This window comes from Paraburkholderia sp. BL25I1N1, from assembly GCF_003002025.1.
Taxonomy (GTDB): Bacteria; Pseudomonadota; Gammaproteobacteria; order Burkholderiales; family Burkholderiaceae; genus Paraburkholderia.
The window spans coordinates 114,456-172,126 of the sequence record NZ_PVZB01000007.1; the positions used below are offsets into that span (position 1 = coordinate 114,456).

The following is a 57,671-nucleotide window of genomic DNA, read 5'->3' on the forward strand; positions in this document are numbered from 1 at the left end:
TCGCAGCAGCGGGCAGCGGCCGCGCTCGAAGCCGGCAAGTTCAAGGACGAGATCGTGCCGTTGACGGTGCTCGCCGGCGTCGCCGACAAAGCGAGCGGGCGTCTCTTCACGAAGGAAGTGACAGTTAGCGGCGACGAAGGCATTCGCGCCGACACCACGCTCGAAGGCGTATCGAAGATTCGTACCGCGCTGCCGGGCGGTGTCATCACCGCGGGCAATGCGAGCCAGTTCTCGGATGGCGCGTCGGCTTGCGTGGTGATGAACGCCAAGGTGGCGGAGCGCGAAGGGCTGCAGCCGCTCGGTATTTTCCGCGGCTTCGCGGTGGCCGGTTGCGAGCCGGACGAGATGGGTATTGGCCCGGTGTTCGCGGTGCCTAAACTGCTCAAGCAGGCGGGTCTGAAGGTCGAGGACATCGACCTGTGGGAACTGAACGAAGCGTTCGCGGTGCAGGTGCTGTATTGCGCCGACAAGCTCGGCATTCCGCAAGACCGTCTGAACGTGAACGGCGGCGCGATTGCGGTCGGCCATCCGTATGGCGTGTCGGGCGCGCGGCTGACCGGCCATGCGCTGATCGAAGGCAAGCGGCGCGGCGCGAAGCTGGTTGTCGTGACCATGTGCATCGGCGGCGGGCAGGGCGCCGCGGGTTTGTTCGAAGTGGTGTGATGCGGCTCGAACGGTAGTGGACGGCGGGTGCCGTGTGGTTCGGCGCGAAAGCGCGTGAACCATGCGGCACCCGTTTTCTATTCGCGCGTGGCGCAGGCTGGCCCGATGGTCCGCTTCAAGGCAAAGCCATGCCGGCCGACGGCAGGCTCAACGTGCCCTGATCGATGAATCGCGTCGTGCCCGTCAGCCCGCCCGCGAGCTTGCCGCGCAGAATGTACGGAATCTGTCCCGACTCGGTGGCGCCCACGAAGGCGAAGGCCTGGCGAACCGCGGCGAAAGCGGGCACGGTCAACGGCACATTGACGATCGTTTCGCCGTAGCGTGGTACGGTGCCGACCTGATCGCTCACACCGCTCGCGAACGGTTTGCCGTTCAGTTCGAGATCGAGCGACACGCCGTTGAAGCTGACCGCGGAATCGTTGGGATTCTGCACACGCAGTTTGACGTTGAAACGCATCTCGAAGCCCTGGCTATCGATCGGTTCGATGCCGGCCACGTTCACGCGCACCGGGTCGCCGCCGAACAGGCCGGCGCAACCGTTGAGCGTCAGTGCGACGAGGGCGAGAAACGTAGCCAGACGAACGGAACGGCCAGACAGCAGCGCACGAAAGAAGGACATGACCTGCACCTCGAAAGAAGCGGCTTCGGTCATCCATTGTACCGGGCCATGCCGTGCGCCAAACGGCATTTCAGACCGCGCGCCGCAGCCGTGTTCTGACGAGACGGGCCAGTTGCCGCAGAGTTTCATGAATCGGACCTCGACCGTTCTTCCGCGCGCGCCACGGCTGCACGACGAACGCGGCAGCGTTTGCATGCGCGGGACTGATCGACACGACGCCGCGTTGCGGCGTCACGAAGCACTCGCCTTCGTGCAATGTGATCGACGTAACCGGCACGGCGTCGCCCAGCCATGCGAGCGAGCGATCGCGATAGTCGAGTTGCAGATCGCCTTCCACCGCCACGATTGAGGTCCGCGCGGGCAAATCGTGCACGGCCAACTGACCGGTGAAGAGGCGAGCAGGCGCGCCGCGTGCCGGACCAAAACGCGATTGACAGACTGACATGGCGGTTTCCTTTAAAGCGATTCCATGCCATACAGCTTATTGAGTCCGTTCACGTGACAACAGCCGCAGCCACCAGCAATCTGAACCGGTACAGCAACGCGTTTCAATGCGCTGTGTCGGTCGGAATCGAACGAATGTGTATCTGTCGCGCCGCGCGAAATGTCCGCACCATCCGCACATGACTCAATCCATCCTGACGCGGCAGGCAGCGCTTGCGGACCGGCTGCCGGACAGCCAGCCTCTCTACCGGCAATTGGCTGATCAATACCGCCGCGCGATCGGCGGCGGCGTGCTGCGTCCAGGTGACCGCATGCCGTCGATACGTGCCTTCATGCAGCGCCACGGCGTCAGTCTCGCGACGGCAACAGAGAGCTACCGCGTGCTGGAACGCGACGCGCTGATCGATGCCCGGCCGCGCGCCGGTTACTTCGTGCGTGTGCCACCCACCGCGGCGTTGCCGGTCGCGTCCGAACCCGACCTGGCGACGCTGCCCGGCGCCGCGCAGTTCGTCGGTATTCACTCGGTGATTTCCTCGATCGTGGCGACATTCCAGCGCTATCCGAACGCGCTGAATCTCGGCGGCGCGACGGCATCACCCGACTTGTATCCCACGGACGCGTTGCAGAAAGCCGCGCTGCGCGCGTTGCGCAAGCGGCCCACCTTGCTGACCGCCGCCGGACACGATCAGGGCGATCCGGCCTTGCGCGCGATCATTGCGCGCCGCGCGCTCGACGCCGGCATCCAGATCGGCGCCGACGACATCATCATGACTCACGGCGGCATCGAAGCCGTGAATCTCGCATTGCGGGCGGTGACGCAACCGGGCGACACCGTTGTGGTCGAGTCGCCGTGCTTTTTCGGGCTGCTGCAGGCGCTCGAAAGCCTCGGCTTGCGCGCGCTCGAAATTCCGGCCAGTCCGACCACCGGCCTCGCCATCGAAGCGCTGGCGTTCGCGCTGCACACGCATCCCGACATCAAGGCCGTGGTCGTGGTGCCGAACCTGCAAAACCCGCTCGGCAGCGTGATGCCCGACACGCACAAGGCGCGGCTCGTCGAGCTGTGCGCGCAAGCCGGCATTCCGTTGATCGAAGACGATCCGTACCGCGAACTGGCCGACGCCGCGCAGCCGCCCAGATCGCTGAAGGCGTGGGACACCGACGGCACCGTGATTCACTGCACATCGTTCAACAAGGTGCTGGCGCCCGGCATGCGGGTCGGCTGGGTCAACGGCGGCCGCTGGCATCCACGCATCGGCATGCTGAAGTTCGCGCAGTCGCGGCACAACGAACAACTGGCGCAAGTCGTGCTCGCCGAATTTCTGGAAACGAACGCCTATGAGCGGCATTTGCGGCGTTTGCGCGACCGCTTGCGGCTTCAGCGCGAACGGATGGCCGCGGCGATCGCCTCCTCGTTTCCCGACGGCACGCGTTTCACGCCGCCGCGCGGCGGGATGTTTTTCTGGATCGAATTGCCGCATGCCATGTCGTCGACGGTGTTCTTCGAGGCCGCACTGAACGACGGCATTCGCGTGATGCCGGGGACCGTGTTTTCGAATGGCGGACGCTTCGATCATTTCATCCGGCTCAGTTCGCCCAGCACGGATCTCGATCTGGCCGACGAAGCCGTGCGCAGGTTAGGGCGGCTGGCCGCGCGAATGGCGGCTGACCCGGATTGATGCGGTGCAGCGCCGATTACAAGTGCTTGAGGAAGCACGTTACTTTGATCATCATTGATGGATCGTCTGGCGCAGCGGCTCGCGGCAATGCGTCGCGGAAGCGTGGCAAGGCACTCTGACTGGCATCTTCGTATCATTAGCAATCCGGTCATGTGCTGATTGCTGACCGGCTGCTTCTGGCAGATCGTTTCTTGAAGGCAATGCCGATCTGCCCCGCGTTACCACTCGAAGATCACCACGGAGACGATATGCCATTCATTTGTGAAAATGTCGAGTGCCGAGCTGTACTTGCCCGCAAACAGGTCAAACCGAATCGGGACCACAATTCGTTTTACTTCTATTGCCCCGACTGCAACACGCGAAACGAGCTGATCGACGTTGGCGCTGCCGGCGGTCCGTTGGAACTGATTCAACCCGTGCGGCAAGGACTCCCGCACAAGGTGGTCGCCACCGCCCGGCCTCTCGAGGACGGAAGATATGCAGCGCAGTTGAGTATTCAGAAAGCGCTCGGCATCAAGGGTCCGTTTGCCGCCGAAGAGCACTGGGACCAGCTTGGCGTTTTCCCCGATCCACAAGACGCCGTCAGCTATGCGAAGACCACCGCTGCGGATTGGCTGGGCGCTGACTTTAGCCACTAGAAAACACCAAACGGTTCGGCGTCGCGCTCGCGCGCTGATCCTGAAGGTTTGTTCGTGAACGTCTCGTAGGCTTCTTCTAATTCGCCGCCTACGCAACCTGTACCCGATCGGAGTCAGTGGCTGGCACCGATCGGGCAGCAGTCCAGCCGGTCATTTCGACAACACGGGCGTGATCTGGCGCAAAGCGCAATGCTCGCAAGTGAGCCTCGATCCGCATCGTCAAGGGCCCGTTCCTGCCCACCCGAACCTCCCGATAAAACTCCACCAAACGCGTAAGTTTGATAGGCTTGCTGTTTGCCTTGGCCAACGGGCTAGCTCGAGCAAAACGCTGGAGCTTCCCCACGCGCCCCGCGGCAATTTCATGAACGTACCGACCAGTCAATCTGCAAACAGCCATGACCGATTCGCCCTCATCTAACGCGAGTGCCGCGTCCATGCCCGAGAGCCCGTTCGTCGACCGGCTCGGCGCGCAGCTTCTGTCGGCCGCGGACGGCGCCAGCGAAGTCGTGCTGCCGTTGCGGCACGATCATATGAACACGTGGGACGTCGCCCACGGCGGCGTCACCATGACGCTGGCCGACATCGCGCTTGCAATGGCCGCGCGCAGTCTGGCCGGCGACGGCGTCGGCGTCGTCACGGTCGAGATGAAGGTCAACTTCATGCAGCCGGGCCGCGGCGAATTGCGCGCGAGCGCTCGCGTGCTGCACCGTTCCACCACCATGGCCTACTGCGAAGGCGAGATCCGCGACAGCGAAGGCCACTTCGTCGCCAAGGCGCTCGGCACCTTCAAATACATGCGGCGCCTCGCCGTCGGGCGCGACATCACGCAACAACGCTTACGCAGCGACCCGTCGGCGAAACCGGGTCCTAGCGACGGCTGAGCGCAAAGCTTGCGAACCGCGTGCGCATCTGAACGAGACGCGCGCGCCGTTTCTCCCTTCGCAAACTCTGTTCAAATCATTCGCCGATTCATCGGCAACCCATGGAGACGATCGTCATGCCCCAGATCAACCGTCAACTCGTGCTGGCGTCGCGCCCGCAAGGCGCTGCGACGCCCGATAATTTCCGCCTCGTCGAAGCACCGCTTGCTCCGCTGGCCGACGGCGAATTGCGCGTGCGCAATCACTACCTGTCGCTCGACCCGTACATGCGCGGCCGTATGAACGACAGCAAGTCCTACGCGCCGCCGCAACCGCTGAACGAAGTGATGATCGGCGGCACGGTGGGAGAAGTGGTGGAGTCGAAGAATCCGAAGTTCGCGGTCGGCGACAAGGTCGTCGCGATGTTCGGCTGGCAGGAATACGGCACCTCGAACGGGGCCGGCGTGCAGAAAGTCGACGACACGCATGTGCCCTTGTCGGCCTATCTCGGTCCGGTCGGCATGCCGGGTGTCACTGCGTGGTACGGCCTGAACCGCATCATCGCGCCGAAGGCGGGCGAGACAGTGGTGGTCAGCGCGGCGAGCGGCGCGGTGGGCAGCGTGGTCGGTCAACTGGCGAAGCTGGCCGGCGCGCGCGCGGTCGGCATCGCCGGCGGCGCGGACAAGTGCCGCTATGTGACCGAGACGCTCGGCTTCGACGCCTGCGTCGATTACAAGGCCGGCAATCTTTATCAGGACCTCAAGGCCGTCACGCCGAACGGCGTGGATGGCTACTTCGAGAACGTCGGCGGCGCCGTGCTCGACGCGACGCTCGCGCGCATGAATGCGTTCGGCCGGATCGCGCTGTGCGGGTTTATCGCAGGCTACGACGGCGAACCGTTGCCGCTCAAGCATCCGTCGCTGATGCTTACGCAGCGTCTGCTCGTGCAAGGCTTCATTGTCAGCGAGCATATGGACGTGTGGCCGGAAGCGCTCAAGCAGCTCGGCACACTGGTCGCGCAAAAGAAGCTGGAATATCGCGAAACCATCGCGCAAGGACTCGAAGCGGCGCCCGAGGCGTTTATCGGTCTGCTCAAAGGCAAGAACTTCGGCAAGCAACTCGTCAAGCTGATCTGATCGCGCCGGCGCTCACCAGCGTGAAGCGAATCACGCAACACGCCGGTCAAAACCAGGAGAGTCAAACGATGTTCGAATTCGCAGGCAAGGTGGCGGTGATCACCGGTGCGGCGAGCGGTTTCGGCCGCGCGTTCGCGCAGAAGGGCGCGTCGCTCGGCATGAAGCTCGTGCTCGCGGACGTCAACCCCGACGCGTTGGCGCAAACCGTCGAAGCTTTGCGTGCCGACGGCGCCGAGGCGATCGGCGTGCCGACGGACGTCGCCAGCGCGGCGCAGGTCGAAGCGCTCGCGCAGGCGGCGCTCGACGCCTACGGCCGCGTGCATCTGCTGTTCAACAATGCGGGCGTGGGCTCGGGCGGCTTCCTGTGGGAAAGCTCGGCGAACGATTGGTCGTGGGTATTCGGCGTGAACGTGATGGGCGTCGCGCACGGCGTGCGGGTTTTCACGCCGATCATGCTGGCGCAGAACGAGCCCGCGCATATCGTCAACACCGCGTCCGTCGCGGGACTGCTGTCGCCGCCCGCGATGGGCATCTACAACGCGTCGAAGCACGCCGTGGTGTCGCTCACCGAAACGCTGTATCACGACCTGCGGTTGGCGCAAGCCGGCCAGGCAGAGGCGGAAGCGGAAGCGGAAGCGGGCGGCCTGGTCGGCTGTTCTCTGCTGTGTCCGGCCTTCGTGCCGACCGGCATCGCCGATGCGGAACGCGCGCGCCCCGCGGACCTGCGCAACGACAGCGGACCGACGCGCTCGCAGATCGCCGCGGGCAAGCAACTGCAGCGTGCCGTGCAATCAGGCAAGCTGAGTGCCGGCGATGTCGCCGACCTCACCTTCGAAGCGATCGCCGCGCGGCGTTTCTATATCGTCACGCATCCGGCCATCATGGCGACGGTGAAGCTGCGTCACGAGGATATCGAGCAGTTGCGCAATCCCATCGATCCCATGTCGCTCAAGCCGGAAGTGAAGAACGCCGGTTAGGCGCGACTGTGATCGCATCGGCGGCGCGCTATCGCGCCGGTCTCTTTCAAATCTTCGGCGCTCACGCGCCAACAGACGCACCATGCCGCTGAATTCGAAGATCGAGCAGGTGCTCGATATGATTGCACGGGCCAAACGCCCGAAGCTTCACGAAATGACCGCGCAAGACGCGCGGGCCTCATACGAAAAAAGCGCGCCGATTCTGGAAATCGCCAGCGCGCCGATGTTCGCGCTCGAAGATCTGCGAATCCCGACACGCGACGGCGCGACGATTCGCGTGCGTCTTTATCAAGCGGTCGAGCCGAGCTGGGCTGAACCCGCGCCGGCGTTGGTGTACTACCACGGCGGCGGCTTCACGGTGGGCAGCGTCGATACGCACGATGCGCTGTGCCGGATGTTCGCGCGCGACGGTCAGTGCACGGTGTTGTCGGTGGATTACCGGCTCGCGCCGGAGCACAAGTTTCCCACCGCCGTCGACGATGCGTTCGACGCGTTGCGCTGGCTGCATGAGCATGCGGCGGAATACGGCGTGGACAGAGCCCGGCTCGCGGTGGGCGGCGATAGCGCGGGCGGCACATTGGCCACGGTTTGCGCGGTCCTCGCGCGCGACGCCGACATCGAACTCGCCCTGCAACTGCTGATCTATCCAGGCACGACCGGCTACCAGCAAACCGATTCGCACTCGCGTCTCGCCGACGGTTTTCTATTGTCGGGCGACACGATCCAATGGTTCTTCGAGCAGTACGTGCGCGATACGAGCGACCGCGACGACTGGCGTTTCGCGCCGCTCGACGGCCAGCGTGGCGCGCCCGATTTCAGCGGCGTTGCGCCGGCGTGGATCGCTACCGCCGAATACGATCCCTTGAGCGACGAAGGCGATGCCTACGCGGAGAAATTGCGTGCCGCGGGCAATGCGGCCACGCTCAAGCGCTATCCGGGCATGATCCACGAGTTCTTCAAGATGGGTGGCTACGTACCCGAGGTCGCTGAGGCGCACGCGGATGCCGCGGCGGCATTGCGCGCGGCTTTCGGCATCGAGTGAACGCGGTTTGCCTAGCGCTTGGCGGCGCACCGTTGGTGGTCAGCGCCAAATGTCGAGCGACGAAGGGCGAACTGTAGGCGACAAGCAGCGAACCGTCGCCATGCCGCCCAACAAGCATCACTCCATCTCGCGTTCGATATTAAAAGCGAAGCTGCGCTCGAAGTCGCCGGGCCGCACGATGCGGTGTGAACCGTTGTCGTCGCTGCGCTCGGCGACGGCCACGCTGATCACCTGACCATGCACGGCCACGCGCAACGCCGTCGTGCCGCGCGTGCCGTACTCCGGCGTTTCGATAAACGCCGCCGACAATGCCCGTTCCCGTTCGAGCGGAATGCCGGTGGACGGCAACTCGTCGTCGCGTGCGAGGCGCGGATCGCGCATCAGATCGATCAGGCTTTCGAGCGGCGGCATCGCGTCGCGCGCGAGCAGCGTGGCCAGTTCGGCGCGCTTTTTCACCAGCTTCGGCCACGCGGTATCGAGCACCGCATTGGAAATGCCATGCGTGCCCGGTGCGAGCAGCGTGGGCGCGAGGCCACCCCGGTTGCAATACCAGGCGAGTTCACGGCGCGTCCAGTCGCCCACCAGCAGATTGAACCCGTTGTAGATGTCGCCGGTTTGCGCGACGTGCTGCAGGTACGCCAGCGGCGTGGCGTGCGGGTTCCCGGTCGCATCGCGCGTGGCGGCTTTCAGCCAGTCGCTGACGAGCGTGCCCCGGGTCGGCGCGTCGGCGCGCATTTCATGCGGCGCGCGGTAATTGGTCAGCGCGGCGAAGCGGCCGTCGCGCGACATGCCGAGCCACGTGCCGCCGCCCTGAAGATCGCGGCCGGCCAGCACACCCGGCGCGTCCTGCCACCAGCTGATCGGCTCGGCGGTGCGGCGAAAGAATTCGTCGCGATTCGCGGCGAGCGTGAAGAGCGGGCCGTCGACCGCGTCGGGTCGCCAGTCGAAGACGATCAGGCACATCGGGGGGCATCTCCCGGTGGGGGCGTTGCAGGTGAAGAGGCCAGTAAAAAGCGGCGCCTGATTGCGCCGCTTCGTACCGCGAGAGAGCTTTAAACTTCGGTCGGCAACCCGTAGGGCAACGGCAAAAACCGCAGCGCCGGGCCGTCCGCCGCGCCCAGATGCACCGAGCCGTTTTCCAGCGCGGCGAGCTTGATCTCGACCAGCACATCGACGCCACCGTCCGGCGCCCATGCCGCGTTTACGACCATGCCGCACGGCTGGCCAGGATCGTCCGAATGAAACAGTTCCGCGCCGGCGCGCACCGTGTCGAGCTCGCCTGGCACGTTAGCGAGCGAGGTGCGCCGCTTGATCGTGCCGCGATACTGGCTGCGCGCCACGACTTCCTGACCGGGATAGCAGCCTTTGCGGAAATTTACCGCGCCGAGCACGTCGAAATTGACCATTTGCGGCACGAATTGCTCGACCACCGGCTGCGTGATGCGCGGCTCGCCCGCGCGAATGTCGAGCCAGTCCCACACGGCGGGCGAGACGCGTTTGAGTTTTTCGTCGAGCAAGGGCAGCAGCGACTCGACCTGTGCCTTCGGGCCGATCCACAGAAAACGCAGGTGATCGAGCGCGTCCGGCACGCGAATCAGCGAGCCCGCCGCGCCGTCCACTTTCACATGCACGCCGTCCGGCAGCGCGTCGAACACGCCCGAGAGCGCCTTGCGCACGTCGCCGGCAAGACCGATCACGGCCAGTTCGCCGCTCGCATCCGCAAGCCTGGCTTTGGCGCGCAGCACGAACATGGAGAGCCGCTTCTGCACGGCAGCCTGCACGTCTTTCGACGCCAGCAGGCGGATCGTATCGCCGCTGCGCCACGTCAGGAACGATGCCAGCAGACGCCCCTTGGCCGAGCAGTAGCCGGCCAGGCGCGCGTTGGCGGCGTCGAGATGCTGGGTGTCGTTGGTCAACTGGCCATGCAGGAAGCTCGCCGCGTCGTCGCCGGTGGCGTCGATCACGCCGAACTGCGTGAGCGGCATGTACGCGCCGTGGTGGATGACGGCGTCGAATTCATCGGCAGAGGGGCGCGGCAGCGTGGGCAGAACGGCGGGCGTGGCGGCAGCGGTCGTGACGGCGTTGCCAGAGGGAGTGCCTGAAGCGGTAGCGAGCGGTGTGTTCATGGATTCCGAGAACAGTCAATTCTGACTTTAGCTAAGGCAAACAAGTATTATATGCAGTCCAACCTTGCCACGTTTCGCATGTCCCTTCTGAAGAAATGTTTCGCCGCCGGCGCAATCGTCGTTGTGCTGGCCGCAGCCGCCATTGCCGGTGGGTATCATTGGGCCAACAGCCCGCTCGATCTGAACCCCGCGCAACTCGATGTCACCGTCAAGCCGCACAGCAGCTTGCGCAGCGTCACGCTGCAGCTCAATCGCGGCGGCGTGCCGGTCGAGCCGGAACTGTTCGTCATCATGACGCGGCTGCTAGGGCTGCAAAGCGAGCTGAAATCGGGCAACTATGAATTCAAGACGGGCGTGACGCCGTACGAGGTGCTGCAGAAAATCGCTCGCGGCGACGTCAACGAATACGTGGCGACCATCATCGAAGGCTGGACTTTCAAGCGCATGCGCGCCGAGCTGGACGCCAATCCGGCGCTCAAGCACGACACGATCGGCATGAGCGACACGGATCTGATGAACGCGATCAACGCGCCGGAGGCGTCGATCGGCAATGGCGAAGGGCTGTTTTTCCCGGATACGTATCTGTTCGACAAGAACACCAGCGATCTCGACGTATACCGCCGCGCCTATCGCCTGATGCGTCTGCGTCTGGACGAAGCATGGACCGCGCGCGCGCCGAATCTGCCGTACAAGACGCCGTACGACGCGTTGACCATGGCGTCGATCATCGAAAAGGAAACCGGCAAGAAGTCCGACCGGCCGATGGTCGCCGCGGTGTTCGCGAACCGTCTGCGGGTGGGCATGCCGCTGCAAACCGACCCGACCGTGATCTACGGGATGGGCGACAGCTACGCCGGCCATATCAGGAAAAAAGACCTGCAGACCGACACTCCCTACAATACCTACACCCGGATGGGCCTGCCGCCGACGCCCATTTCGCTGCCCGGCGTGGCGTCGCTGCAAGCGGCGTTGAATCCGGCGCAAACCACCGCGCTCTATTTCGTGTCGCGCGGCGACGGCAGCAGTATCTTTTCCGACACCCTCGGCGATCACAACAAGGCCGTGGACAAATACATTCGAGGGCAATGATGGCGCGGGGCAAATTCATTACGTTTGAGGGCATCGACGGGGCGGGCAAGACCACCCATCTCGGCTGGTTTCGGGAGCGCCTCGAACAGAAGGTCGCAAGCGCCGGACGCTCGGTCGTGATGACGCGCGAACCCGGCGGCACGCCGCTCGGCGAGCAGATTCGCGAGATCGTGCTGCATCAGAAGATGGACCTCGAAACCGAGGCGCTGCTGATGTTCGCGCTGCGCCGCCAGCATCTGGCCGAGGTAATCGAGCCCGCGCTCGCGCGCGGCGACTGGGTGCTGTCGGACCGTTTCACCGACGCGACTTTCGCCTATCAGGGCGGCGGCCGCGGTCTGCCGCGCGACAAGCTGGAAACGCTGGAGCGATGGGTGCAGGGCGGTTTTCAACCGGACCTGACGGTGCTGTTCGACCTTGCGCCTGAGGTTGCCAACGAACGGCGCAGCGCCGTGCGCGATCCGGATCGCTTCGAGAGCGAGTCGGTGGCGTTTTTCAACCGCACGCGCGCCGAATATCTGCGCCGCGCCGAAGAAGCGCCGTATCGGTTCGCTATCATTGACTCCGCGCAGAGCATTGTGCAGATTCAGAGAAAGCTTGATGAGTTGATTGCAGTGCTTTGATTTAAAAAGAATATAGCCCTGCCTTATAACACCATGCAGAGTTCGTGTTACACCTCAGATACAATCTGCAACCGTTTGATTTAAAAAGAGAAATGATGATTTATCCGTGGCAAGCCGATGACTGGAACCGCCTGCAGCAGCTGCGCGGCCACTGGCCGCACGCCTTGTTGCTGCATGGACAGGCCGGCATCGGCAAGCTGCGCTTCGCGCAGCATCTCGCGCAAGGTCTGCTGTGCGAGGCGCAACAGCCGAACGGCGAGCCGTGCGGCGCGTGCGTGGCCTGCAACTGGTTCGCGCAGGGCAATCATCCGGACTACCGGATCGTCGTGCCCGAGGCGCTCGCCGCCGAAGCCGGTCTGAACAACGCCGCGGACGAAAAAGCCGACAAGGCCGACGCCGACGAAGGCAAGAAGACCCGCGCGCCCAGCAAGGAAATCAAGATCGAGCAGGTTCGCGGCCTGCTGGACTTCGTCGGCGTGGGTTCGCATCGCGGCGGCGCGCGTGTAGTCGTGCTGTATCCGGCGGAAGGGCTGAACATCGCCGCGGCCAACGCGCTCCTGAAGACGCTCGAAGAACCGCCGGCGGGCGTCGTTTTCCTGATGGTGTCGGCGCGCATCGACCGCCTGCTGCCCACCATTATCAGCCGCTGCCGCCAGTGGCCGATGACCCTGCCCGCGCCCGACGTGGCGACGAAATGGCTCGCCGCGCAAGGCGTGGCCGAAGCGCCCGCGCTGCTCGCCGAAGCCGGCGGCGCGCCGCTCACCGCGCTCGCGCTCGCCAGCGACGAGAACCGCGCGCTGCGCGACTGGACGCTCAAGCAACTCGCCGCGGGCCCCGATTGCGATGCCTTCGCGTGCGGCGAGGCGTTGCAGAAGCTGCCCGTGCCGCTGGTGCTAGGCTGGCTGCAACGCTGGATGTACGATCTGCTGGCGCAGCGCACGGCGGGCGCGCCACGTTATTTTCCCCAGGCGTCGGTGGCGCTGACGCGTTGCGCGTCGCAGGCCGATGCCAGCGCGTTCGCGCGCTTCATGCGCATCGTGACGCGCCAGCGTGCCGTCGAGAACCATCCGCTGAATGCGCGGCTGGTGTTCGAGGAACTGTTTATCGGTTATCGCGAGTTGTTCGCCTAAGACCTGTTCGCGAGGTACGCCGGTAGCGGCGGGCGCGCTTTGCAGCGCTTTACCGCACCAGGCGGACGGCGTCGTCCATTTTTCTTCCCGTATTGGCTTTCCCTCCAAGTTCAACGCACCATGAGCCTTTCCTACCGCGATGCCACGCTCGACGATCTGCCCGCGATCGTCGCCATCTATAACTCGACCGTGCCGTCGCGGCAGGTCACGGCGGATCTCGAACCCGTCAGCGTCGAAAGCCGGTTGGGCTGGTTTCACGCGCACGGTCCGCAAAAGCGGCCGCTGTGGGTAGTGGAAGACGCGCAACAACCCGGCCGCGTGATCGCGTGGCTGAGCTTTTCGGATTTCTACGGCCGTCCCGCTTATCAACGCACCGCCGAAGTCAGCATCTATCTCGACGAAAGCGCGCGTGGCCGCGGCCTCGGCAAACAATTGCTGGCGGCATCGCTGGCGGCGGCGCCGGCGCTCGGCATCGACTCCGTGCTCGGCTTTATCTTCGGCCACAATGAGGCGAGCCTGCGCCTGTTCCGCAGCTTCGGTTTCGACACGTGGGGTTCGTTACCGCGCGTGGCCGTGCTGGACGGCGTGGAGCGCGATCTGGTGATTCTCGGCAAACGCCTGGACTCCGCCGCAGCCGCCGCCTGATTCACTTCGAGCACTTTCTAAGCAGGACATCACCATGTTTGTCGACTCGCACTGCCATATCAACTTCGAAGGACTCGCCGACCGCCTGCCGCAGGTGCTCGAAAATATGCGCAGCCATTCGGTCACGCATGCGCTGTGCGTTTCCGTCGATCTGGAAACGCTGCCGTCGGTGCTGGATATCGCCAACCGGTACGAGAACGTGTACGCGTCGGTCGGCGTGCATCCGGATCACGAGGACATGCGCGAGCCGAGCGTCGCCGAACTGGTCGAACTGGCCGCGCATCCGAAGGTGGTCGCGATCGGCGAGACGGGGCTCGACTATTACCGGCTGGAAGGCCGCTCGATCGCCGACATGGAATGGCAGCGCGAGCGCTTTCGCACCCATATCCGCGCGGCGCATGCTACGGGCAAGCCGCTGATCATCCATACGCGCTCGTCGTCGGAAGACACGCTGCGCATCATGGCCGAGGAGCGCGCGGGCGAGCCGGGCGGCGTGATGCATTGCTTTACGGAACCGTGGGCCGTCGCCGAACAGGCGCTGGCACAGAATTTTTACATCTCGCTGTCGGGCATCGTCACGTTCAAAAGCGCGACCGACGTGCAGGACGTCGCGCGGCGCGTACCGCTCGAGCGTTTGCTGATCGAGACCGACTCGCCGTACCTCGCGCCGGTGCCGTATCGCGGCAAGCCAAATGAACCTGCGTACGTGAGTTATGTCGGACGGTTCATCGCGCAGCAACGCGAGATGCCGGAAACGGCGCTGGCCGCCGCGACCACGCAGAACTTCTTTCGCCTTTTCAAGATCCCCGCGCCGGCTGGTGCGTGAGATGTAAAGTCGATCATTATCAAAGGGATAGGGACGTTTCCTAAAGTTAAATATGAGAGAAATTTCGATGTCGATTGCACAGAATCAGGACGTTTCAGCGGCGCATGGGGCGCTGGCATCGGCACGGCGTGGCGCCTCGCGCGTCGCGTTCGCGGCCGCGCTGGCCTGTGCCGCGCTGACTTCGTTGGTGGTGCCGCCGGCTCAGGCTGCGCCGATCGATTCGCTGATCAAGTCGGTCAAGTTCGACGACGTCGACGGCGTCAACAAGCTGCTCGCCAAGGGCATGGACCCGAACAGCGTGGATAACCAGGGCATGCCGCTGCTGGTGCTGGCCGCGCGCGAGAAATCGGACAAGGTCGGCGCCGCGCTGGTCGCCAATCCGAAAACGAACATCGAGATTCAGGACAAAGCCGGTGAGAACGCGATGATGATGGCCGCGCTGAACGGCGACCTCGACTTCGTCAACCTGCTGATCGCAAAAGACGCCGAGGTGAACAAGAAGGGCTGGGCACCGCTGCATTACGCGGCGGCGAACGGGCACGACGATATCGTCAAGGTGCTGCTCGACCATTCGGCCTACGTCGACGCCGGCTCGCCGAACGGCACCACGCCGCTGATGATGGCCGCGCGCGGCGGCCACGTGTCGACGGTGAAGCTGCTGCTCGACAACGGCGCGGATCTGACGGTGAAGAACCAGATCGGCCTGACGGCGCTCGATTTTGCCAAGACGTACAAGGAGCCGGACGTGGTCGAAGGGCTGACCGCGCGCCTGCAGCAGATGCAACAGAAGTAATGCGCGCGGCGGTGCGGGTCGGCGGTTGACGGGCAGAGAGGGTGTGCCGGCCGCTTCAGCGCTTGGCTCCGGCCAGTCGGGTCCGCTAGCTGCTCCAGCCCCGCTGGCAGAGCACCACCCCTAAAATCGCCAAAGCGCAAAAATACCGGCGCAGCGGCCGCCGCCAGACATTGCAGTAAAAAGTGCCTGAAGATAGCGCGGCCGCACACGCTTGCGCTTCGCAAAACAGTGCAGAATGACGACTTTGGCGCGCCGCCTGGGCGTGCCGTTCGGACGCGGCGAAAGACCGCCTGATAAACGACCCTGGAAAGGAACACCATGCTGCGGGCTTTGATTTTCGCCAGCGCGCTCGCCGTACCGCTATCGGCAGCCGCGTTTACGGGAGGCGACCTCAACAAGCTGTGCACCAAGACGGATGTGGCATCGCGTAGCGCGTGCGCCGCTTATATCGAAGGCGCCGCTGACGGCATCTTCAATACCATCGACGCGATCGGCGGCACGACGGGTCCGCGCGTCGGCCAGTACTTCTGCTTGCCACAGGACGCGCGCTCGGCGCAGTTGACCGACGCGGTGCGCAAGTATATTGCCGAGAATCCGAACGTCGCGGGCTACAACGCCAGCACGGCGATCTCGCTGGGACTCGGCAAAGCGTTTCCCTGCAAGAGCGGTAGTTGATTGTGAACTGAATCACGGCTGACATGCCTCGCGCGCCCCGTGGCGGGCGCGTCGGGCGTTCAGCCTGCGGGTGTGTTTCCGGTTTCAGCGGCCGGAATTCCGCTTGGGGCTTCTTCGAGTCCCGCCTGAAAACCGTCTGAACCGTGGCCGTCGGTTTGCAGAAACGGCGGGTTTCCGGCACCTTTCCGCGATCGCGCAGACGAACGACCTAAGATGTCTACAGGCAGTCCGTGACGGCGCGCAGTCGTCCGTCTCGCGCCTGCTTCAACGCCGGACGCTTCGCCGACGGCACCGTCGGCCATCTTGCGCGTCACGCAACACCGAAGCCGTGTTCGAGGCTCGCGGGTTACGCGCCCATTCCGCGCGGGTTCTGTTCCCCACCCAAGCCAGGAGGAAAATCCCCTTCATGCCAACTCTCGACGACCTCAGCCGCATGGCCGAAGCGCCGCTGCATACGTGGGTCGGCGCCTTGCTCGTCTCCGTCATCGCGATGGTGCTGGCCGTGGGCATCCATCGGATCGGTGCGCGCATCGTGACGCGGCTCGCGCGGCCTTATCCACTGACGAGCGTCGTGCTGCGCTATATCGACAAGCCTTCGCTGTTCGTGCTCGTGATCCTCGCGCTGGAGGCCGTATGGTGGGAAGCGCCTGACACCCTGACCTTCATCACGCCGCTGCGCGACGCCGTCGCGATTACGCTGATCGGCGGATTGACGTGGTTGTCCGTGCGCTCGGCGGCGGCGATCGGCGAGGCGATCATTCAGGCCCATCCGCTCGACACCGCCGACAACCTGCAGGCGCGCCGCATTCATACGCAGGCGCGCGTGCTGGCCCGTTCGGTGATGTTCGTGATCGTGATCATCGGCGTGGGCGGCGCGTTGATGACGTTTCCGAGCGTCCGGCAGATCGGCGCGAGCCTGCTGGCGTCCGCGGGCGTGGCGGGCTTGGTCGCCGGTATTGCGGCGCGGCCGGTGCTCGGCAATCTGATCGCCGGCTTGCAGATCGCGCTATCGCAGCCGATCCGTCTCGACGACGTCGTCGTGATCCAGGGCGAGTGGGGGCGTATCGAGGAAATCACCGGCACGTATGTGTCGGTGCGTCTGTGGGATCAGCGGCGGCTGATCGTGCCGCTGCAGTGGTTTATCGAAAACCCGTTTTCCAACTGGACCCGCAGCAGTTCGCAGATCATCGGCACGGTGTTTCTGTACGTCGATTACCGCATGCCGCTCGCGCCGTTGCGCGAGGAACTCGCGCGCATCGTCGAGGACGCGCCCGAGTGGGACCGCCGCGTGCAGGTGTTGCAGGTCACGGACGGCACCGAGCGCTCCATGCAATTGCGCGCGCTCGTCAGTTCGCTCGACTCCGGCCTGAACTGGGATTTGCGTTGCCGGGTGCGCGAAGGTCTGCTCGACTTCATTCAACAGCACTATCCGCAGTACCTGCCGCGGGCGCGCGCGGAAGTGTCGGCGGAACTCGAAACCGGCAACGGCGCACCACTCGACTGGGTGCCGCGCGGCACGCAAACGCCGGCCGGCAGCACCGCCGCGCATACCGAGGCCGATCCGGTGGCAAGCCGCGCGGGACGGCCGTCGGCGGTCGGCGTGCCGGGGCCGGTGAAGGAAAAAGTTTGACGGCGGGAAGCGGCAAATCTTGAGGTCGCGGCGCCGATAGATGCAACTGATCGGGCACCAAAACAGTCGAACCGTCCACTCACTCACGAATCCGGCGCGGCGCCGCGTGCTTCATGTGTTTGGGTTCTCGACGCGCAACCGGGCGCGAGACACTTCGAGCACCTGCGAAGGCACGGAGCGCGCCGCGCGAACCAAGGAGGACATGCAATATGGGCCGACTCATCGTCGTGTCGAATCGCGTCGCAACGCCGACGGAAACCAGGGGCTCGGCCGGCGGCCTCGCCGTCGGCGTATTCGGCGCGCTGAAGGATGCCGGAGGCGTGTGGTTCGGCTGGAGCGGCGACGTGGTCAGCGAGACTGTCGCCAACGCGGGGCCCACGCTGGAGCAGGACGGCGCGGTGACTTTCGCGACCGTCGGTCTGACGCGCAAGGACTACGACCAGTACTATCGCGGCTTCTCGAACGCGACGCTGTGGCCGGTATTCCACTACCGCAACGACCTCGCGCGCTACGAGCGCGAGGAATACGCGGGCTACCGGCGCGTCAACGCGTGGCTCGCGCACAAGCTGATCAAGCTGCTCGAACCCGACGACGTGATCTGGATTCACGACTACCATCTGATTCCATTCGCCGAGGCGCTGCGTAACGAGGGCATCACGAATCGCATCGGCTTCTTCCTGCACATTCCGTTTCCCGCGCCGCAGATCCTGCTCAACATTCCGCCGCATGAAGAGTTGGTGAAGTCGCTGTCGTGCTACGACCTGCTGGGTTTTCAGACCGCCACCGACGAACTCGCCTTCAAGGATTACGTCACGCGCCACGCGCGCGGCACCGTGGGCGCGGACGGCGTGGTCGAAGCATTCGGCCGCAAGCTGCGCACGGGCGTGTACCGCATCGGCGTGTTCCCGGACGAAATCGCCGAGCAGGCGAAGCGCTACGAAAGCCGTCAGCACGTGCTCGATCTGAAGCAGAGCCTGGAGGGGCGCAAGCTGATCATGAGCGTCGACCGGCTCGATTACTCGAAGGGTCTCGTCGAGCGCTTCCGCGCGTTCGAGCATCTGCTGGAGCGCTCGCCGGAATGGCGCGGCAACGTCACGCTGGTGCAGATCGCGCCGCCGACCCGCTCGGACGTCGCCACCTATCAGAAGATTCGCCAGGATCTGGAGTACGAAGCAGGGCGCATCAATGGCCGCTACTCGGGGCTCGACTACACGCCGATCCGCTATCTGAACCAGCAGTACGACCGCTGGAAGCTGATGTCGCTGTTCCGCGAATCGCAGATCGGTTTCGTCACGCCGCTGCACGACGGCATGAACCTGGTCGCGAAAGAATACGTCGCCGCGCAGAATCCCGACGACCCCGGCGTGCTGGTGCTGTCGATTTTCGCGGGCGCCGCGGCGGAGCTGACCGGCGCGCTGCTGGTCAATCCGCATGATGCGATCGGCATGTGCGAAGCGCTGCAGCGCGCGTTGCAGATGCCGCTCGACGCGCGTCAGCGGCGTCACGAGATCAACATGGAGGCGCTGCGCAAGAACGATCTCGGCGTGTGGCGCGACACCTTCCTGCGCGATCTGCGCAGCGTGCCGGCGCGGAAGCCGGGCAACGGCGGCGGCCATAAGTAATGGGGCGCGTCGACCCGTGTTTGTCCGGTTTCGGGAACGGCGGCCTGAGCGCGTGTTCAGGTGCGGCAGGGTTGAGGGACGCGCGCGCCTGCGCGACTGAATGTCGGGCCGGCGCATGCTGACCACTCTGGCAATTGCGGGCTATCGCTCGTTGCGCGAGTTGATCGTGCCGCTCGGCAGGCTGAACGTGATCACAGGTGCAAACGGCAGCGGCAAGTCGAGCGTGTATCGCTCGCTGCGGCTGCTGTCCGAAGCGGCGCGCGGCGGGTTGATTACTTCGCTCGCGCGCGAGGGCGGTTTGCCGTCGACGCTATGGGCCGGTCCTGAGCGCTTTTCGCGGGCCGTGCTGGCGGGCGAGTTCGCGGTTGAACCGCTGCGCCGCAAGGAGCCGGTCAGTCTGCGGCTCGGGTTTTCCGGCGCTCAATTCGGCTATGCGATCGATCTCGGTCTGCCGCTCGTCAATCGCGCTACACGCTTTCCGCTCGATCCCACCATCAAACGCGAATGCATCTGGAGCGGGCCCGTGCTGCGGCCGTCGGCCTTGCTGGTCGATCGCCACGGCCCGGCGCTGCGCACACGCGACGAGCGCGGCGACTGGCAGACCATTCCACAACCGGTCGCCAGCTTCGACAGCATGATGACGGAGTTCTCCGACCCGCGCACCGCGCCGGAGATGATCACGGTGCGCGAGCAGATCCGCTCGTGGCGCTTCTACGACCACTTTCGCACCGACGCCGATGCACCCGCGCGTCTGCCGCAGATCGGCACGCACACGCCCGTGCTCGCAAACGATGGCGCGGATCTCGCGGCCGCCTTGCAGACCATTCGCGAGATCGGCGACCCGGTCGCGCTGGACGCCGCCATCGACGACGCCTTCCCCGGTTCGCGCCTCGAGGTTGCAACCCAGGACGGCCGTTTCGAAGTGACGATGCAGCAGCACGGCCTGCTGCGGCCGCTGAAAGGCGCGGAGTTGTCCGACGGCACCTTGCGTTATCTGCTGCTGGTCGCGGCCTTGCTGACGCCGCGTCCGCCCGAACTGCTGGTGCTGAACGAACCGGAGACGAGCCTGCATCCGGACCTGCTGCCGGCGCTCGCGCGCCTGATCGCGCGAGCTGCCGCGCATTCGCAGGTGCTGGTGGTGTCGCACGCCGCGCGTTTGATCGCGGCGCTCGAACGCGAAGAGGCGAGTCAGTCGATCGTGCTGGAGAAGCAGTTCGGCGCAACTCGCATTACCGATGCAGACGATCGCGATCTGCCGGCGTGGAAATGGCCTGCGCGCTAAGCACGAGAAGCCGTGTGCGCGCCGAGCCGGATGTAAGCTGAATGTAACAGCACCGAGGAAATGCAAGACAAGGGGCTTTTTGTTGTCCCGTAGTGAATAATGCTTCGATGCCGGTGGTGCACGCGGCCGGCTCGGGCCGTTGCATTGATCGGAGGTATCGGCGCTGTCATACTCAGCGCCGCTGGCGCGCACCGCCTCGAGGCGCAAGCCGTCAGCTTACGGAGACAATATATGAAGATTGCGCAGATCGCCCCTTTGACCGAATCGGTGCCGCCGAAGCTTTATGGCGGCACGGAGCGCGTCGTGTCGTACATCACCGAAGCGCTGGTCGATCTCGGACATGACGTGACGCTGTTCGCGAGCGGCGACTCCGTGACGAGTGCGAAGCTCGAAGCCGTCTGGCCGCGCGCGCTGCGTCTCGATCCCGGCATTCGCGACCGCGTGGCGCCCCACATGCTGTTGATGGAACTGGTGCGCCGCCAGGCCGAGAATTTCGACGTTCTGCATTTTCACCTCGACTACTACTCGTTCTCCGTCTTCAAGCGCCAGGACACGCCGTTTGTCACCACCATGCACGGCCGCCTCGATTTGCCCGAGCAGCAGCCGGTGTTCGATACGTTCAACACCGCGCCTGTGATCTCGATTTCGAATTCGCAGCGGCATCCGCTACCGCAGGCCAAGTGGCTGACCACCGTCTATCACGGCTTGCCTGAGCAGCTCTACACGCCGCAGCCGGTCGAGCAGAAGTACCTCGCGTTTCTCGGCCGGATCTCGCCGGAAAAACGTGTCGACACCGCGATCCGGATTGCGGGCCGTTGCGGCTTGCCGATTCGCATCGCCGCGAAAGTGGATGCCGCCGATCGCGAATACTTCGAGCGCGACATCCGGCCGTTGCTGGACTTGCCCCACGTCGAGTTTATCGGCGAGATCGCGGATCACCAGAAAGCCGAATTCCTGTCCGGCGCGCACGCGCTGCTGTTTCCGATCGACTGGCCGGAGCCGTTCGGCCTCGTGATGATCGAAGCAATGGCATGCGGCACGCCGGTGATCGCGTTCAATCGCGGCTCGGTCCCGGAAGTGCTGGAAGACGGCTTGACGGGTTATATCGTCGAAGACGAAATCGGCGCAGTGGCGGCGGTCAATCGTCTGCACAAGATGCCGCGCGCGGGCGTGCGCCAGCGCTTCGAAGAGCGCTTCACTTCGCGCCGCATGGCGCAAGAATACGTGGATGCTTACCAGATGGTGATTCGTGCGCAGAAGCGTTCGCGCTTTAAGGTGATCGATACGTCCGGAACCTGAGCGGAAGCGATCCGGCTCGGTGGCCGTGGTGAAAAAAGAGCGGCGATGCGTGATGCGCATCGCCGTTTTTCGTTGCCGCACGACTTAAAACGATCGGGGCGTTGCAACAGGCGCCGGGCGGTCATCATGGACGCGGCCCGCGTGCAGTCCACAAAAGCTCACCGGCGCGGCGCATGCCACGTTGCTGAGGTTGCAAAGGCAAGCTGCGCAGGATTGCGTCTGATGCGGCCACCGCTGCTCACGGAACCCGGCGGATCAGACGCACACCCCGCAGACCGGCCAACGGCTCGCGCGTCGGTTAGATCTTCAGACGCGAAACCTTGGTGCCTTGCAGCGATACATCGGCCATCAGACCGGCGTTGGTCAGCACGAACACTTCGACCGGAGCGGTGGCCGTGGTGGTGTCGATCGCGCCGTTGGCGCCCATCTTGATCAGCGCGACGGACGCGTCGCCGCCCGCCGACCAGCCGTCGGCATTGCGGAATTTGTCCAGCGCATCCTGCGTCATGAACAGGAAGATGATCGCCTTCGACTGCGCACCTGCCTGCAGGCCGAACGAACCGGAAATCGTGCTGTAGTAACCGACCGTGCCGCCGCCTACGCGCAGCGCACCTTCGCCATACTGTCCGCCGACCACGAAGCCCACCTGCAACACCGAAGGGAACACCAGAACGCCACGCGCCTTCGAGACCAGTTCGTGCGAACCCTTCACGGTCGTGTAGAGCCGCGACATGGTGCCGTCGACGCTAGCGTCGATCGACTGTCGTTTGGCTGAGTCGGTGGCGGGGGTATCGGGATTGCCTTTATTGGTCGTACAACCAGCGAGTGCAAGGCCTCCGAAAGCGAGCGCAGCGGTAGTCTTCAGCATGAAGTTTCGTCTTTGCATCGTTTTTCTCCGTCATGGTTCCGGGGCGCAACCTCATCTGTTTAGCCAGGTTGCTTTTGAGTTATATCACACGCAAGCCCAAAAGGCGCACTTCCTCGTCAGGCGAAAAGCCTTGTGCAGCGGGGCTTTCGGGCTAATCGTAAGACGCCATGCCGTAATTTTGACCGGCGGCGCAGGGCGCGTTGAAGCTGCGTATAGCGCGCGTTGAACGGGTTCGCGTGAATCGCGCCGGGTTCCGCCAAAGCCAAGCGGAGTAGAACGACCATCGCTTCGACCATTCGTTTTTACCGATTTTGCGCCGTGCGAACGGGCTTTGAAACGAAATTGAAAGTGTTGTCGTGACGCCGCAGATCGCCCTGCATTCGGCCTTCCGATCCCGGCGCGCTCAACCGTGGTTCACCGGACTCTTGACCGCCGGCGGACGCCGCAGCGCGCGGCGCACCATGCCGATCAGCACGCCGAGCAGAAACAGCGCCACGGCCGGCACGATCCAGTAGCCGACGAAGGCGTGCCAGAGATAGGCCATCAGCGTGGAGCGGCGCACGCTGTATTCATTGCGGGCGTCCTGCTGACGCTGCGCGTTGGCGGCCAGCACATCGGCCGGACAGCCCGCCGCTTGCGCTTCGTCGGGCTTGCCATGACAGCGCGCGGGGGCGCCGGCGGCACGCTGCGCGGCGGTGAAATTCCAGCTGGTCAGCGCACGGTCGAGGTCGACGGCGTTGTACGCCATTTCCTCCCGGATCTCGCTCACCGCCACGATCGCCACGGGCACCGCCCAGAATATGATGACGACCAGCCACCGCCTCAACCAGCGGTTTTTATGCTTCGATACCATCCTTGCCTCCGATGGATGCTCTGCAGCACCAACGACAAGATGGCGGCCCGTCTAATGTTGTATGGGGGTGGGCCGTCTCCGCAGCCATCATAGAAGAAAAATGGCGGGTTCGGGCGGGTGGACTGCGCAGGAAGGGGCGGGACGCGGACAGCGAGCGCTGGACAACAGCATCGCTGTGTTCGAGCGGAGTCCGCTCAGGCGCCGCGCTTGGCGCGCGACGCCGATTCGCCGTGTTTAATTAGCCGGTGCCGACGACAGGCAGGTCTTCATGAACGCCTTGCGGTCGTCGCCCTTTTTGCCGGTGGCTTGCGTGTTGCACGCCTTCATTTTGTCCTGCTGGCTCATTGGGGCAGCGGCGGCCGGTTTCGCGGACAGGCAGGTTTTCATGAACGCCTTGCGGTCGTCGCCCTTCTTGTCGCCGGCCTGCTTGTTACAGTCGGCCATTTTGGTTTGCTGGCTGTTATCTGCGAACACCGGCGAAGAAACGAGGACGGCACCCAGCACCAGCGTTGCGATAGCGGATTGGATTTTCATGTGACACTCCATCGGTGGTGAAAACGTTTTTGGTCGTTCATGCGCGCGGGCGTCAGCGGTATCCAGGACCCTCGGCACGTTCATTATGGCAAATGCTGTCTGCGAGAACGGCTGGAAACGCAATCCGGTTGACAGTGCCCGACGCTCGTTTTCCCTTACGTGACGGGGACTGGCGGCGGGTCGGCGGATAAAACGCGAATGGCGCCACATGGAATTATGTTATGCATTCCAGATTAAATTCGTGAATTGAATTCAAGCGAATTAGCACTAAACAATTCCGTGAGATCGATGAAAAATTCGAGCATGCTTTGCACATTGCTGCACATGCAATTGAATTGTAATTCAGCAAGAAAATCCACTACCCAACATATGGGTAATATCGACCAGAAGGCATGCCGTCGATTGCGCAGCTGGTCCGCTCTCACACCGGCCAAGGAGGCTCGTGATGCACTATCTGTTGATGTACGACCTGGTGTCCGACTACCTCGAACGGCGGCCAGCGTACCGCGATGCGCACCTGAAACTCGCGTGGGCGGCCGTCGAGCGCGGCGAGTTGTTGCTGGCCGGCGCGCTGGCCGAGCCCACGGATACCGCCGTCCTGCTCTTTCAAGGTGACTCTGCCACTGCCGCCGAAGCCTTTGCCAAGGCCGATCCGTATGTACTCGCCGGTCTCGTGACATGCTGGCGCGTGCGCGAATGGACGACGGTGGTGGGCGAGGGCGCGGCAAAACCCGTGCGTTGAACGCAGGCCGTCCGGTTGTAACGGCGAAGGGGCGAGCGGCGAAACACGTCGCTTGCCTGGCGCTCCTGTGCCCCTCACACCGCGCGATTTCCTTGCCGTTGATGCACTGCACATAGATTGATCAATGCTGGTTGCGGCTCATCAGTCGATCGACCGAAGCCGAGCCAAAATGCATTGAAATCTCGTCGCGGACGAACCGCGGATTCATAAACGTTATTCGTCGCGATGCCTGCGTGTTGTGCAGTGCAATAGCGTCATTTTTCTACTGGAAGCGACTCGACTTTTGTGACGGCATTGCGAGGAAAGACGCAGCAAAAAGGACAAGATTGTTTCTATCCGTAACACTTGTCTCATTGATATTCACGCAAACCCTGGTGATGGTATGCTTCGTGCACAAATTCTCCCATGCACGAGTGAGACCACGTTTTGTGCTTCGCAATAGGGACAAGCCGCACTAAGTCGGGGCGGTTATGACCAGCCAACAAAACGTACAAAACATATTTGTGCAACCGAGGCCTGCACACGGGTCGTGAAAGTTGAATCCGTGGCAGTCCAAAGCCGCGGCCTGGCCAGGCTGCGTGGAGAAAATCCAATGTTTTTCGATGAGCTAAGCAATGACGAATGGGCGCTGCTGGCAGCGCTTGTTTCAGATGAGCCGGCCGTCCGTCTAAACCGACGCGGCCGGCCGCGCGCCGAACCGCGCATCGTGGCGAATGCCGTCCTGTGGATTCTGACAACCGGTGAACCCTGGTCGAAACTGCCCGGGCGCTATCCGTCGGGTCCGACTTGCCGGCGCCGTTTTGAAGAGTGGCAATTGAACGGCACGCTTCTCGAGATGGTTCGGCTGTTATCGCAAACGGGGCGCACCTTTGCGTACGTCCCCCAACCGGCGCCGCCCGTCGCGGCCAAACCTGCGGCACCGGTAGCGGAAACGCCCAGCGCGCGCGACGAGCATCTGCGTGGCGTGTCCTGGAGAAGCCCCGAGTCATGGCAGGCGCCCGGCGGCGTGTCGAGCAGCCTGGGTAACTGGCGTTCGGCCGATCCGATTGCCGACATGACGCGGCACCTGTCCGGCGTCACGCATGCGCCGCCGGTGTCTCGTACGCCAGCCGCACCCGTCGCAGCACCCGCACGGCACCGTGTGCGGCCGGGCTTGCCGCGTCCGGACGAGGCGCGCGCGGTCGGTGCAGCCATGCATGGTTTGAATTCGGCCATCGTGTCGGCGCGCGGCACATCCGCGCCTGACGATCGGCGCAACCCGCTATCGATGAGCCTCGCGCCACGCGGCACGGAAATCGCCGATCGGAGCGGCTACGTGATTTACATCGCGGCCGAGCCGGTGCCGAACGCCATGTATCGGGCGTGGGCGGAAATCATGAAGGACGGCAAACGCGTCGAGCGTTCCGGCCTCGTCGGCCCGCGCTTTGAGCAAAGTGAAGCGGCGGAGCAATACGCGCTCGACTGGGCGCGGCAATGGATCGACCGCGAATGCCTCACGTTGGCGGCTGCGCAGCAATCCGCCGCCGAGGTTCAGGCAGCGGCTCATGTTCCGGCGAACCCGGCGCCCGTCGCGGCGCCTCCGTTGCCAGCCTTGCGCCATGTGCCCGAACCGGTCGCGGCCAATCACGGCGCGCCGTTGCATGGACCGCTCAACGCGTTCCGCGGTCCGTTGCGCCGCTATCCGGGCGAACCGGCCGCTGCCACCGCAGCGACCGAGAGCAGTGCGTCCGATCGCTACCCGTCGTATACCGAACTCATCTCCCACGCGGGGTGAGCGCGGCGGCTAGCACAGCAGTTCCCCGCGGCCGGTAGGAGCAACCGCCGCAGGTTCCCGCTTCATTCGTTGTGACATTCGCTGTGATTCACTGGTGTTGTCAGAAGGACGCCGTTCGCCGACGCCCCTCATTCACGCGCGTTACTGGCGTCCGTAGGTATCATCGAAGCGCACGATATCGTCTTCGCCGAGATACGAGCCGGACTGGACCTCGATCATTTCGAGCGGCATCTTGCCCGGGTTCTCGAGGCGGTGGGTGACACCCAGCGGAATATAAGCTGATTCGTTTTCGGAGACGATAAAGCGCTCTTCACCGCGTGTGACGAGCGCCGTACCGCGCACGACGATCCAATGTTCGGCGCGGTGATGATGCATTTGCAGCGAGAGCCGCGCACCCGGTTTCACCACGATCCGTTTGACCTGGAAGCGCTCGCCGGTGTCGACGGAATCGTAGTTGCCCCACGGGCGATGCACCTTGCGATGGTTGGCCGCTTCCAGCCCGCCGTCGTTGCGAATCCGGCCCACGATTTTCTTGACGTCCTGCACGCGCGACTTGTCGGCGACCAGAATGGCGTCGGCCGTTTCCACCACCACGAGATCCTGGGTGCCCACACAGGCAATCAGGCGTCCTTCCGAATGCGCGAAGGTCGAAGCCGCGCCTTCGAACATCACGCGTCCGCGCCCCACGTTCTGATCGGCGTCCTTGTCCGAGATATCCCAGATCGCGTCCCACGAACCCACGTCGGACCAGCCTGCCTGCAACGGCACGACCACGCCCGAAGCCGCGCCTTGATCGTTGCCGAGCTGCTCCATCACCGCATAGTCGATCGAATTCGACGGCGAAGCGCTGAACGCGTCGCGCTGCAGACGGAAGAAGTCGCCGTCCGCCTTGCCGCCCGCGAAGGCTGCATTGCAGGCTTCGTAAATGGCCGGCTGGAAATGGCGGATCGCCTTCAGCCACGTGGACGCGCGCATGATGAAGATGCCGCTATTCCACCAGTACTCCTTCGATTCGATATAGCGCTGCGCCAGTTCCAGATGCGGCTTCTCGACAAAGCGATCGAGCTTGTGCGCGCCGACCTTGCCGGTCACTTCCGCGTCGGCCTCTTGCGTGTGATTAGTCGTGCCAAGCGCTGCGCCGATGCGGATGTAGCCATAGCCCGTTTCCGCGCGCGTCGGCACGATACCCATCGTGACGATATGGCCGGCCGCCGCATGCTGCACGCCGGCGGCCACGGCCGCATGAAATCCGTCGATGTCGGTAACCGCGTGATCGGCGGGCATCACCACCATGATGCCGTCTTCGTCCTGCGCGGCGACCGAGAGGGCGGCCACCGTGAGCGCCGGCGCGGTATCGCGGCCGACGGGTTCGAGAATCAGCCGGGTTGGCTTGCCGCTCGTGCGCAACTGCTCGGCGGTGGTGAAGCGCTGTTCTTCATTGGCCACCACGACGAGTTGCTCGGTGAGCGGATAGCCTGCCTCGAGTCCTTCGAGACGGCGCGTGGTGGACTGCAGCAGCGAATCGTCGCCGAGCAGCCCGATCAACTGTTTCGGGTGCTGTTCGCGCGACATCGGCCACAACCGCGTGCCGGAGCCGCCCGCCAGAATCACGGGATGAACCTTGAGCTTGACGTTCAGGGACTTGACTTGCGTGGACCGGGTGTCGGCGGGCGTTGCCGTAACCGGAGCTGTCATGATGGACTCCTCGAGGCTGGGTGAATGCGTCAAGTTTTATCACGAACTTTGGAATCAATAAAAGCGCGTTAAATAGAAACTATATAAAACGCCTAATTCGTTTCTCCATTTCGTGAAGAAAAAATGTCCGGATAATTTTTAAAAAAGAAAAATTACCCGAAAAAAATAGCGGACCATTTTTTTACCGCTATCCATGCGTCAGAATGATGGCGGAGGGAGATGCGCAAGCTTCGCAGGAAGGCGCGCTCAAAGTACGAGCTTGGCTTAGGCAAAGGCTCGCAGGATGCCTGTGAAAGGGCGGATTCGGTAACAATTGCCGAATAAAATTCAGAAAAAATGCCGAAACATTGACCGATACAATTTGAGATATTTTGCGCTCTTGCAGTGGGAATTTTAATATCGCTTTATCTATACCTGAACAAGGGTATTCACTCATTCCGACACAGGTTTCCCATTCGGCTGCTCAGGCAGTTTTTTCGGGCGGGAAACAGAAGGGCAATTAGCACCGGTTCAAACAGTTACGCGTCGCGCATGGATTTGCATGACGCGGTTACCGGCGTTGTGCGGCCCGTTGCCGGACTGCATTTCAACCAACCAGCGGATGGCACTTGACTGACGAACTGAGGGGCAGCGCATGCTGAGCGTTCTATCGAGAATCATCGACATCGCCATGGTCGCGCTCGGCGCCGCCATCGCGGCGGCCGTGCACAGCGGGAAAGTCGTGTGGCTGGACGATATGCAAAGCGTCTCGCTCGCGTTCGACTGCCTGCTGGTGGTGGTGTTTTTCCCGGCGCTCGGGATCTATCAATCGTGGCGCGGCAAGCCGCTCTACGACCTGCTGTGCCGCGTAGCGGGAGGCTGGCTGCTGGTGGAAGTCACCGGCGTGCTGATCAGTTTCAGCCTGCACCGTTCGGACAGCCTGTCGCGGCTGTGGCTCGTCTATTGGGCCGTGGCCACGATCGTGCTGCTGATCGTCACCAAGGTGATCGTCTATTCGATTCTGCGCGGACTGCGCCGCGAAGGCTTCAATCAGCGCGCGGTGGCGATCGTCGGCGGCGCGCCGTACGGGCGCTTTCTGATCCAGCAGATGCGCAGCCGTCCGGACGCGGGTTTCTCGCCGGTCGTGGTGTTCGATGAAGACAGCACGATCAATCACTACGAAGACCCGGACGCGGGCGAGGCGATCGAAGGCGTGCCGGTCGAGCGCGACTATCAGCGCATGCTGCAACTCGTGCGCCAGCGCGCGATTCGCGAGCTGTGGCTGGCGCTGCCGATTTCGAAGGAGAAAGCGATCCATCGCTTCGTGATGGATCTGCGCAACGACTTCGTGAACATCCGTTTCATTCCGGACGTGCGCAGCCTGACGCTCTTCAATCAGCCGATGGTCGATCTGCTCGGCGTGCCGGCGATCAACCTGGCCGCCTCGCCGATCACCGATCTGCGCGTGCTGCCCAAGCGCGTTTTCGATCGTCTGTTCGCGCTGGCCGCGCTGACCGCGCTCGCGCCGGTGATGCTGGTGATCGCCGCCGCAGTGAAGCTCAGCTCGCCGGGCCCCGTGTTCTTCCGGCAGAAGCGCAAGGGCATCGACGGCAATCAGTTCGAGATCTACAAGTTCCGCTCGATGAAGGTGCACAAGGAAGAGCACGGCAGGATCACCCAGGCCACGCGGCGCGATCCGCGCATCACGGCGGTCGGCGCGTTCCTGCGGCGTACCAGTCTCGACGAACTGCCGCAGTTCATCAATGTGCTGCGCGGCGAGATGTCGGTGGTCGGTCCGCGTCCGCATGCGCTCGAGCATGACGACATCTACAAGGATCTGGTGAAGGGCTACATGCACCGCTACCGGATCAAGCCGGGCATTACCGGATGGGCGCAGATCAACGGCTATCGCGGCGAAACCGACCGCATCGAAAAGATGATGGGCCGCGTCAAGCTCGATCTGTACTACATGCAGCACTGGACCTTCTGGCTCGACATCAAGATCGTCGTGCTGACGCTGTGGAAGGGTTTCGTGGGCAGCAATGCTTACTAAGCCCGTTCCTCAATCAACTCCATTTTGCGAGGTGTAACACATGAACCTGACGATCATCGGTAGTGGCTACGTAGGCCTCGTGACGGGCGCTTGTCTGGCCGACATTGGCCACGATGTGTTCTGTCTCGACGTCGATCAGCGCAAGATCGACGTGCTCAACAACGGCGGCGTGCCGATCCATGAACCGGGTCTGCAGGAAATCATCGCGCGCAATCGCAAGGCCGGCCGCCTGAAGTTCTCGACCGACGTCGAAGCCGCCGTCGCGCACGGCGATATCCAGTTCATCGCGGTCGGCACGCCGTCCGACGAAGACGGCTCCGCCGACCTGCAATACGTGCTCGCCGCCGCGCGCAACATCGGCCGCCATATGACGGGCTTCAAGGTGATCGTCGACAAATCGACGGTGCCGGTCGGCACCGCCTCGCGCGTGCGCGAAGTGATCGCCGCCGAACTGGCGGAACGCAACGCGGCGCACATGTTCTCCGTGGTGTCGAATCCCGAGTTCCTGAAAGAAGGCGCGGCGGTGGAAGACTTCACGCGGCCCGATCGCATCGTGCTCGGTTGCGACGAAGACGTGCCCGGCGAAAAAGCGCGCGACCTGATGAAACGCCTCTACGCGCCGTTCAACCGCAATCGCGAACGCACGCTGTACATGGACGTGCGCTCGGCCGAATTCACCAAATACGCGGCCAATGCCATGCTCGCCACGCGTATCTCGTACATGAACGAACTCGCGAATCTGGCCGACCGCGTCGGTGCGGATATCGAGGCCGTGCGCCGCGGCATCGGCTCCGATCCGCGCATCGGTTACGACTTCCTGTATGCCGGGTGTGGCTATGGCGGTTCGTGCTTCCCGAAGGACGTGCAGGCGTTGATCCGCACGGCCGCGGATTTCAAGGCGAATCTGCGCATTCTCGAAGCGGTCGAAGCCGTCAACGACACGCAGAAGAAAGTGCTCGCGCACAAGATCGTCTCGCGTCTGGGCGAAGACCTGTCGGATCGCACGTTCGGCGTGTGGGGGCTCGCATTCAAGCCGAACACCGACGACATGCGTGAAGCGCCGAGCCGTCCGCTGATCGCCGAACTGCTGCGCCGCGGGGCACGCGTCAAAGCGTACGACCCGGTCGCGGTCGACGAATCGAAGCGCGTGTTCGCGCTGGATCTGAAGGACGTGCCGCAACAGCACGCGCGCCTCGAATTCGTGAAGGAAGAAATGGACGCGGCCGCCGGCGCTGACGCGCTGGTGATCCTCACCGAGTGGAAGGTGTTCAAGAGCCCGGACTTCGATTCGCTCAAGCGCATCCTCAAGACGCCGCTGATTTTCGACGGCCGCAACCTGTATGAGCCGGAGGCGCTGCTCGAACTCGGTATCGAGTATCACGCGATCGGCCGGCAGCACGCGCTGCGCATCGCGCCGGCGAAGGTCGGCGCGAGCGGCTTGCCGCAAGCGCAAACGGCGGACACGGCCGAAGCCGGCCGCTGATCCGTCGCCCACGCACCGACAAGCGTTCATCACGGAGCCCGCCATGTTCGCCAACGTACTGATCGTCTGCCATGCAAACGTGTGCCGTTCGCCCGCCGCCGAAATGCTGTTCAAGGCCCGGCAACGCGCGGCGCCGCGTTCGCAGGCGGCGCCGATCGCGTTTCATTCGGCGGGCTTGCGGGCGATGAACGGCCACGCCATGGACCCGGTCATGCAACGCCTGCTCGCCGAGCAGGGCGTGGCCTCCGGCATCCACTACTCGCGGCGTCTGGACCGGCAACTTGTGCGCAACGCCGATCTGGTGCTCGTCACCGAGCGCGCGCAGGTGAGCGACGTCGAAGCGCTCGATCCGGCTTCGCGCGGCAAGGTCTATCCGCTCGGCAAGTGGGAAGCGGATTCCGACGTCGCCGATCCGCACGGCGGTGCGGAAACCGCTTATAGGGAGAGTCTCGTGCTCATCGAACATCTGGTCATGGGATGGCTGAAGAAAATATGCTGATGAAAAAACCCGCTGCACCCTCGTTCGCGAACGGCAAGTCCACGAAGTTCAAGTCGAATCTTGCCGCCACGCTTTTGCTGACGTCCTTTCTGTCAGCCTGCGCCACCGCACCTGGCAATTACCTCGATACGTCCCGTCTGAAAGACGACGGCCAGCACGACAGCCAGGCCGCCGAGACCTATCCGGTTCATGTGATCGATGCCGCCGTCGTGACCGCCCAGGCGCAAGCCGCCGCTGCAAAGACGCAAGTGCTGCCGCCTTCGAACCTGAGCGACCCGTCGCAGTACGTGTACCGTCTCGCGCCGCAGGACATTCTCGGCATCACCGTGTGGGACCACCCTGAATTGACCACGCCGCAGGGCAGTACCTTGTCCGCCGGCGGCAACACCACGCAGTCGATCGGCGGCGCCTTGCAGCAGCCGTACACGGCCGCGCTGCCGGGCCAGGCCGATCCATACGGCCAGACCATCGCGGCCGACGGCACGATCTTTTTCCCGTTTGTCGGCCGTATCCGGGCCGCCGGCAAAACCGTCGGCGAGGTGCGCGACCAGTTGAGCACCGGCCTCGTGCGCTATATCCGCAATCCGCAGGTTGACGTGCGCGTGCTGTCGTATCGCGGCCAGAAAGTGCAGGTGACCGGCGAAGTGAAGACGCCAGGCCCGCTCGCAATGAGCGACGTGCCGCTCACGCTGGTCGACGCGATCACGCGCTCGGGCGGCACGAACGCGGACGCCGACATTCAGCGCGTGCGCCTCACGCGCAACAACAAGCTCTACGTACTCGACGCCGACCGCATGCTCGATCGCGGCGACACCACGCAGAACGTGATGCTGCAGAACGGCGACGTGATCAACATACCGGACCGCACCGACAGCCGCGTGTTCGTGATGGGTGAAGTGAAGACGCCGATCCAGCTGCCGATCGTCAAAGGCCGCATGACGATCGCCGACGCGCTCACGCAAGGCGGCGGCATTCTCGATACCGACGCCAATCCGCGCCAGATCTTCGTGATGCGCGGCATGAAGGATCACCCGACCACGCCGGACGTGTACCGCCTCGACATGACGCAGCCGGACGCCATCATGCTGTCCTCGCAATTCCAGTTGCAGCCGCTGGATGTCGTGTACGTGGGCACCGCGGCATCGACCACCTTCAACCGCGTGTTGCAGCAGGTGTTGCCGAGCGTGCAGACGTTGTTCTACCTGAAACAGCTGACGCGATAAAAAAGTTCAAGCCGTCGTCTCAGGCCCGCGCCGCGCCGTCCGTGAAGGACGCGGCGCGGGACCGAAGCAAACGTAGCTGCAACCGATACGGGAAGCGAATTGTGAGCAACCAAATCTCTCCACACATGGCCGGTCCGATCAAGACCGAAGAAGAGGACGTCGTCCTCGGACAACTGGTGCAGGTGATCCTCGACGACATCTGGTGGCTCATCGCCATTGCGGCCGTGATCGTCGGGATTGCCGGCGCTTACTGCTTCCTCGCCAAGCCGATCTATTCCGCCGACGCACACGTGCGGGTCGAGCAATCCGACAACACGTCGCAGGCGCTCACGCAAACGCAGACCGGCGCGGCGATCACCACGGGTTCGACCTCGCTGCCGACCGACGCCGAGATCGAAATCATCAAGAGCCGCGGCGTGGTCGGTCCCGTCGTGCAACAACTGAAGCTGAACTTCAGCGTCACGCCGAAGACGTTCCCACTGCTCGGCAGCATCGCCGCGCGCATGGCGACGCCGGGTCAGCCGGCGCGTCCGTGGTTGGGGCTGTCGTCGTACGCATGGGGCGGTGAAGAAGCCGACGTCGATTCGATCGACGTGATCCCCGCGCTGGAAGGTCAGAAGCTGACCATGAAGGCGGTTGACGACCAGCACTACGAACTGTATGCGGCCAACGGCTCGCTGCTGCTGCGCGGCCAGGTCGGCCAGCAGGCGCAGGGTGGCGGCGTGTCCATCATGGTCAACAAACTGGTGGCGCGGCCGGGCGAGGAGTTCACGGTGATGCGCGCCAACGACCTCGACGCGATCTCCGCGTTCCAGTCGGCCATCACGGTTCAGGAGCAGGGCAAGCAGACCGGCGTGATCCAGATCTCGCTGGAAGACAAGAACCCCGAACACGCGGCACTCGTTGCCAACGCGCTGGCGGAGTCGTATGTGCGCCAGCACGTGCTGAACAAGCAGGCCGACGCCAGCAAGATGCTCGACTTCCTGAAGAGCGAAGAGCCGCGCCTGAAGGCCGATCTGGAGCGCGCCGAGGCCGCCCTGACGGCGTATCAGCGCCAGTCCGGCTCGATCAACGCGAGCGACGAAGCCAAGGTGTACCTCGAAGGCAGCGTGCAGTACGAGCAGCAGATCGCCGGTTTGCGTTTGCAGATGGCGCAGCTCACCGAGCGTTACGGCGACGACCATCCGATGCTGGTGGCCGCGCGTGCGCAGATGGCCGAATTGCAGGCGCAGCGCACCAAATACGCCGACCGCTTCCGCGATCTGCCGGCCACTGAAGTGAAGGCCGTGCAGTTGCAGCGCGACGCGAAAGTGGCGGAAGACATCTACGTGTTGCTGCTCAACCGTGTGCAGGAACTGTCCGTGCAGAAGGCCGGCACCGGCGGCAACGTGCATATCGTCGACGCCGCGCTGCGCCCGGGCGTGCCGGTCAAGCCGAAGAAGGCGCTGATCCTGTCGGCGGCGGTGATTCTCGGGCTGATCGCGGGCACCGGCTTCGTGTTCCTGCGCCGCAACATGTTCAAGGGCATCGACGACCCCGATCACATCGAACGCGCGTTTCATCTGCCGGTGTTCGGCCTCGTGCCGCTCTCCGCCGAACAGGGCGTGCTCGAAGCCAGCTTCCAGCGCGGCGGCGAACGTCTGCGTTCGGTGCTGGCCAATGCGCGGCCGAAGGACGTCACGGTCGAAAGCCTGCGCAGTCTGCGCACCTCCATGCAGTTCACGATGATGGACGCGAAGAACCGCATCGTCATGCTGACGGGTCCGATGGCCGGTGTCGGCAAGAGCTTCCTGACGGTCAACCTGGCGGTGCTGCTCGCAAACTCGGGCAAGCGCGTGCTGATGATCGACGGCGACATGCGCCGCGGCGTGCTCGAACGCTATCTGGGCGGTGTGCCGGATAACGGCCTGTCCGAATTGCTGAGCGGCCAGATCTCGCTGGAAGAAGCGATCCGCAGCTCGCAGGTCGACGGCCTGAGCTTCATCTCGTGCGGCCGCCGTCCGCCGAACCCGTCGGAACTGTTGATGTCGCCGCGTCTGCCGCAGTACCTCGAAGGTCTCGCCAAGCGCTACGACGTGATCATGATCGACACGCCGCCGGTGCTGGCCGTGACCGATGCGTCGATCATCGGCGCATATGCCGGCTCGACCTTCTTCGTGATGCGCTCGGGCGTGCACAGCGAAGGCGAGATCAGCGATGCGCTGAAGCGTCTGCGCGCGGCCGGCGTGCACGTGCAGGGCGGCATTTTCAACGGCATGCCGGCGCGCTCGCGCGGCGGCTACGACCGTGGCTACGCGGCGGTGCAGGAATACCTGAGCACCTGAGGCGGCGGGTTCGCGGATGCATGGCGAACCTCGCGCAACGACGACAACAAAGGACATCACGATGAAAGTGACGGTACTGGTTCCGACTTACCGCCGCCCGGCCGATCTGGCGCGCTGCCTCGCTGCGCTGCAACGGCAGTCGCGGCGGCCCGACGAAGTGGTGGTGGTGGCGCGCGCCGACGACGAGCCGACCCACGCGTGCCTGCGCGATCCGTCTGTAGCGGGCGCGTTGCCGCTCGCGCTGGCGATTGTCGAAGTGCCCGGCCAGGTGGCGGCCCTGAATCGCGGCCTCGACGCGGCCCGCGGCGACGTGATCGCGATCACCGACGACGACGCCGCGCCGCACGCCGACTGGGTCGAGCGCATCGCCGCCGCGTTCGAGGGCGACGCGCGTCTCGGCGCGCTCGGCGGACGCGACTGGGTGCATGAAAAAGGCCGCGTGCTGGACGGCGAGCGGCCACTGGTCGGCAAGGTCACGGCGCACGGCAAGATCATCGGCAATCATCATCTGGGTGTGGGCGGCGCGCGCGAAGTCGATATTCTGAAGGGCGCCAACATGAGCTACCGCCGCGACGCGGTGCGCACCATTCGCTTCGACGCGCGCCTGCGCGGCGCGGGCGCGCAGGTCCACAACGACATGGCCTTCAGCCTCGCCGTGAAGAACGCCGGCTGGAAGCTGATGTACGACCCGCGCGTGGCGGTCGATCATTTCCCCGCCGAGCGTTTCGACGACGACCGGCGCGACGCGCAAACCATGGCCGCCTTGCGCAATGCCGCGTTCAATTTCCATCTGATCCTGCGCGACCAGTTGCCGCCGCTGCGCCGCGAGACCGCGTGGTGGTGGTGGACGCTGGTCGGCACGCGGGTCTATCCGGGCCTCACGCACGCGGCGCTCGCGCTGCTCTCGAAGCAGGCGGGTCTGAAGCTGACGCGCTGGCGCGCCGTGCGCAGCGGCGCGCACGAGGCGCGTCGCGCGCTCTCACGCGCCGCGTGAGCGCCCTGGCTCGCACCGCGTCGCGCACGTTCGCGCATCGGCGCACGGCCCGCATGAGGGCCGCCGATGCCCCTTTCCACCGGCAGAGCGGAGTGCCTGCATGAGTACGAAAGTTCACGTTCATCTGTTTTACGGCGCCGACCCGCGCTTTTATCGACCGGGTGACAACATCGGTTGTCTGTACGGCTATCACCACGCGGAATCCGACGCGTTCAAGCTTACCTATTCGCAGGATGCCCGCGAAGGCAAGCCGGTGCGTCTGCTGCGCCGCGCGCTGAAGGCGGCGCTCGGGTTCGACTTCATCCATACGTGGCGCAACCGCGCTGAGATGCTGCGCTCGGACGTGATCTGGACGCATACGGAACAGGAATGGCTATCCGCGGCCCTCATGCTGCTTCTGAGCGGCCGCAAGGCCGGCGCCGATGCCTCGCCCTTGCTGCTCGCACAAAGCGTGTGGCTGCTCGATAAATGGCCTTCCTACGGCATTCTGCGCAGATGGCTGTATCGCAAGCTGATGGCGCGCGCCGATCAGCTCACCACGCTCGCCAGCGAAAACGCCGAGCTGTGCCAGCGTTATTTCGCTCGCGACGCCAAGCCGCTCCTTTATGGCCTGAACACGCAGGACTTCCCGGTCAGGACGCCGGCGGAATGGATGCCGCACACGCCGATCCGCATCGCCGCGATCGGCAACGATCGCGACCGTGATTGGGAGACGCTCATCAAGGCGTTCGGCAACGACGCGCGCTACACGGTGAAGCTCGCGACACGTCGGCGGATTCCCGCATCGCTGCGCGCGCCGAATGTCGAGATCGCGCTGTTCTCGGGGATCAGGAAGCAACATGAACTGTACGACTGGGCCGATGTGATCGTGGTGCCCTTGCGGCCGAATTCGCACGCCTCGGGCATCACCGTAATGCTGGAAGCGGCGGCGGTCGGCAAGCCGATGGTGGTCACGAATGTCGGCGCCTTGCAGGATTATTTTCCGGCCGGCGAGGCGTTCTATATCCCGCCGTTCAACCCGCAGGCGTTGCGCGAAGCGGTCGATCAGCTCGCCGCCGCGCCGCTGGACGCTTTGCGTCAGGCACAAGCGGCCGCGGCCGGCCTGCTGTCGCGCGATCTGACCACGCAGCACTACGCCATGCAGCACGTGCGGATCACGCAGGAGATGCTGCGCGCGCGGGCTGCGGCGCGCACGCGCACGGCGGCCGGCATGGCGACGGCGGCGGGCGTGTCCGAGTCCGAGCGGCGGCCGGCGCGCCAGTCGCGCGGAGGTCTCTGAACGATGTCGACGCTGACGCGAAGCGCCGCTAGCGCGAACGGCAATGGACGGGCATCGTCTAGCGGCCGCAAGGAATGGCTGCCGGAGGCTTTGCTGTGGTTCGTCACGACGCTGCTGATCGGCGCGCATCAGGGCACGGTGCTCACGCTCGCGTTTCCGGTGCTCGCGATCCTGACGGGCCTGTGGCTCTACTTCAAGAGTCCGGCGCGCTATATCGGCTTCATGTGGTGGCTGTGGTTCCTGAGCCCGGAAGTGCGGCGTCTGGCCGACTGGTCCAAGGGGTCGTTTACACCGACCAGCCTGATTCAGGTCGCGCCGCTTGCGGTGACGATGATCAGCGGCCTGTCGCTGCTGCGCTACTACAAGCTGCTGGGGCAGCGGCGCGGTCTGCCGGTGCTGCTGGTCCTGCTCGGCCTCATCTACGCGTTCCTGGTCGGCGTGATGTCGAGCGGGCCGCTCGCGGCCACCTACGACCTCGCGAACTGGCTGTATCCGATTCTGATCGGCTTTCACATCATGGCGCACACGCGCCAGTATCCGAAGTACCGCGACACCATCGTCAATACGTTCATCTGGGGCATGCTGGTGATGGGCGGCTACGGCCTCGTGCAGTTCTTCATCATGCCGCAGTGGGACGCGCTGTGGATGCTCGGTTCGCAGATGAACTCGCAAGGCGACCCCGTGCCGATGGGCGTGCGCGTGTTCAGTACGATGAACTCGTCGGGACCGTTCGCGTTCGCGATGATGGGCGCGATGGTATTCGTCATGGCGGCCACGCACCGGGTGCGCTGGATCGCCGCGGCGCTCGGCTTCTTCGCGTTCGCGCTGAGCCTCGTGCGCTCGACGTGGGGCGGCTGGGTCATCGCGCTCCTGATCCAGCTCGTCAAATCGAACAACAAGGTGCGCGTGCGCATTGTCGCCAGCGCGGTGCTGCTGGCCGGGCTGTGCGTGCCGCTGCTGGCGGTCGGTCCGGTGGCCGAGCGGATGCAGGCGCGCCTCACGACCATCGTCAACCTGAACGACGACCAGAGCTACGCCGCGCGTAACGAGTTCTATGCGACCTTTGCCAAAACAGCCTTCACCGATGTATCGGGCGAAGGCATGGGCGCCACCGGCACCTCCACCAAGCTCTCGAACGATGGCGGCCAGCTCGGCCAGTACGGCAACTTCGACAGCGGCGTGATGAACATTCCGTTCGTGCTCGGCTGGCCCGGCACGCTGCTTTACATGTCCGGAATCATCTGGCTGGTGACGCGCGCGGTGCTTGCGTCGTTCAGGATGCGCAACGACAAGTTCGTGTCCGCCTGCATGAGCCTGAGTCTCGCGACCTTCGCGATGCTGGTGTTCACCAATTCGCTGGTCGGCACGGGCGGCTTGCTGCTTTTCATGAGTGTTTTTTCGATTCTCTCCGCGGTGCATTACGAAAAGATCAACCGCGCACGTATGTCAAACCACACGCTATTTTTCCACGGAGGCACGGATTGAGAGTCGCCATTGTCACGCACGTCGTGCGCCATAACGACGGCCAGGGGCGCGTCAACCACGAGATCGCGCGCGCGGCGCTCGACGAGAACATCGGCGTCACGCTGGTCGCCTCGCACGTCGCGCCGGATCTGCTCGCGCATCCGAACGTCCGCTGGGCGCCGATCAAGATCGGCCGCTGGTGGCCGACCAATCTGCTGCGCCAGCAGGTGTTCGCATTCAAGAGCGCAATGTGGCTGCGCGCGCATCGCCGCGAATACGACGTGCTGCACGTGAACGGCTTCATCACGTGGATGCCCGCCGATGTCAACACCTCGCACTTTGTGCATAGCGGCTGGTTCGGCAGCAAGTACTATCCGTTCGGACTCACCAAGGGCGTGTGGTCCGCCTATCAGTCCGTCTATACGCGGTGTAATGCGCTGCTCGAACGCTGGGCCTACCGCCGCTCGAAGGTGATCACGGCGGTGTCGCAAAAGGTCGCCGACGAAATCCGCGCGATCGGCCTCACGCCGGATAACCGCGTCGATGTGATCTACAACGGCGTGGATACGCAAGGCTTCGCCGCGGCCACGGGTGATCGCGAGAAATTCGGTTTACCGAAGGACGCGTTCCTGCTGCTGTTCGTCGGCGACCTGCGCACGCCGCGCAAGAACCTCGGCACCGTGCTCGCCGCGCTCAAGCATCTGCCCGAGCATGTGCAGATCGCGGTGGCCGGCTTTCTGCCCGGCAGCCCGTATCCGGACGAGGCGAAGGCGCTCGGCATCGCGCATCGTGTGCATTTTCTCGGTCTCGTGAAAGAGATGCCGGTGCTGATGCATTCGGTCGACGCCTTCGTGTTCCCGTCGCGCTATGAAGCGATGAGCCTGTCGCTGCTCGAAGCGATGGCGGCGGGTTTGCCGGTGGTCACGGCGCGCACCGCGGGCGGCGCTGAGATCATCACGCCGGAATGCGGCATCGTGCTCGACGATCCGGACGATCCCAAGGCGCTGGCCCGCGCGGTCGCACGCCTCGCCGATAACCACGTTGAACGCCGCGCCATGGGCGTCGCCGCTAACGAACTCGCGACCGGTTTCGGCTGGGCGCGCATGGCCGCGCAATACATCGCGCTGTATCGCCAGTTGGCGGGGCAGCAGAAAAATCGCCGGCAAAGCGAGGCGGAAGCGGCCGCGGTCGCCAGCAGCGACGCGCTGACGCTGAACACGCTGGCCGGCCGCAAGAGCGCGGATTGACATAGCGCGGTGCTTCAGAACCGCTCGATGTCTTCAACGCTTCACCATCACAACTCTCAAAACGCACAGGGGTCACAACCATGACGACGAGCTCTATCAAATCGCTGCAGATCGGGATGCACTGGTTCCCCGAGCGCGCGGGCGGCCTCGACCGCATGTACTACTCGCTAATCGGTGCGCTGCCGGGCGCGGGCGTGGCGGTGCGCGGCGTGGTGGCCGGCTCGCCGAAAGTAGCCGCCGACACCGGCGGCGCGATCAACGGCTTCGGCTCAGCCGCGCAATCGCTGCCATTGCGGCTGATGGCGGCACGCCGCGCGCTGCGCCACGAAATCAGCACGTCGCGTCCCGATGTGATTTCGTCGCACTTCGCGCTCTACACCTTTCCGGGTCTCGACGTGACGCGCGGCATTCCGCAGGTTTCGCATTTTCAGGGGCCGTGGGCCGACGAAAGTCACGTGGAAGGCGCCGATTCGCTCGGCCAGCGCGCCAAGCGCTATCTGGAGCAATCGGTCTATGCGCGCTCGTCGCGGCTGATCGTGTTGTCCGAGGCGTTCGGCAAGATTCTGACTTCGCGCTATCGCATCTCGCCGGACCGCGTGCGCGTGGTGCCCGGTTGCGTCGATGTCGAGCAGTTCAATCTGCCGATCTCGCCCGCCGAGGCGCGTCTGAAGCTGCAGTTGCCGCAGGACCGGCCGATCGTGCTGGCTGTCCGCCGTCTGGTGCGCCGCATGGGCCTCGAAGATCTGATCGACGCGGTGAAGCTGCTCAAGCGCACGGCGCCTGATGTGTTGCTTCTGATCGCGGGCAAGGGGCGGCTCGAAGGCGAGTTGCAGGCGCGCATCACCGAGGCGGGTCTGGAGGACAACGTGAAGCTGCTGGGTTTCGTGCCCGATCAGCATCTGGCGGCGTTGTATCGCGCGGCGAATATCAGCATCGTGCCGACGGTGGCGCTGGAAGGCTTCGGTTTGATCACGGTCGAATCGCTGGCTTCGGGTACGCCGGTTCTGGTGACGCCGGTGGGCGGCTTGCCGGAAGCCGTGGCCGGCTTGTCGCCGAATCTGGTGCTGCCGGAGACGGGCGCGAAGGCCATCGCGGATGGACTCGCCGGTGCGCTCAACGGCACGCTGAAATTGCCGGATGCCGATGCATGCCGCCGTTATGCGCGTGAGAACTTCGATAACCCGGTGATCGCGAAGCGGGTGGCGTCGGTGTATGGGGAGGCGATTGCGGCGGGTGGGGTGCACTAACGCCGAGGTAGGACGCACAAGAAAAACGCGGGGCCTGGTGTAAAGATCAGGCCCCGCGTTTTTTTGCGCTGAGAGTCAGGAGCGCGGTTTAACGCGCGGCCGTTTCGGTGGCCGCACGCGCTCATCCCGACTCAAAACGTCTCGTGATGCTCGTTGCGCCCCAGATCCGCATGAACCATCATGTGGCACAACTGCTCCAGCGTGGTTGCCGGCTTCCAGCCGAGTTTTTCGTGAGCCTTGTCGGCACAGCCGATCAGCAGGTCCACTTCGGCCGGGCGATAGAACTTCGGATTCACGCGCACCAGGGTCTTGCCGGTGGCGACATCGATACCTGACTCGCGCTCTTCCTTACCCGACCATTCGAGCTGATAACCCGCTGCCGCAAACGCCATGCGCACGAAATCGCGGACCGTTTCAGTGCGGCCGGTGGCGAGCACGAAGGTGTCCGGCTCATCGGCCTGCAGCATGCGCCACATGCCTTCCACGTATTCGAGCGCGAAGCCCCAGTCGCGCTTGGCGCTCAGGTTGCCGAGTTCGAGCACATCCTGCTTGCCGAGCTTGATCTTGGCGACGGTGTCGGTGATCTTGCGGGTGACGAATTCGCGGCCACGCAGCGGCGATTCGTGATTGAACAGAATCCCGCTGCTCGCAAAGAGGCCGTACGACTCGCGATAGTTGATGGTCGACCAATGCGCGAACAGCTTGGCGACGCCATAGGGACTGCGCGGATAGAAGGGCGTGTCCTCGCGTTGCGGAACCGCTTGAACGAGGCCGAACATTTCCGACGTCGACGCCTGGTAGAAACGGGTCTTCGGATTCAGGATGCGGATGCCTTCGAGCAGATTTAGCGCGCCGATGCCGGTCACTTCGGCGGTCGTCACCGGCTGGTCGAACGAAACGCCCACGAAGCTTTGCGCGGCGAGGTTGTACAGCTCGTCGGCCTGTGCGCCTTCGAGCAGGCGCAGCGTCGAACCGAGGTCGGTCAGATCGTGTTCGACCAGACGCAGATTCGGATGATCGAGCACGCCGAGCTCACGCATGCGCCAGAAATTCACGGAGCTCGTGCGCCGGTAAGTGCCGGTCACAATATAGCCCTTGTCGAGCAGCAGTTTGGTCAGATAGGCGCCGTCCTGTCCGGATACGCCGGTGATGATCGCTTTGCGTGGTTGGCTCATAGCTTGCCTTCGTGATTGTTAAAAGAAAAAGAAAAAGCGCTTCAGGGCGTGCCTTCCAACAGCCGCCGCACCAACGGTTCGACGACCTGAAAATCCTGTTCGGCCTTTAGCTGATACAAAGCCGGCTTGGGATGCGCACCGTCGGACATCAGCGCCTTCCAGTCCGGCAGATTGCTGATGTACGCGAACTGGTCGACGAGCGGCACCTGCTGTTCGGCGGCCACGCGGCGCGTCATCGCGACCATCGTCGCGAGCCGCGCGTTGAGGCGGTTGTCGGGCATCGGGTTGGCGGTCTGCAGAACCGGCTGCTTGCCAAGCGCGCGAGCGGTTTTCACGAGCGTCGTTTCGGCCGTGTAGAACTGCTCGGGCGTCTGGTTCTGCATCACTTCGTTGATGCCGTAGTTGATCAGGACGATCTGCGCGGACGAAGCAGCGAGCCGTTCCTGCCACGGCAGACCCGCCGTCAGTCCGGCGCGGCGATTGCCGGTGCCGTCGCGCAGTTGCGTCGCCATCGTGTTGCCCACGCCGTAGTTCGTCACGCGCACCCGTTCGCCGTGGCGCGCCTGTAATTCGTTCTGCAGATACGCCACCGCGTTTTGCGCTTGCGGGCCGCAATGGCCTTCACTGCAGGTAATGCCGAGCGTCGTCGAATCGCCGTAGGCCTCGATCAACACTTGCGATCGTGGGCCCGGCGCCGCGCCGAACGAGGCGCAGGCGAAGAGCGATGCAGCGGCGCACACGCTTGCAGCGAGCCATGCCCGGCGCTTGACGCACTTCACGCGCTTCATGCGCGGCTTTGCGGTGCTTGCGGCGCCGTGCTGACGCCACCGCCGTTGGCGCCTTGGGTCGGCGCATGCGCTGCCGCCTTGCCCGCTGAGCCGAAAATCAGGCGCTTCTCGAACGCGAACCACGTGACGCTGGCATAGACGAGCGTGATTGCGAGCGCGAGCGCGGCGGTCACGAAGCGGTTCAGATGCAGCGGCCACAGCGCATACAACACGCTCAGGTGAATCAGATAAATCGTGTAGCTGATGGTGCCGATGTAGACCAGCACGGGATTGCACAACAGCCGTTTGACGATGCCCTTGCTCTGCAGGGCGATGACCACGACTGAAGTGCAAAGCACCAACGAAACGCTGTAGAGCCCGGCGTTCGAAAGCGGTGTATTGGCCGCGCGAAAGCGCGGAAAGTGCAGATGCAGCCACGCAAGTGTCGCCAGCGCCGCGAACAAGCCCAGCACGGCAACGCCTTTGTAAGGCTCGAGCGCATTGCGGTCGCGCCGCACGGCGACAGCCAGCAGCGCACCGGCTGCAAGCAGGTCCATGCGGAACGGCGTCAAGTAATAGATCGGCCAGAACGAATCGAACCAGGGCGTGGCCACCGCGCGCAGCACGGGCACCAGCAGGATTAACGCGGCCGCGACGCAGCCGAGCACGCGCTCGGGCACCAGCAGGATCACGAATGGCCAGACAATGTAGAACTGCTCTTCGACGGCGAGCGACCACAGCACGTTCAGGCTGTCGTGACCGCTCTGATTGAGCGCGTCGCCGATATTGGTCGCGAAGAACGCGTACCACTGCCAGTGTTCCGCCCAGCCGAGGCCGAACAGAATCGACGACACCACCATCAGCAGCACATAGGGCGGCAGGATGCGGCGCGCGCGGCGTGCGTAGAAATAGCCGAAATACGACTGCTGGCGCGCCTTGCGTTCGAGCAGGATGCCGGTAATCAGAAAACCGCTCAAAACAAAAAACAGATCGACACCCATCCACAGCGGCGCTTTCAACGCGTGCTGCGCGAACACCGCGAGCACGGCGATGGCCCGCAAGCCGTCGAGCTGCACGATGCGGCGGGAGTGGGAAGGCGCTAAGGGCAGTGCGCTGGCAGTCATGAACCGTCCATGGTGTGAAGCAGATGGGCCGGGCGAAGGATCGCGCGAGGGTTTCGTGGAGCAGGCGCGCTCGCTTCGCATCGCAACGGAAGTGCAATCGATTCTAGGGAAAATAAAATCGTGAAAAAACGGGAATGAATTGGATAAATGAATCAGATTGCAACAGGGTGTTTCGTTACCCATTCGCAATGAATTTTTATGCTTGTGTCGAATGCATGACGCTATATGTAATAAGTGCGGATGGCTTTGCTGCGCATCGGTAAGGATGGATACCGGCAGGCGCGCGGGGATGCCCTGCCATAGCGGATTTCGTTTTAATCAATTTTTAATTGGTTTCTTTCGCAACGCTTAAAGCATCGAATATTTTTGAATTATTTTCGATTTTCGTTGCGGCGTTTTTTCCGCGTAATGTGAGCTGTGCGGATTGGGTGGCCAGGGACGGCGCGTGGGCTTCACGCTCAGATTGCTGTCGAGGCGCCCGGACTTGCGGCGTTCATCCCGTCGATGCTGTGCCCAGGTCCTGTTCCCGCGCGAATCTGTCATACGTCCTTGCATGGCTTCTAGCGGTCCGCGTCACGATGATCGACCGCGCTTCGTAGCGTCATTCACTGAGTTGTTTTCCGCGCGAGCCTTATTTGCCCGCGCGCGGCGCCGATTGGAGGAAATACCTTTGCCTCGTTTCACGTTCAAAAGCCGGCTCGCTGTTTTTGCATGCACTGCCGGACTGGCTGCGGGAGCGGCCAGTTTCACGGCGCATGCGGAAACCGCGTTGAACGCGAAAACATCGTGGATCGGCAATACCTTCGGTTTCGGCGACGGCACCTGGGCGCAGATCAACATCACCGCGATCGCGGTGGCGCCCGACGGCAAGGTCTATTCGAACGCGCCATGGGACGAAAGCGGCGCTGAAGCGAGCGTCTATCAGAACGGCAAGATGCTCGGCTTCGCGGGCGGCACGCATGGCTGGGGCAACGGCGGCGGCAACGCGGTCGCGGTGAATCGCAAGTACGCGTTCGTCGCGATCGCGGTCGGCAACGAGAAAGGACGGCTGGTCGAGCAGGGCGTATGGCCGGAGAAGGGCAAGCAGTGGTACGGCATTTCGCGCCGGCAGATCGCCGATCCGAAGCGGGCCGCACCGTTCCAGCCCGCCGCGAAAAGCGCCGACCCGCATGCGCAACTGGCGGCCGGCTTCCTGATGATGAACGAAGTGCCGACCGGCACGAGCGCCGAAATCGGCGGCCTCGCGGCGAACGACACCACGCTGTACGCGGCCAACACGGCGCGCGATCGCATCGAGGTGTACGACGCCGAATCGATGCAGCAGAAAAGCACATGGAGCGTGCATGAGCCGGGCCGGATCGCACTCGCGCCCGACGGTACGCTGTGGGTGTTGAGCGGCACGCGCAACGATCGTGAACCGCATGTCGAGCACTACACGGCGGCGGGCAAACGCATCGACGAAAACTTTACGCTGCCTGGCGGGACGATCGCGGTGGATATCGCGGCCGATGCGCAAGGCCGCGTCCTGATCGCGGATAACGGTCCCCGTCAGCAGGTGCTGTATTTCAGCAGGAACAACGGTCGTTATAGCGAGTCCGGTTCACTCGGCGAGCGCGGCGGCATTTTCAGCGGCGTCGCCGGTAAACCGGGCCCGCAGCGTTTCAACGGCCTCACCGGCGTGGGTGTGGATGCGCGCGGCAACGTGTACGTGTCGACCAACGGCATCGGTCCGCGTTACGAGCCGATCGGCGCAGGCCTCGGCGCGACGCTCGAAAGCTACGCGCCGGACGGCAAGCAGAACTGGCAGGTGCAGGGGCTCCTGTTCGTCGACGGCGCGTGGATCGATCCGTCGCGCCCGGACAGCGTCTATACGGGCAATAAGCGTTTCGAACTCGATCTGTCGAAGCCTGCCGGACAGGACTGGAAATATGCAGGTTTCCTGTCGAACCGCTTCAAGTACCCGGACGATCCGGTGTTTCACACCGATCAGTATCCGGGCCTGCCGATCGCCCGCAAACTGAAGGGCCACACATTCCTGTATCTCACGGACATGTACGCGGACCATCTGAAGATTTATCGCTTCGACCCGCAACACGATGGCGAAACGGCGATTCCTTCCGGCTTCATCGCGGGACGCGAGCGTGCGGTGGCCAAGGTGCCGAATGCGCCGCCGGGCGGCGACTGGATCTGGCGCGATGCGAACGGCGACGGCAAGTTCAACACCGAGGAATTCACGCTCAACACCAGCGGCACGAAGCTCGCGGGCGGTTGGGGCTGGTGGGTCGATACCGCCGGCGACATCTGGCGCACACGCGACACCAAAGGCATCTATCGCTTCCGTTTCGGCGGGCTGGATGCGAAGGGTAATCCGGTCTACGCGTATTCGAACATGACGCAGTACCCGGTGCCGCAACCGTTCACGGAACTGCATCGCGCGATCTACGAGCCGGACAGCGACACGATGTACGTGACCGGCTACACGTCCGACACGCCGGTCGATCGCGGCTTCTGGAAAGAAGTGGGCCGCGTACTGGTGCGCTACGACAAATGGTCGAGCGGCAATCCCGTGCAGCGCTATGCGATCACGCTGCCGTGGCAGACGCAGAGCAAACCCATCGCCACCATCATCGGCCTGACGGTCGAAGGGCAATACATTTTCGGCGTCGAGCCGGTCGGCGCGGTCCACGTGTGGGACAAGGACAGCGGCAAGGAGATCGGCGTGATCCGGCCGGGCCCGGAGGTGGGCCGCGCGTCGGGCTGGGTCGATGTGCCGAACGGTATCAGCGCCGCCAAACGCGCGAACGGCGAGTACCTCGTGTTCGTCGAGGAAGACGCGCGCGGCAAAGTGATGATGTACCGCTGGAAGCCTTGATGAACGAGGCATGAGCGCTTCAGCGCATGACAAGGCAACCCGCAGGCAAACGTAGTCAAACCCAAGGCATCCGATGGACAAAGGCATCCTCAAGAACGTAGCGATCAATTTCTTCGGGCTGGTGCTGCCCACTTTCGTCTCGCTCGTGACCGTGCCGTCGTATATCAAGCTGCTCGGCGTCGAGCGCTACGGCGTGATCAGCCTCGTGTGGACGCTGATCGGCTACTTCGGCATTCTCGATCTCGGCATGAGCATGGCCGCGCAGAATCACATCTCGAAGGCGCGCGCGTCCGGCGACAAGGACGAGAGCGCGCGCGTGTTCTGGAGCGCGACGTGGCTCAATCTCGCGACCGGCGTGATCGGCGGATTGATCATTTATTTCGGGGCGTTTCTCTACACCGCGTACTTCACCAAGGTGTCGCCCGAACTGCAGCACGAGGTGTACATGGCGCTGCCGTGGCTCGCGGTCGCGATCCCGATTGCCAACGTGTCGTGGGTGTTCGCGGGCGCGATCAATGGCGCGGAACGCTTTGGCGTCTACAACACCAATCAGACCATCGGCACGTTTCTGTTCCAGTTGCTGCCGCTCGGCGCCGCGCTGTGGATGGGCGCGACCTTGCAGAACGTGCTGGCCGCCGCGGTGTTCGCGCGAATCGTCGCCGCGCTTCTGCTGGGCCGCTCGGCGCTGAAAGTGCTGGAAATCCGCCGCGTTTTGCCGCCGCAATTCGGCGTGGCAAAGGGGCTGTTCAATTTCGGCGGCTGGATGCTGATCGCGAGCGTCACCACCATGATCGCCGACTCGCTCGATCGCGTGATGCTCGGCACGAGTCTCGGCGCACGTTTCGTCACGTATTACACGGTGCCGCAGAACCTCGTGACACGCCTGAACATTGTGCCGACGGCGCTGGTGCGCACGTTGTTTCCGCGGCTTTCCGCAGTGGGCCGCGCCGACGCCGACACCATCACCCAGCAGTCGCTCGAATTTCTCAATGGCGTGTTCACGCCGGTCGCACTGGTCGCGATGCTGGTGCTCGAACCGTTCCTGCATCTGTGGGTGGGCAATGAGATCGCCACCGTGGCCGCGCCCGTGGGCCGGATCATGATCGTCGCCGTGTGGCTCGTCGGCCAGGCGAACGTCACGCGGATTCTGATCCAGTCACAGGTCAATCCGGCCACGGCCGCGCGCGTCGGTTTGTTCGAATTGCCCCTGTTTGCGGGGGCATTGTGGTTCGGCATCACGCATTTCGGCCTGACCGGCGCGGCGGTGGCCGTGGCCGGTCGCGCGCTGTTCGACTACGCGGTGCTGTTGCGGCTGTCGGCGATCCGCGCGAAGCAGATCGCGCTCGACATGCTCGCTCACCTTGCTTTCCTGCTGGCCAGCCTGTGGCTCGCCAGCATCCTGCCGGGTCTCGCCATGGCGATTGTCGCCGGGGTATTGATGGTAGGCGCGAATGTCGCCTGGTCAATCACGATGACACCCGCCTTGCGCGATCTTGCGCGTTCACTGCTGTTGCGACTGAATCCGAGGAAAAGCGCATGAACCACGAAGTCCTTGAAGAAGCCGTGCTGCAACCCGCGACGCGCAGCGCACTGGCCGAACTCACTACCGTTCCCGGCGTTCAGACGCCGCCGCGCCGCGCCGCGATGCGCGCGGATAAAACGGTGCGCGTTGCGATCGTGCACGACTGGCTCGTCACCTATGCGGGGGCGGAGAAAGTGCTCGAACAGATCGTCGCGTGCTTTCCGGACGCGGACCTGTTCAGCCTCGTCGATTTTCTCGACGACCGCAGCTTCCTGCGCGGCAAGTCCGTCACGACCTCGTTCATCCAGAAGCTGCCGCTCGCGCGCACCAAGTACCGCTCGTATTTGCCGCTCATGCCGCTCGCGATCGAGCAGCTCGACGTATCGGCTTATGACGTGGTGATTTCAAGCAGCCACGCCGTCGCCAAGGGCATTCTGACCGGCCCCGACCAGGTGCATATCAGCTACGTGCATTCGCCGATCCGCTACGCGTGGGATTTGCAGCATCAGTATCTCAAGCAGTCGAAGCTGACCAACGGCCCGAAGTCGGCCATGGCGCGGCTGATTCTGCATTACATGCGCAACTGGGATATCCGCACTTCGAATGCGGTGGATGGCTTCGTCGCCAATTCCGAGTTCATCGCGCGGCGCATCAAGAAGGTCTATCAGCGCGACGCGCAGGTGATCTTCCCGCCGGTCGATGTCGAAGCCTTCGCGCTGTGCACCGACAAGGACGACTTCTATCTGACCGCCTCGCGCATGGTGCCGTACAAAAAGATCGATCTGATCGTCGAGGCATTCGCGCGCATGCCGGAGCGCAAGCTCGTCGTGATCGGCGACGGCCCCGACATGCAGAAGATCCGCGCGAAGGCGGGGCCGAACGTCGAGATCATGGGCTATCAGCCGTTCAAGGTGCTGAAGGAAAAGATGAGTCGCGCCAAGGCCTTCGTGTTCGCCGCGGAAGAGGACTTCGGTATTTCGGTGGTGGAAGCGCAGGCCTGCGGCACGCCGGTGATCGCCTACGGCAAGGGCGGCGCGCTCGAAACCGTGCGCGATCTGTCCGAGCCGCGGCCCACCGGCATGTTCTTCGACGAACAGAACGCCGAGTCGATCATTGCCGCGGTCGAGCGTTTCGACGGCCACGTGAAACGTTTCTCGCCGCTGGACTGCCGCGCGAACGCCGAGCAGTTCTCCGCCGCGCATTTCCGCGAGCGCTTCTTCGCGCATGTGCGGGCGGCGGTGCCTGCGCTGCGCACGGCGACGCTGCCGCCGTACGTGCCGTATAAGGCGCCAACCGTCGCCGGCGGTCCGCGCATTCTGGCCGTCGATCAAAGCGGCGTGCTCGGCGGCGCCGAACTGTCGCTGCTGGAAATCGTCAAGGCGTTGCGCTCGCGCATCGAAGTCGTGCTGTTCGACGATGGTCCGTTCCGCACCGCGCTCGCCGAAGCCGGCGTGGCCGTCGACGTGCTGGATGCAGGCGCGCTGCGCCATGTTCGTAAGCAGGGCGGCTCGATGCCGAAGGGCCAGGCGCTCAAGGGTTTGATATCGCTCGTGCGCGCCACGGCCAAACGCGCGCGCAACGCGGACGTGATCTATGCGAACACCCAGCGCGCCATGGTGATCGGCGCGCTCGCCGGCAAGCTGGCGCGGCGTCCCGTGGTCTGGCATCTGCGCGATATCGTGAGCCCCGAGCATTTCGGCGGCAAGCAACTGGCCATCATCAAATGGTGCGCGCGTCTTGGCCTCACGCATGTGATCGCCAACTCGGCCGCGTCGGCGCGTGCTTTCGCCGAGCTCACGCAGTTCGACGAAAAGCGCATCGACGTGGTATTCAACGGCATTTCCGCCGCGCCGTTCGACGCCTTGCGCACGGTGCCGCAAGCAACACTGCGCAAACGCCTCGGCTTGCCGGAAGACGCGTTTCTGGTCGGCTCGTTCAGCCGCCTCGCGCGCTGGAAAGGGCAGCATGTGCTGCTCGAAGCGATGGTGCTCAATCCGCAGATGCATGCGGTGCTGGTGGGTGCGCCGCTTTTCGGCGAGGACCAGTACGAGATCGAACTGCATGCGTTCGTCGCCGCGCACAACCTGGGCGGGCGGGTGCATTTTCTCGGCTTCCAGCACGATATCGCGGCCTGCATGTGCGCGGTCGATGCGGTCGTCCATACGTCGATCACGCCAGAGCCGTTCGGCCGCGTGATCGTCGAAGGCATGCTGGCGCAGCGGCCGGTGGTGGCGGCGCGCGCGGGTGGCGTGCTGGAGATCATCGACGACTACGAGAACGGCGTGCTGTGCACGCCGGCAGACGCGCACGGCCTCGCCGACGCGCTCGTCGAATTGCGCTCGAACGACCAATTGCGCAACCGGCTGGTCAGAAACGGGTATCAGACGGCGCTGAGCCGGTTCGGCACCGCGACCTATGTCGAGGGCGTCGAGCGGATTCTGAAGCGCGTGACGGGGCCGGAAAGGGCTTAGAAAGGTTTCTACGCGGGGGTAGGCAGGGACTCGGCCGGTTCCTGCCGTTGGCGCAGCGGAGCGAAAGTCTCGCGACATTCGCTCCGTTTTTTTATCGCGCGCTTTTACTGCGTGGGTTCAGGCCTTTTTCAATGCCGCTTTCGGCTTGAAGCTGGCCGACCACTTCATCGCCGGCAACTCGACCAGCCGGTAGAACACATAAGCCACCGGCACGGCCACCAGCATGTAGCCGAACGACGGCCAGATCGACATTTGCAGCGACGAGCGGAACAGCAGCGACGACAGCAGCACGAAGATCGGCAGATGGATCAGATAGAGCGAAAAGCTGAAATCGCCGAAGCGCGACAGCAGACGCGTGCCGAAGGCCGGGCCGCGCTCCGGGTTGCCGCGCTCCAGCGCCTTGTATAGGTAGAACGCGAAGCCGACCGCCCAGAGCTGGAACGCGCCGTACTGGCCGAAATGAAACGCGGCGCAGCCGAGCGCGACGAAGCCCGCGGCGAGCGCGTAGAGCCACACCGACGAGCGGGCCTGCGGTGCCCGATGCGCACGGGCGTCGGCGATCCACGCGCCGAGCGTCCACGAAAACCAGTACGACGTGAAGAACTGGATGTCGTGGCGTTCGAGCACATAGGCGGACACCACGTTGACGAGCGCGACGATCGCCAGCACGGAGGTCATGCCGATACGGCGGCGCAGCGCGAACAGCAGCGGATAGATCGCGTAGAACTGCACTTCGAGCGAGAGCGTCCAGAGCGCGCCGTTCGATCCGAACGTCTTGCCGGCCACGCCTTGCAGCGAAAACAGATTGACAAGGAAGGCCTGCAGGCCGATCTCGCGGATCTTGTGGCTGACGGGCGGCAGTTGCAGGCTGAACCAGTCGAGCGCGAAGGTCAGCACCAGCGCCGCGAGCAGCACGGGATAAATGCGCGCAAAGCGGCGCACCCAGAAATTGCCCGTATCGAGCCGGTATTCCGGATTGCCGGCCAACCGCAGCGCGCCGCCCCGGTGAATGCAATAACCGCTGATCACGAAGAAAATCGGCACGCCGGCGGAGCCCCATGCAATCGGAAACGTCAGATACGCGGCGATCGCATTCAGGCTGAATGCATGGCCCACGCTCTGATGAAACGCCTGCATGCCGACCCATTCCACCTGGCGGCAGTGAAAATACGCCACCAGCAGCGCGGCGAAGCCCCGCATGGCGTCGATGACATGCTCCTTGCCGGCGCTGTCGGCGCGCGCCTCGCTCTGGGCGCGGGGCGCGGCAGTCTTGCGAGGCGGTGAGAGGGGCAGGGATGAGCCGGCGGCATCCAGTGCTGAGTCGCTCATACGCGGTCCTTATTCTGACGGAGGGGGAATGCTGATTCGCAGATTCGCGCGGGCGCCGTACGCGCCCGCGGTGCATGACATGCTAGTGCACGACGCAGGTAAAAAATCGATAAAAAATTGCGTATTGAATTGAATAAAACGGCGATTGTGTGACTAATTGTAATTGAGCATAAGCAGATGCAGCCGCGAATTATTTGCCGCTTTTGTTGTGCTAATTTAAGCCACGGATTCTCTTGACCCGAGGTGAAGTCATGAACCTGCATTTACTCGCCGGCATTGCCGTGCTGCTGATCCTTGTCGCCGCCTCCGCCTATCGGGAGGCGCTGCGCAATGAGCCCATTCGCCGTTTTCGCATGACCTCCGGCAAGCTGCCGCAGCTGGACGAGAACGAATAACGCGGGCTGGAAGAGACGCGAGGCGCGCCCGCGGTCGATCCGCCGGCGCGCCTCGCGCAGCTGAAGGCCAGTTGTCAGGATATGTAAAATTTTCGGAATTAGCGGAAAATAAATCGATTTCGTCGCGTAATTGTTGCCCGCTGTTTGTCACGATGCGGCATATCGAAAAAGAATGGATTTATTTATTCCGATTGCGGAAATTTCACATACGTACTGGCGTAATTTTTTGCTAGTCTTTCCGGCGACATCGATTGGCCGCCAGGCCCGCGACACACTAATTTCTAACCGATGTGGGAATGCCTACCATGCTGAAAGTCACCAAAGCCGTGTTTCCCGTAGCGGGCCTCGGGACACGATTCCTGCCGGCTACCAAAGCAAGTCCTAAGGAAATGCTGCCGATCGTGGACAAACCGCTGATTCAATACGCGGTGGAAGAAGCGATTGCTGCCGGCATCACCGAGATGATCTTCGTGACGGGGCGCAGCAAGCGCGCCATTGAAGATCACTTCGACAAGTCCTACGAGATCGAAGCCGAACTCGAGGCGCGCAACAAACAGAAGCTGCTCGATCTGGTGCGCAGCATCAAGCCGGCCAACGTCGACTGTTTCTATGTGCGCCAGGCCGAAGCGCTTGGTCTCGGCCACGCGGTGCTGTGCGCCGAGAAGCTGGTGGGCGACAGCCCGTTCGCCGTGATTCTGGCCGACGACCTGCTGCACAGCTCGAAGCCGGTCATGAGCCAGCTCGTGGATACGTTCAACCACTATCACAGCTCGGTGATCGGCGTCGAAACCATCGCGCGCGAAGACAGCCGGTCGTATGGCGTGGTGGACGGCCGCGAGTGGGAAGACAACGTGATCAAGCTGTCTGGCATCGTCGAGAAGCCGGCGCCGGACAAGGCGCCGTCGAATCTCGGCGTGGTGGGCCGCTATGTGCTGATGCCCACCATCTTCAAACATATTCGCGCGTTGAAGCCGGGCGCGGGCGGCGAGCTGCAATTGACCGACGCGGTGCAATCGCTGCTGACCGAAGAACAGGTGCTCGCGTATCGCTATTTCGGCACGCGTTTCGATTGCGGCAGCAAGCTCGGCTATCTGAAGGCAACGGTGGAATTCGCGCTGCGCCATCCGGAAGTGAAGGCGGAATTCGAGGCTTATTTGCAGGCGTATATGCAGGGCAATATGCAGGAAGGCGTGCCGGCGCAGTTTGCGGCGGAAGCGGCTTAAGCGGCTTAAGTGCCCCGTCAACTGCTGAGGCAAGCTTGAGCGGCTGCAACGCGAACTTCAAAAACGCCGGCACGACAGCCGCCGCAACACTTACCACGCAGAGGTAACGCGCAGCAGCATCGCGCACATTAAAACGGGCGCCGCAAACCACGCGGCGCCCGTCTTTCTTTCAGCCTTTCAGCCGGCCCACGCATCACACGCAGCCCGGCCAACCCGCTGTCAAACTTCCTTCTTCACTTCCAGCCGGAACTTATGCAGCAACGGTTCCGTGTAGCCGCTCGGCTGCTGGCGTCCTTCGAACACCAGCGCCTGCGCGGCCTTGAAAGCGATCGTATCGAAGCCCGGCGCCATCGGCTTGTAGAGCGGGTCGCCCGCGTTCTGCTCATCCACCACCTTCGCCATGCGCTTGAACGTCTCTTCGACGAGCTCGCGCTTCACCACGCCGTGATACAGCCAGTTGGCAATGTGCTGGCTCGAAATACGCAGCGTGGCACGATCTTCCATCAGGCCGACGTCATGAATGTCCGGCACCTTCGAGCAACCCACGCCCTGATCGATCCAGCGCACCACGTAGCCGAGAATGCCTTGGGCGTTGTTGTCGATCTCGCTGCGGATCTCGTCGTCGCTCCACTTCGCTTCGGCGACGACCGGAATCGTCAGCAGGCCGTCGAGCAGTTCGTCGCGCACCTGCGCGTAATCCGTGCGCTCCAGTTCCCGCTGAACCGCTTGCACGTCGATCTGGTGGTAATGCAACGCATGCAGCGTGGCGGCGGTCGGCGAGGGCACCCACGCGGTGTTCGCCCCGGCCTTCGGATGCGCGATCTTCTGTTCGAGCATGGCGTGCATCAGATCGGGCATCGCCCACATGCCCTTGCCAATCTGCGAGCGGCCACGCAGGCCCGCGCTCAAACCGACCAGCACGTTGCTGCGCTCGTAAGCGGCAATCCAGGCGCTCGATTTCATGTCGCCCTTGCGCATCATCGGACCGGCTTCCATGGCCGAGTGCATTTCGTCGCCGGTGCGGTCGAGGAAACCCGTGTTGATGAACGCGACGCGCTCCGACGCTTCGGCGATACAGGCGAGCAGATTCACGCTGGTGCGGCGCTCCTCGTCCATGATGCCCATCTTGATCGTGTTGCGCGGCAGCTTCAGCAGGTCTTCCACGCGCGCGAACAGCTCGCTCGCGAAGGCGACTTCGGCCGGGCCGTGCATCTTCGGCTTGACGATGTAGATCGAACCGGTGCGCGAATTCAACTGGTGCTTGCGGTCGTGCAACGCGCACAACGTGGTGATGACGGCGTCGAGAATGCCTTCCGGAATCTCGTGGCCGTCTTTCGTCAGCACCGCCGGGTTGGTCATCAAGTGACCGACGTTACGGATGAACAGCAGCGAGCGGCCATGCAGCACCACCGGCGCCGTGCCGTTCGCGGCGGTGTACACGCGGTCGGCGTTCAGCCGGCGCGTGAAGGTCTTGCCGTTCTTCGTGACCTCTTCGGTCAGGTCGCCGGTCATCAGGCCGAGCCAGTTGCGGTAAAGCAGGACCTTGTCTTCCGCATCCACGGCCGCGACCGAGTCTTCACAGTCGATGATCGTGCTCACCGCCGCTTCGACCACCACGTCCTTCACGTGCGCCGAATCGGTCCTGCCGATCGAGTCGCTCGCGTCGATCTGGATTTCGAAGTGCAGGCCGTTGTGCTTGAGCAGCACGGCGGACGGCGCGCTTTGCTCGCCCTGATAGCCGATGAATTGCGCCGGCGTCTTCAGCTCGCTCGTGCCGTTCTTCAGCGTGACGACCAGCTTGCCGGCTTCGACGCTATAGCGCGTGGCGTCCGCGTGCGAACCGTTCGCGAGCGGCGCGGCCTGGTCGAGGAACTTGCGGGCATAGGCGATCACCGCAGCGCCGCGCACCGGATTGAAGGCTTTCTGCTTTTCGGCGCCGCCGGTCTCGGGAATCGCGTCGGTGCCGTAGAGCGCATCGTACAGGCTGCCCCAGCGCGCGTTCGCCGCGTTCAGCGCATAGCGCTGATTCGACAGTGGCACCACGAGTTGCGGGCCGGCCTGCTCGGCGATTTCGGTGTCCACGTTGTCCGTCGTGGCCTTGACGCCGGCAGGCACCGGCACGATATAGCCGATGCCTTCGAGAAACGCACGGTACGCCCGCAGATCGCGCACCGGACCCGGATTGGCGCGATGCCAGTTGTCCAGTTCGGTTTGCAGGCGGTCGCGCTCGGCGAGCAGCGCGCGGTTTTTGGGCGCCAGCTCGTGCACGAGGGCGTCGAAACCTGACCAGAATGCGGCGCTGTCGATTCCGGTGCCGGGCAGGGCTTCGGTTTCGACGAACTGGTCGAGGTTGGCGGCGACTTGCAGTCCGCCGCGCGTGTTCATCTGAGTCATCGACTGCTCCATCTATCTGAATGGGGCCGATGAGGGGGCATCGGCCCGCGTTGTGCAACGGTTAGTTTCTTTGATTCATGGCGGCCGTTCTGGTCGGCTTGCGAACGGAACCGCTCTGAAAACTCAGGCCGTGATAGCGGCAATACCCGCCTTGGCGATCTGCGCGTCCTGATCCGACTTGACGCCCGACACGCCGACCGCGCCGACCACGTGGCCGTCGACGATCACCGGCACGCCGCCTTCCAGCGTGCCTTGCAACGGCGCGCTGAGGAACGCGGTGCGGCCGTTGTTGATCATGTCTTCGTATACCTTGGTTTCGCGGCGGCCGATCGCCGAAGTGCGGGCCTTT

49 protein-coding genes (2 of these 49 cut by a window edge) are annotated in these 57,671 nt (G+C 63.7%); 35 read left to right on the plus strand and 14 right to left on the minus strand.

Annotation, left to right across the window (positions count from 1 at the left end; genetic code table 11):
- On the plus strand, positions 1-663 hold the 3' portion of the coding sequence (locus B0G73_RS12520) for an acetyl-CoA C-acyltransferase (protein ID WP_106281112.1). It extends 516 nt beyond the left edge of the window; the window shows 663 of its 1,179 coding nt (coding positions 517-1,179); its start codon lies off the left edge, out of view; its stop codon occupies positions 661-663.
- 115 nt (positions 664-778) lie between these two features.
- On the opposite strand, the gene B0G73_RS12525 is transcribed toward B0G73_RS12520, so the two are convergent.
- Together B0G73_RS12525 and B0G73_RS12530 are read right to left on the minus strand one after the other, a co-directional pair.
- On the minus strand, positions 779-1,282 hold the full coding sequence (locus B0G73_RS12525) for an LEA type 2 family protein (protein ID WP_106281411.1): 504 nt from the start codon (positions 1,280-1,282) through the stop codon (positions 779-781).
- A gap of 70 nt (positions 1,283-1,352) precedes the next feature.
- Positions 1,353-1,727, minus strand: a complete 375-nt coding sequence (locus B0G73_RS12530) for a hypothetical protein (protein WP_106281114.1) — start codon at positions 1,725-1,727, stop codon at positions 1,353-1,355.
- Between the two features lie 178 nt (positions 1,728-1,905).
- On the opposite strand from B0G73_RS12530, the gene B0G73_RS12535 reads away from it, so the two are divergent.
- The 6 genes from B0G73_RS12535 to B0G73_RS12560 all read left to right on the plus strand — a co-directional run bounded on the left by B0G73_RS12535 (position 1,906) and on the right by B0G73_RS12560 (position 8,055).
- Positions 1,906-3,402: a PLP-dependent aminotransferase family protein gene (locus B0G73_RS12535; RefSeq protein ID WP_106281413.1), complete on the plus strand. Its 1,497-nt coding sequence runs from the start codon at positions 1,906-1,908 to the stop codon at positions 3,400-3,402.
- Positions 3,403-3,650: 248 nt separating this feature from the next.
- Positions 3,651-4,040 (plus strand): hypothetical protein, encoded by a 390-nt coding sequence (locus tag B0G73_RS12540; protein WP_106281116.1) that lies wholly within the window; start codon positions 3,651-3,653, stop codon positions 4,038-4,040.
- Positions 4,041-4,435: 395 nt separating this feature from the next.
- Complete coding sequence (locus tag B0G73_RS12545; RefSeq protein ID WP_106281118.1) at positions 4,436-4,921, plus strand: PaaI family thioesterase; 486 nt, start codon at positions 4,436-4,438, stop codon at positions 4,919-4,921.
- Between the two features lie 116 nt (positions 4,922-5,037).
- Positions 5,038-6,036, plus strand: a complete 999-nt coding sequence (locus tag B0G73_RS12550; protein ID WP_106281415.1) for an NADP-dependent oxidoreductase — start codon at positions 5,038-5,040, stop codon at positions 6,034-6,036.
- A gap of 68 nt (positions 6,037-6,104) precedes the next feature.
- Entirely contained in the window at positions 6,105-7,013 is a 909-nt protein-coding gene (locus B0G73_RS12555; RefSeq protein ID WP_106281119.1) for an SDR family oxidoreductase, read from the plus strand.
- 82 nt (positions 7,014-7,095) lie between these two features.
- The gene (locus tag B0G73_RS12560; protein ID WP_106281121.1) at positions 7,096-8,055 is read left to right on the plus strand and encodes an alpha/beta hydrolase; all 960 of its coding nucleotides are present in this window, start codon (positions 7,096-7,098) and stop codon (positions 8,053-8,055) included.
- A gap of 117 nt (positions 8,056-8,172) precedes the next feature.
- Here B0G73_RS12560 and B0G73_RS12565 read toward each other — a convergent pair whose 3' ends face one another.
- Both B0G73_RS12565 and B0G73_RS12570 read right to left on the minus strand, forming a co-directional pair.
- Positions 8,173-9,018: an NRDE family protein gene (locus B0G73_RS12565; RefSeq protein ID WP_106281123.1), complete on the minus strand. Its 846-nt coding sequence runs from the start codon at positions 9,016-9,018 to the stop codon at positions 8,173-8,175.
- 89 nt (positions 9,019-9,107) lie between these two features.
- Positions 9,108-10,181: a folate-binding protein YgfZ gene (locus B0G73_RS12570; protein ID WP_106281125.1), complete on the minus strand. Its 1,074-nt coding sequence runs from the start codon at positions 10,179-10,181 to the stop codon at positions 9,108-9,110.
- Positions 10,182-10,259: 78 nt separating this feature from the next.
- Here B0G73_RS12570 and mltG point away from each other — a divergent pair, with 78 nt between their 5' ends.
- The 11 genes from mltG (at position 10,260) to B0G73_RS12625 (ending at position 21,792) form a co-directional block, all read left to right on the plus strand.
- Entirely contained in the window at positions 10,260-11,270 is a 1,011-nt protein-coding gene (mltG, locus tag B0G73_RS12575) for an endolytic transglycosylase MltG (protein ID WP_106281417.1), read from the plus strand.
- On the plus strand, positions 11,270-11,890 hold the full coding sequence (gene tmk / locus B0G73_RS12580; protein WP_106281126.1) for a dTMP kinase: 621 nt from the start codon (positions 11,270-11,272) through the stop codon (positions 11,888-11,890). The genes mltG and tmk overlap by 1 nt, the downstream gene beginning before the upstream one ends.
- A 95-nt stretch (positions 11,891-11,985) precedes the next feature.
- Entirely contained in the window at positions 11,986-13,020 is a 1,035-nt protein-coding gene (locus B0G73_RS12585) for a DNA polymerase III subunit delta' (protein WP_106281419.1), read from the plus strand.
- A gap of 120 nt (positions 13,021-13,140) precedes the next feature.
- The gene (locus tag B0G73_RS12590) at positions 13,141-13,665 is read left to right on the plus strand and encodes a GNAT family N-acetyltransferase (RefSeq protein WP_106281128.1); all 525 of its coding nucleotides are present in this window, start codon (positions 13,141-13,143) and stop codon (positions 13,663-13,665) included.
- Positions 13,666-13,699: 34 nt separating this feature from the next.
- Complete coding sequence (locus tag B0G73_RS12595) at positions 13,700-14,491, plus strand: TatD family hydrolase (RefSeq protein ID WP_106281130.1); 792 nt, start codon at positions 13,700-13,702, stop codon at positions 14,489-14,491.
- A gap of 67 nt (positions 14,492-14,558) precedes the next feature.
- Positions 14,559-15,284 carry an ankyrin repeat domain-containing protein gene (locus B0G73_RS12600; protein ID WP_374957006.1) on the plus strand — a complete coding sequence of 242 codons (726 nt, stop codon included), beginning with the start codon at positions 14,559-14,561 and terminating at the stop codon, positions 15,282-15,284.
- A gap of 318 nt (positions 15,285-15,602) precedes the next feature.
- On the plus strand, positions 15,603-15,959 hold the full coding sequence (locus B0G73_RS12605; protein ID WP_012432952.1) for a Rap1a/Tai family immunity protein: 357 nt from the start codon (positions 15,603-15,605) through the stop codon (positions 15,957-15,959).
- Positions 15,960-16,365: 406 nt separating this feature from the next.
- Complete coding sequence (locus B0G73_RS12610) at positions 16,366-17,589, plus strand: mechanosensitive ion channel family protein (RefSeq protein ID WP_106281134.1); 1,224 nt, start codon at positions 16,366-16,368, stop codon at positions 17,587-17,589.
- A gap of 209 nt (positions 17,590-17,798) precedes the next feature.
- Positions 17,799-19,211 (plus strand): alpha,alpha-trehalose-phosphate synthase (UDP-forming), encoded by a 1,413-nt coding sequence (gene otsA / locus B0G73_RS12615; protein ID WP_106281136.1) that lies wholly within the window; start codon positions 17,799-17,801, stop codon positions 19,209-19,211.
- A 115-nt stretch (positions 19,212-19,326) separates the two neighbouring features.
- A complete protein-coding gene (locus B0G73_RS12620; protein ID WP_106281421.1) occupies positions 19,327-20,493 on the plus strand; it encodes an AAA family ATPase in 1,167 nt (388 codons plus the stop codon).
- A gap of 231 nt (positions 20,494-20,724) precedes the next feature.
- On the plus strand, positions 20,725-21,792 hold the full coding sequence (locus B0G73_RS12625; RefSeq protein WP_106281138.1) for a glycosyltransferase family 4 protein: 1,068 nt from the start codon (positions 20,725-20,727) through the stop codon (positions 21,790-21,792).
- Between the two features lie 298 nt (positions 21,793-22,090).
- Here the strand turns inward: B0G73_RS12625 and B0G73_RS12630 are convergent, their stop codons facing one another.
- From B0G73_RS12630 to B0G73_RS12640, 3 genes are all read right to left on the minus strand, one after another.
- Positions 22,091-22,678, minus strand: coding sequence for a YSC84-related protein (locus B0G73_RS12630; RefSeq protein WP_106281140.1), 588 nt, complete (start codon positions 22,676-22,678; stop codon positions 22,091-22,093).
- A 385-nt stretch (positions 22,679-23,063) separates the two neighbouring features.
- The gene (locus B0G73_RS12635; protein ID WP_106281141.1) at positions 23,064-23,513 is read right to left on the minus strand and encodes a hypothetical protein; all 450 of its coding nucleotides are present in this window, start codon (positions 23,511-23,513) and stop codon (positions 23,064-23,066) included.
- A 234-nt stretch (positions 23,514-23,747) separates the two neighbouring features.
- The gene (locus B0G73_RS12640) at positions 23,748-24,047 is read right to left on the minus strand and encodes a PsiF family protein (protein ID WP_106281143.1); all 300 of its coding nucleotides are present in this window, start codon (positions 24,045-24,047) and stop codon (positions 23,748-23,750) included.
- A gap of 445 nt (positions 24,048-24,492) precedes the next feature.
- On the opposite strand from B0G73_RS12640, the gene B0G73_RS12645 reads away from it, so the two are divergent.
- On the plus strand, positions 24,493-24,789 hold the full coding sequence (locus B0G73_RS12645; RefSeq protein WP_106281144.1) for a YciI-like protein: 297 nt from the start codon (positions 24,493-24,495) through the stop codon (positions 24,787-24,789).
- A 592-nt stretch (positions 24,790-25,381) separates the two neighbouring features.
- On the plus strand, positions 25,382-26,563 hold the full coding sequence (locus B0G73_RS12650; protein WP_106281146.1) for a transposase: 1,182 nt from the start codon (positions 25,382-25,384) through the stop codon (positions 26,561-26,563).
- A gap of 141 nt (positions 26,564-26,704) precedes the next feature.
- Here B0G73_RS12650 and B0G73_RS12655 read toward each other — a convergent pair whose 3' ends face one another.
- A complete protein-coding gene (locus tag B0G73_RS12655) occupies positions 26,705-28,258 on the minus strand; it encodes a mannose-1-phosphate guanylyltransferase/mannose-6-phosphate isomerase (RefSeq protein ID WP_106281148.1) in 1,554 nt (517 codons plus the stop codon).
- Positions 28,259-28,892: 634 nt separating this feature from the next.
- Here B0G73_RS12655 and B0G73_RS12660 point away from each other — a divergent pair.
- The 10 genes from B0G73_RS12660 (at position 28,893) to B0G73_RS12705 (ending at position 42,050) form a co-directional block, all read left to right on the plus strand.
- Complete coding sequence (locus B0G73_RS12660) at positions 28,893-30,290, plus strand: undecaprenyl-phosphate glucose phosphotransferase (RefSeq protein WP_106281150.1); 1,398 nt, start codon at positions 28,893-28,895, stop codon at positions 30,288-30,290.
- Positions 30,291-30,330: 40 nt separating this feature from the next.
- Positions 30,331-31,773 (plus strand): UDP-glucose/GDP-mannose dehydrogenase family protein, encoded by a 1,443-nt coding sequence (locus B0G73_RS12665; RefSeq protein WP_106281151.1) that lies wholly within the window; start codon positions 30,331-30,333, stop codon positions 31,771-31,773.
- A gap of 43 nt (positions 31,774-31,816) precedes the next feature.
- Positions 31,817-32,272, plus strand: a complete 456-nt coding sequence (locus B0G73_RS12670; RefSeq protein ID WP_106281153.1) for an exopolysaccharide biosynthesis protein — start codon at positions 31,817-31,819, stop codon at positions 32,270-32,272.
- Positions 32,266-33,495 (plus strand): polysaccharide biosynthesis/export family protein, encoded by a 1,230-nt coding sequence (locus B0G73_RS12675; protein WP_374957007.1) that lies wholly within the window; start codon positions 32,266-32,268, stop codon positions 33,493-33,495. The genes B0G73_RS12670 and B0G73_RS12675 overlap by 7 nt, the downstream gene beginning before the upstream one ends.
- Positions 33,496-33,620: 125 nt before the next feature.
- Positions 33,621-35,819, plus strand: a complete 2,199-nt coding sequence (locus tag B0G73_RS12680; RefSeq protein WP_106281155.1) for a polysaccharide biosynthesis tyrosine autokinase — start codon at positions 33,621-33,623, stop codon at positions 35,817-35,819.
- 61 nt (positions 35,820-35,880) lie between these two features.
- Positions 35,881-36,813, plus strand: a complete 933-nt coding sequence (locus B0G73_RS12685; RefSeq protein ID WP_106281425.1) for a glycosyltransferase family 2 protein — start codon at positions 35,881-35,883, stop codon at positions 36,811-36,813.
- A gap of 100 nt (positions 36,814-36,913) precedes the next feature.
- Complete coding sequence (locus B0G73_RS12690) at positions 36,914-38,092, plus strand: glycosyltransferase (protein WP_106281157.1); 1,179 nt, start codon at positions 36,914-36,916, stop codon at positions 38,090-38,092.
- A gap of 3 nt (positions 38,093-38,095) precedes the next feature.
- Positions 38,096-39,577, plus strand: coding sequence for a glucose-6-phosphate isomerase (locus tag B0G73_RS12695; RefSeq protein WP_106281159.1), 1,482 nt, complete (start codon positions 38,096-38,098; stop codon positions 39,575-39,577).
- On the plus strand, positions 39,574-40,803 hold the full coding sequence (locus tag B0G73_RS12700) for a glycosyltransferase family 4 protein (RefSeq protein WP_106281161.1): 1,230 nt from the start codon (positions 39,574-39,576) through the stop codon (positions 40,801-40,803). The genes B0G73_RS12695 and B0G73_RS12700 overlap by 4 nt, the downstream gene beginning before the upstream one ends.
- Positions 40,804-40,883: 80 nt before the next feature.
- Entirely contained in the window at positions 40,884-42,050 is a 1,167-nt protein-coding gene (locus tag B0G73_RS12705; protein WP_106281163.1) for a glycosyltransferase family 4 protein, read from the plus strand.
- 131 nt (positions 42,051-42,181) lie between these two features.
- On the opposite strand, the gene gmd is transcribed toward B0G73_RS12705, so the two are convergent.
- From gmd to B0G73_RS12720, 3 genes are read right to left on the minus strand one after another with little or no spacing between them, the layout of a single operon-like run.
- Positions 42,182-43,225, minus strand: coding sequence for a GDP-mannose 4,6-dehydratase (gene gmd, locus B0G73_RS12710; RefSeq protein WP_106281165.1), 1,044 nt, complete (start codon positions 43,223-43,225; stop codon positions 42,182-42,184).
- 41 nt (positions 43,226-43,266) lie between these two features.
- Positions 43,267-44,013 carry an SGNH/GDSL hydrolase family protein gene (locus tag B0G73_RS12715; protein ID WP_106281167.1) on the minus strand — a complete coding sequence of 249 codons (747 nt, stop codon included), beginning with the start codon at positions 44,011-44,013 and terminating at the stop codon, positions 43,267-43,269.
- Positions 44,010-45,116 carry an acyltransferase gene (locus B0G73_RS12720; protein ID WP_106281169.1) on the minus strand — a complete coding sequence of 369 codons (1,107 nt, stop codon included), beginning with the start codon at positions 45,114-45,116 and terminating at the stop codon, positions 44,010-44,012. The genes B0G73_RS12715 and B0G73_RS12720 overlap by 4 nt, the downstream gene beginning before the upstream one ends.
- 670 nt (positions 45,117-45,786) lie before the next feature.
- Between B0G73_RS12720 and B0G73_RS12725 the strand changes: the two genes are divergently transcribed.
- From B0G73_RS12725 to B0G73_RS12735, 3 genes are all read left to right on the plus strand, one after another.
- Positions 45,787-47,988, plus strand: a complete 2,202-nt coding sequence (locus B0G73_RS12725) for a hypothetical protein (protein ID WP_106281171.1) — start codon at positions 45,787-45,789, stop codon at positions 47,986-47,988.
- A 73-nt stretch (positions 47,989-48,061) separates the two neighbouring features.
- Complete coding sequence (locus tag B0G73_RS12730) at positions 48,062-49,528, plus strand: flippase (RefSeq protein WP_106281173.1); 1,467 nt, start codon at positions 48,062-48,064, stop codon at positions 49,526-49,528.
- Positions 49,525-51,981, plus strand: coding sequence for a glycosyltransferase family 4 protein (locus B0G73_RS12735; RefSeq protein WP_106281175.1), 2,457 nt, complete (start codon positions 49,525-49,527; stop codon positions 51,979-51,981). Before B0G73_RS12730 ends, B0G73_RS12735 begins: the two co-directional genes overlap by 4 nt.
- A gap of 117 nt (positions 51,982-52,098) precedes the next feature.
- Here the strand turns inward: B0G73_RS12735 and B0G73_RS12740 are convergent, their stop codons facing one another.
- Complete coding sequence (locus B0G73_RS12740) at positions 52,099-53,310, minus strand: acyltransferase (protein ID WP_106281177.1); 1,212 nt, start codon at positions 53,308-53,310, stop codon at positions 52,099-52,101.
- Positions 53,311-53,561: 251 nt separating this feature from the next.
- Here B0G73_RS12740 and B0G73_RS40465 point away from each other — a divergent pair, with 251 nt between their 5' ends.
- Positions 53,562-53,705, plus strand: a complete 144-nt coding sequence (locus B0G73_RS40465) for a hypothetical protein (protein ID WP_181196538.1) — start codon at positions 53,562-53,564, stop codon at positions 53,703-53,705.
- 305 nt (positions 53,706-54,010) lie between these two features.
- Positions 54,011-54,928 (plus strand): UTP--glucose-1-phosphate uridylyltransferase GalU, encoded by a 918-nt coding sequence (gene galU / locus B0G73_RS12745; protein ID WP_106281427.1) that lies wholly within the window; start codon positions 54,011-54,013, stop codon positions 54,926-54,928.
- 219 nt (positions 54,929-55,147) lie between these two features.
- Here galU and B0G73_RS12750 read toward each other — a convergent pair whose 3' ends face one another.
- Together B0G73_RS12750 and B0G73_RS12755 are read right to left on the minus strand one after the other, a co-directional pair.
- Complete coding sequence (locus B0G73_RS12750; protein WP_106281179.1) at positions 55,148-57,322, minus strand: malate synthase G; 2,175 nt, start codon at positions 57,320-57,322, stop codon at positions 55,148-55,150.
- A gap of 123 nt (positions 57,323-57,445) precedes the next feature.
- Positions 57,446-57,671: the 3' portion of a heme-binding protein gene (locus B0G73_RS12755; RefSeq protein WP_106281181.1), read on the minus strand. The gene runs 179 nt beyond the window's last position; only the last 226 of its 405 coding nucleotides appear in the window; its start codon lies beyond the right edge, outside the window; its stop codon occupies positions 57,446-57,448.

Bases quoted from the DNA above. Each gene is read 5' to 3' on its own strand.
- B0G73_RS12525 (WP_106281411.1), bottom strand. From the start codon at position 1,282: ATGTCCTTCTTTCGTGCGCTGCTGTCTGGCCGTTCCGTTCGTCTGGCT.
- B0G73_RS12530 (WP_106281114.1), bottom strand. From the start codon at position 1,727: ATGTCAGTCTGTCAATCGCGTTTTGGTCCGGCACGCGGCGCGCCTGCT.
- B0G73_RS12535 (WP_106281413.1), top strand. From the start codon at position 1,906: ATGACTCAATCCATCCTGACGCGGCAGGCAGCGCTTGCGGACCGGCTG.
- B0G73_RS12540 (WP_106281116.1), top strand. From the start codon at position 3,651: ATGCCATTCATTTGTGAAAATGTCGAGTGCCGAGCTGTACTTGCCCGC.
- B0G73_RS12545 (WP_106281118.1), top strand. From the start codon at position 4,436: ATGACCGATTCGCCCTCATCTAACGCGAGTGCCGCGTCCATGCCCGAG.
- B0G73_RS12550 (WP_106281415.1), top strand. From the start codon at position 5,038: ATGCCCCAGATCAACCGTCAACTCGTGCTGGCGTCGCGCCCGCAAGGC.
- B0G73_RS12555 (WP_106281119.1), top strand. From the start codon at position 6,105: ATGTTCGAATTCGCAGGCAAGGTGGCGGTGATCACCGGTGCGGCGAGC.
- B0G73_RS12560 (WP_106281121.1), top strand. From the start codon at position 7,096: ATGCCGCTGAATTCGAAGATCGAGCAGGTGCTCGATATGATTGCACGG.
- B0G73_RS12565 (WP_106281123.1), bottom strand. From the start codon at position 9,018: ATGTGCCTGATCGTCTTCGACTGGCGACCCGACGCGGTCGACGGCCCG.
- B0G73_RS12570 (WP_106281125.1), bottom strand. From the start codon at position 10,181: ATGAACACACCGCTCGCTACCGCTTCAGGCACTCCCTCTGGCAACGCC.
- mltG (WP_106281417.1), top strand. From the start codon at position 10,260: ATGTCCCTTCTGAAGAAATGTTTCGCCGCCGGCGCAATCGTCGTTGTG.
- tmk (WP_106281126.1), top strand. From the start codon at position 11,270: ATGGCGCGGGGCAAATTCATTACGTTTGAGGGCATCGACGGGGCGGGC.
- B0G73_RS12585 (WP_106281419.1), top strand. From the start codon at position 11,986: ATGATTTATCCGTGGCAAGCCGATGACTGGAACCGCCTGCAGCAGCTG.
- B0G73_RS12590 (WP_106281128.1), top strand. From the start codon at position 13,141: ATGAGCCTTTCCTACCGCGATGCCACGCTCGACGATCTGCCCGCGATC.
- B0G73_RS12595 (WP_106281130.1), top strand. From the start codon at position 13,700: ATGTTTGTCGACTCGCACTGCCATATCAACTTCGAAGGACTCGCCGAC.
- B0G73_RS12600 (WP_374957006.1), top strand. From the start codon at position 14,559: ATGTCGATTGCACAGAATCAGGACGTTTCAGCGGCGCATGGGGCGCTG.
- B0G73_RS12605 (WP_012432952.1), top strand. From the start codon at position 15,603: ATGCTGCGGGCTTTGATTTTCGCCAGCGCGCTCGCCGTACCGCTATCG.
- B0G73_RS12610 (WP_106281134.1), top strand. From the start codon at position 16,366: ATGCCAACTCTCGACGACCTCAGCCGCATGGCCGAAGCGCCGCTGCAT.
- otsA (WP_106281136.1), top strand. From the start codon at position 17,799: ATGGGCCGACTCATCGTCGTGTCGAATCGCGTCGCAACGCCGACGGAA.
- B0G73_RS12620 (WP_106281421.1), top strand. From the start codon at position 19,327: ATGCTGACCACTCTGGCAATTGCGGGCTATCGCTCGTTGCGCGAGTTG.
- B0G73_RS12625 (WP_106281138.1), top strand. From the start codon at position 20,725: ATGAAGATTGCGCAGATCGCCCCTTTGACCGAATCGGTGCCGCCGAAG.
- B0G73_RS12630 (WP_106281140.1), bottom strand. From the start codon at position 22,678: ATGCAAAGACGAAACTTCATGCTGAAGACTACCGCTGCGCTCGCTTTC.
- B0G73_RS12635 (WP_106281141.1), bottom strand. From the start codon at position 23,513: ATGGTATCGAAGCATAAAAACCGCTGGTTGAGGCGGTGGCTGGTCGTC.
- B0G73_RS12640 (WP_106281143.1), bottom strand. From the start codon at position 24,047: ATGAAAATCCAATCCGCTATCGCAACGCTGGTGCTGGGTGCCGTCCTC.
- B0G73_RS12645 (WP_106281144.1), top strand. From the start codon at position 24,493: ATGCACTATCTGTTGATGTACGACCTGGTGTCCGACTACCTCGAACGG.
- B0G73_RS12650 (WP_106281146.1), top strand. From the start codon at position 25,382: ATGTTTTTCGATGAGCTAAGCAATGACGAATGGGCGCTGCTGGCAGCG.
- B0G73_RS12655 (WP_106281148.1), bottom strand. From the start codon at position 28,258: ATGACAGCTCCGGTTACGGCAACGCCCGCCGACACCCGGTCCACGCAA.
- B0G73_RS12660 (WP_106281150.1), top strand. From the start codon at position 28,893: ATGCTGAGCGTTCTATCGAGAATCATCGACATCGCCATGGTCGCGCTC.
- B0G73_RS12665 (WP_106281151.1), top strand. From the start codon at position 30,331: ATGAACCTGACGATCATCGGTAGTGGCTACGTAGGCCTCGTGACGGGC.
- B0G73_RS12670 (WP_106281153.1), top strand. From the start codon at position 31,817: ATGTTCGCCAACGTACTGATCGTCTGCCATGCAAACGTGTGCCGTTCG.
- B0G73_RS12675 (WP_374957007.1), top strand. From the start codon at position 32,266: ATGCTGATGAAAAAACCCGCTGCACCCTCGTTCGCGAACGGCAAGTCC.
- B0G73_RS12680 (WP_106281155.1), top strand. From the start codon at position 33,621: ATGGCCGGTCCGATCAAGACCGAAGAAGAGGACGTCGTCCTCGGACAA.
- B0G73_RS12685 (WP_106281425.1), top strand. From the start codon at position 35,881: ATGAAAGTGACGGTACTGGTTCCGACTTACCGCCGCCCGGCCGATCTG.
- B0G73_RS12690 (WP_106281157.1), top strand. From the start codon at position 36,914: ATGAGTACGAAAGTTCACGTTCATCTGTTTTACGGCGCCGACCCGCGC.
- B0G73_RS12695 (WP_106281159.1), top strand. From the start codon at position 38,096: ATGTCGACGCTGACGCGAAGCGCCGCTAGCGCGAACGGCAATGGACGG.
- B0G73_RS12705 (WP_106281163.1), top strand. From the start codon at position 40,884: ATGACGACGAGCTCTATCAAATCGCTGCAGATCGGGATGCACTGGTTC.
- gmd (WP_106281165.1), bottom strand. From the start codon at position 43,225: ATGAGCCAACCACGCAAAGCGATCATCACCGGCGTATCCGGACAGGAC.
- B0G73_RS12715 (WP_106281167.1), bottom strand. From the start codon at position 44,013: ATGAAGCGCGTGAAGTGCGTCAAGCGCCGGGCATGGCTCGCTGCAAGC.
- B0G73_RS12720 (WP_106281169.1), bottom strand. From the start codon at position 45,116: ATGACTGCCAGCGCACTGCCCTTAGCGCCTTCCCACTCCCGCCGCATC.
- B0G73_RS12730 (WP_106281173.1), top strand. From the start codon at position 48,062: ATGGACAAAGGCATCCTCAAGAACGTAGCGATCAATTTCTTCGGGCTG.
- B0G73_RS12735 (WP_106281175.1), top strand. From the start codon at position 49,525: ATGAACCACGAAGTCCTTGAAGAAGCCGTGCTGCAACCCGCGACGCGC.
- B0G73_RS12740 (WP_106281177.1), bottom strand. From the start codon at position 53,310: ATGAGCGACTCAGCACTGGATGCCGCCGGCTCATCCCTGCCCCTCTCA.
- B0G73_RS40465 (WP_181196538.1), top strand. From the start codon at position 53,562: ATGAACCTGCATTTACTCGCCGGCATTGCCGTGCTGCTGATCCTTGTC.
- galU (WP_106281427.1), top strand. From the start codon at position 54,011: ATGCTGAAAGTCACCAAAGCCGTGTTTCCCGTAGCGGGCCTCGGGACA.
- B0G73_RS12750 (WP_106281179.1), bottom strand. From the start codon at position 57,322: ATGACTCAGATGAACACGCGCGGCGGACTGCAAGTCGCCGCCAACCTC.